Annotated in this window: 51 protein-coding genes and 1 tRNA gene (2 of these 52 cut by a window edge); 32 read left to right on the top strand and 20 right to left on the bottom strand. The window is 75.0% G+C overall.

What is annotated here, in order from left to right:
- From metG to ABD353_RS03915, 5 genes are all read left to right on the top strand, one after another.
- Window positions 1–248, top strand: the final stretch of a protein-coding gene (metG, locus tag ABD353_RS03935) for a methionine--tRNA ligase (RefSeq protein WP_344622024.1). Its footprint begins 1,372 nt before the window's first position; the window shows 248 of its 1,620 coding nt (coding positions 1,373–1,620); its start codon lies beyond the left edge, outside the window; its stop codon occupies window positions 246–248.
- Window positions 248–1,126 (top strand): TatD family hydrolase, encoded by an 879-nt coding sequence (locus ABD353_RS03930; protein ID WP_344622023.1) that lies wholly within the window; start codon window positions 248–250, stop codon window positions 1,124–1,126. Before metG ends, ABD353_RS03930 begins: the two co-directional genes overlap by 1 nt.
- A gap of 66 nt (window positions 1,127–1,192) precedes the next feature.
- Window positions 1,193–1,792: a Uma2 family endonuclease gene (locus ABD353_RS03925; protein ID WP_344622022.1), complete on the top strand. Its 600-nt coding sequence runs from the start codon at window positions 1,193–1,195 to the stop codon at window positions 1,790–1,792.
- A 28-nt stretch (window positions 1,793–1,820) separates the two neighbouring features.
- Entirely contained in the window at window positions 1,821–2,705 is an 885-nt protein-coding gene (gene rsmA / locus ABD353_RS03920) for a 16S rRNA (adenine(1518)-N(6)/adenine(1519)-N(6))-dimethyltransferase RsmA (protein WP_344622021.1), read from the top strand.
- Complete coding sequence (locus ABD353_RS03915; protein WP_344622020.1) at window positions 2,702–3,628, top strand: 4-(cytidine 5'-diphospho)-2-C-methyl-D-erythritol kinase; 927 nt, start codon at window positions 2,702–2,704, stop codon at window positions 3,626–3,628. The genes rsmA and ABD353_RS03915 overlap by 4 nt, the downstream gene beginning before the upstream one ends.
- Here the strand turns inward: ABD353_RS03915 and ABD353_RS03910 are convergent.
- The gene (locus ABD353_RS03910; protein WP_344622019.1) at window positions 3,609–4,187 is read right to left on the bottom strand and encodes a Uma2 family endonuclease; all 579 of its coding nucleotides are present in this window, start codon (window positions 4,185–4,187) and stop codon (window positions 3,609–3,611) included. The two genes, ABD353_RS03915 and ABD353_RS03910, sit on opposite strands and share 20 nt — an antisense overlap.
- Window positions 4,188–4,325: 138 nt before the next feature.
- Here ABD353_RS03910 and ABD353_RS03905 point away from each other — a divergent pair, with 138 nt between their 5' ends.
- Window positions 4,326–6,125, top strand: coding sequence for an ABC-F family ATP-binding cassette domain-containing protein (locus tag ABD353_RS03905; RefSeq protein WP_344622018.1), 1,800 nt, complete (start codon window positions 4,326–4,328; stop codon window positions 6,123–6,125).
- Window positions 6,126–6,176: 51 nt separating this feature from the next.
- Here the strand turns inward: ABD353_RS03905 and ABD353_RS03900 are convergent, their stop codons facing one another.
- Window positions 6,177–6,374, bottom strand: a complete 198-nt coding sequence (locus tag ABD353_RS03900; protein WP_344622017.1) for a hypothetical protein — start codon at window positions 6,372–6,374, stop codon at window positions 6,177–6,179.
- A 144-nt stretch (window positions 6,375–6,518) separates the two neighbouring features.
- Between ABD353_RS03900 and ABD353_RS03895 the strand changes: the two genes are divergently transcribed.
- Window positions 6,519–7,856, top strand: coding sequence for an MFS transporter (locus tag ABD353_RS03895; protein WP_344622016.1), 1,338 nt, complete (start codon window positions 6,519–6,521; stop codon window positions 7,854–7,856).
- Between the two features lie 23 nt (window positions 7,857–7,879).
- Here the strand turns inward: ABD353_RS03895 and ABD353_RS03890 are convergent, their stop codons facing one another.
- The gene (locus tag ABD353_RS03890) at window positions 7,880–8,479 is read right to left on the bottom strand and encodes a flavodoxin family protein (protein WP_344622015.1); all 600 of its coding nucleotides are present in this window, start codon (window positions 8,477–8,479) and stop codon (window positions 7,880–7,882) included.
- A gap of 144 nt (window positions 8,480–8,623) precedes the next feature.
- Between ABD353_RS03890 and ABD353_RS03885 the strand changes: the two genes are divergently transcribed.
- From ABD353_RS03885 to ABD353_RS03850, 8 genes are all read left to right on the top strand, one after another.
- Window positions 8,624–9,073: a winged helix-turn-helix transcriptional regulator gene (locus ABD353_RS03885; RefSeq protein ID WP_344622014.1), complete on the top strand. Its 450-nt coding sequence runs from the start codon at window positions 8,624–8,626 to the stop codon at window positions 9,071–9,073.
- A 104-nt stretch (window positions 9,074–9,177) separates the two neighbouring features.
- A tRNA-Thr gene (locus tag ABD353_RS03880) sits at window positions 9,178–9,253 on the top strand.
- A 210-nt stretch (window positions 9,254–9,463) separates the two neighbouring features.
- Window positions 9,464–10,138 (top strand): LuxR C-terminal-related transcriptional regulator, encoded by a 675-nt coding sequence (locus ABD353_RS03875; RefSeq protein WP_344622013.1) that lies wholly within the window; start codon window positions 9,464–9,466, stop codon window positions 10,136–10,138.
- 84 nt (window positions 10,139–10,222) lie between these two features.
- Window positions 10,223–11,326 carry a galactose-1-phosphate uridylyltransferase gene (gene galT, locus ABD353_RS03870; RefSeq protein WP_344622012.1) on the top strand — a complete coding sequence of 368 codons (1,104 nt, stop codon included), beginning with the start codon at window positions 10,223–10,225 and terminating at the stop codon, window positions 11,324–11,326.
- Window positions 11,323–12,297: a UDP-glucose 4-epimerase GalE gene (gene galE, locus ABD353_RS03865; RefSeq protein ID WP_344622011.1), complete on the top strand. Its 975-nt coding sequence runs from the start codon at window positions 11,323–11,325 to the stop codon at window positions 12,295–12,297. The genes galT and galE overlap by 4 nt, the downstream gene beginning before the upstream one ends.
- Window positions 12,297–13,430 (top strand): galactokinase, encoded by a 1,134-nt coding sequence (gene galK, locus ABD353_RS03860; protein ID WP_344622010.1) that lies wholly within the window; start codon window positions 12,297–12,299, stop codon window positions 13,428–13,430. Before galE ends, galK begins: the two co-directional genes overlap by 1 nt.
- Window positions 13,431–13,626: 196 nt before the next feature.
- Window positions 13,627–14,469 (top strand): LuxR C-terminal-related transcriptional regulator, encoded by an 843-nt coding sequence (locus ABD353_RS03855; RefSeq protein ID WP_344622009.1) that lies wholly within the window; start codon window positions 13,627–13,629, stop codon window positions 14,467–14,469.
- A gap of 362 nt (window positions 14,470–14,831) precedes the next feature.
- On the top strand, window positions 14,832–15,689 hold the full coding sequence (locus ABD353_RS03850; protein WP_425555070.1) for a DUF4389 domain-containing protein: 858 nt from the start codon (window positions 14,832–14,834) through the stop codon (window positions 15,687–15,689).
- On the opposite strand, the gene ABD353_RS03845 is transcribed toward ABD353_RS03850, so the two are convergent.
- The gene (locus ABD353_RS03845) at window positions 15,584–16,921 is read right to left on the bottom strand and encodes an MFS transporter (RefSeq protein ID WP_344622008.1); all 1,338 of its coding nucleotides are present in this window, start codon (window positions 16,919–16,921) and stop codon (window positions 15,584–15,586) included. The genes ABD353_RS03850 and ABD353_RS03845 overlap by 106 nt on opposite strands.
- A 363-nt stretch (window positions 16,922–17,284) precedes the next feature.
- Here ABD353_RS03845 and ABD353_RS03840 point away from each other — a divergent pair, with 363 nt between their 5' ends.
- Entirely contained in the window at window positions 17,285–18,952 is a 1,668-nt protein-coding gene (locus ABD353_RS03840; protein ID WP_344622007.1) for a hypothetical protein, read from the top strand.
- 47 nt (window positions 18,953–18,999) lie between these two features.
- On the opposite strand, the gene ABD353_RS03835 is transcribed toward ABD353_RS03840, so the two are convergent.
- Entirely contained in the window at window positions 19,000–19,443 is a 444-nt protein-coding gene (locus tag ABD353_RS03835) for a VOC family protein (protein WP_344622006.1), read from the bottom strand.
- A 183-nt stretch (window positions 19,444–19,626) separates the two neighbouring features.
- Between ABD353_RS03835 and ABD353_RS03830 the strand changes: the two genes are divergently transcribed.
- Entirely contained in the window at window positions 19,627–20,781 is a 1,155-nt protein-coding gene (locus ABD353_RS03830; RefSeq protein WP_344622005.1) for a hypothetical protein, read from the top strand.
- 264 nt (window positions 20,782–21,045) lie between these two features.
- Window positions 21,046–22,503 carry an alkaline phosphatase PhoX gene (locus tag ABD353_RS03825; RefSeq protein ID WP_344622004.1) on the top strand — a complete coding sequence of 486 codons (1,458 nt, stop codon included), beginning with the start codon at window positions 21,046–21,048 and terminating at the stop codon, window positions 22,501–22,503.
- 55 nt (window positions 22,504–22,558) lie between these two features.
- Here ABD353_RS03825 and ABD353_RS03820 read toward each other — a convergent pair whose 3' ends face one another.
- Window positions 22,559–24,172 carry a PucR family transcriptional regulator gene (locus ABD353_RS03820; protein WP_344622003.1) on the bottom strand — a complete coding sequence of 538 codons (1,614 nt, stop codon included), beginning with the start codon at window positions 24,170–24,172 and terminating at the stop codon, window positions 22,559–22,561.
- Between the two features lie 206 nt (window positions 24,173–24,378).
- Between ABD353_RS03820 and pruA the strand changes: the two genes are divergently transcribed.
- Together pruA and ABD353_RS03810 are read left to right on the top strand one after the other, a co-directional pair.
- The gene (pruA, locus tag ABD353_RS03815) at window positions 24,379–26,007 is read left to right on the top strand and encodes an L-glutamate gamma-semialdehyde dehydrogenase (RefSeq protein ID WP_344622002.1); all 1,629 of its coding nucleotides are present in this window, start codon (window positions 24,379–24,381) and stop codon (window positions 26,005–26,007) included.
- Between the two features lie 90 nt (window positions 26,008–26,097).
- Window positions 26,098–27,027: a proline dehydrogenase family protein gene (locus ABD353_RS03810; protein WP_344622001.1), complete on the top strand. Its 930-nt coding sequence runs from the start codon at window positions 26,098–26,100 to the stop codon at window positions 27,025–27,027.
- A 114-nt stretch (window positions 27,028–27,141) separates the two neighbouring features.
- Here ABD353_RS03810 and ABD353_RS03805 read toward each other — a convergent pair whose 3' ends face one another.
- Window positions 27,142–28,380: a TerD family protein gene (locus tag ABD353_RS03805; RefSeq protein ID WP_344622044.1), complete on the bottom strand. Its 1,239-nt coding sequence runs from the start codon at window positions 28,378–28,380 to the stop codon at window positions 27,142–27,144.
- Between the two features lie 165 nt (window positions 28,381–28,545).
- On the opposite strand from ABD353_RS03805, the gene pepN reads away from it, so the two are divergent.
- Window positions 28,546–31,032 (top strand): aminopeptidase N, encoded by a 2,487-nt coding sequence (gene pepN / locus ABD353_RS03800; RefSeq protein ID WP_344622000.1) that lies wholly within the window; start codon window positions 28,546–28,548, stop codon window positions 31,030–31,032.
- Between the two features lie 57 nt (window positions 31,033–31,089).
- On the opposite strand, the gene ABD353_RS03795 is transcribed toward pepN, so the two are convergent.
- Window positions 31,090–32,058: a hypothetical protein gene (locus tag ABD353_RS03795; protein WP_344621999.1), complete on the bottom strand. Its 969-nt coding sequence runs from the start codon at window positions 32,056–32,058 to the stop codon at window positions 31,090–31,092.
- A gap of 275 nt (window positions 32,059–32,333) precedes the next feature.
- Here ABD353_RS03795 and ABD353_RS03790 point away from each other — a divergent pair, with 275 nt between their 5' ends.
- Window positions 32,334–32,831, top strand: coding sequence for an SsgA family sporulation/cell division regulator (locus ABD353_RS03790; RefSeq protein WP_344621998.1), 498 nt, complete (start codon window positions 32,334–32,336; stop codon window positions 32,829–32,831).
- A 20-nt stretch (window positions 32,832–32,851) separates the two neighbouring features.
- On the opposite strand, the gene ABD353_RS03785 is transcribed toward ABD353_RS03790, so the two are convergent.
- Window positions 32,852–34,183, bottom strand: a complete 1,332-nt coding sequence (locus ABD353_RS03785) for a helix-turn-helix domain-containing protein (RefSeq protein WP_344621997.1) — start codon at window positions 34,181–34,183, stop codon at window positions 32,852–32,854.
- Window positions 34,184–34,540: 357 nt separating this feature from the next.
- On the opposite strand from ABD353_RS03785, the gene ABD353_RS03780 reads away from it, so the two are divergent.
- Window positions 34,541–35,164, top strand: coding sequence for a phosphatase PAP2 family protein (locus ABD353_RS03780; protein ID WP_344621996.1), 624 nt, complete (start codon window positions 34,541–34,543; stop codon window positions 35,162–35,164).
- Between the two features lie 89 nt (window positions 35,165–35,253).
- Here ABD353_RS03780 and ABD353_RS03775 read toward each other — a convergent pair whose 3' ends face one another.
- Both ABD353_RS03775 and ABD353_RS03770 read right to left on the bottom strand, forming a co-directional pair.
- Entirely contained in the window at window positions 35,254–35,886 is a 633-nt protein-coding gene (locus ABD353_RS03775; RefSeq protein ID WP_344621995.1) for a response regulator, read from the bottom strand.
- Window positions 35,883–37,163 (bottom strand): sensor histidine kinase, encoded by a 1,281-nt coding sequence (locus ABD353_RS03770; RefSeq protein ID WP_344621994.1) that lies wholly within the window; start codon window positions 37,161–37,163, stop codon window positions 35,883–35,885. Before ABD353_RS03770 ends, ABD353_RS03775 begins: the two co-directional genes overlap by 4 nt.
- 172 nt (window positions 37,164–37,335) lie before the next feature.
- Here ABD353_RS03770 and ABD353_RS03765 point away from each other — a divergent pair, with 172 nt between their 5' ends.
- The 5 genes from ABD353_RS03765 to ABD353_RS03745 all read left to right on the top strand — a co-directional run bounded on the left by ABD353_RS03765 (window position 37,336) and on the right by ABD353_RS03745 (window position 42,050).
- Entirely contained in the window at window positions 37,336–38,412 is a 1,077-nt protein-coding gene (locus ABD353_RS03765) for an ABC transporter permease (protein WP_344621993.1), read from the top strand.
- The gene (locus ABD353_RS03760) at window positions 38,409–39,092 is read left to right on the top strand and encodes an ABC transporter ATP-binding protein (RefSeq protein ID WP_344621992.1); all 684 of its coding nucleotides are present in this window, start codon (window positions 38,409–38,411) and stop codon (window positions 39,090–39,092) included. Before ABD353_RS03765 ends, ABD353_RS03760 begins: the two co-directional genes overlap by 4 nt.
- A 93-nt stretch (window positions 39,093–39,185) precedes the next feature.
- On the top strand, window positions 39,186–40,088 hold the full coding sequence (locus ABD353_RS03755) for a PhzF family phenazine biosynthesis protein (RefSeq protein ID WP_425555069.1): 903 nt from the start codon (window positions 39,186–39,188) through the stop codon (window positions 40,086–40,088).
- A 126-nt stretch (window positions 40,089–40,214) separates the two neighbouring features.
- Window positions 40,215–41,336 carry a TIGR03364 family FAD-dependent oxidoreductase gene (locus ABD353_RS03750; RefSeq protein WP_344621990.1) on the top strand — a complete coding sequence of 374 codons (1,122 nt, stop codon included), beginning with the start codon at window positions 40,215–40,217 and terminating at the stop codon, window positions 41,334–41,336.
- A gap of 36 nt (window positions 41,337–41,372) precedes the next feature.
- A complete protein-coding gene (locus ABD353_RS03745) occupies window positions 41,373–42,050 on the top strand; it encodes a phosphonatase-like hydrolase (protein ID WP_344621989.1) in 678 nt (225 codons plus the stop codon).
- A 17-nt stretch (window positions 42,051–42,067) separates the two neighbouring features.
- On the opposite strand, the gene ABD353_RS03740 is transcribed toward ABD353_RS03745, so the two are convergent.
- Window positions 42,068–43,396, bottom strand: coding sequence for an NsdA family TPR-like regulatory protein (locus ABD353_RS03740; RefSeq protein ID WP_344621988.1), 1,329 nt, complete (start codon window positions 43,394–43,396; stop codon window positions 42,068–42,070).
- A gap of 194 nt (window positions 43,397–43,590) precedes the next feature.
- Between ABD353_RS03740 and ABD353_RS03735 the strand changes: the two genes are divergently transcribed.
- Complete coding sequence (locus ABD353_RS03735) at window positions 43,591–44,004, top strand: ATP-binding protein (RefSeq protein WP_344621987.1); 414 nt, start codon at window positions 43,591–43,593, stop codon at window positions 44,002–44,004.
- 260 nt (window positions 44,005–44,264) lie between these two features.
- Complete coding sequence (locus ABD353_RS03730; RefSeq protein ID WP_344621986.1) at window positions 44,265–45,356, top strand: glycoside hydrolase family 3 N-terminal domain-containing protein; 1,092 nt, start codon at window positions 44,265–44,267, stop codon at window positions 45,354–45,356.
- A gap of 27 nt (window positions 45,357–45,383) precedes the next feature.
- On the opposite strand, the gene ABD353_RS03725 is transcribed toward ABD353_RS03730, so the two are convergent.
- The 8 genes from ABD353_RS03725 to ABD353_RS03690 all read right to left on the bottom strand — a co-directional run bounded on the left by ABD353_RS03725 (window position 45,384) and on the right by ABD353_RS03690 (window position 54,135).
- Entirely contained in the window at window positions 45,384–47,336 is a 1,953-nt protein-coding gene (locus tag ABD353_RS03725) for a phosphocholine-specific phospholipase C (protein ID WP_344621985.1), read from the bottom strand.
- Window positions 47,337–47,347: 11 nt separating this feature from the next.
- Window positions 47,348–48,754: an endonuclease/exonuclease/phosphatase family protein gene (locus ABD353_RS03720; RefSeq protein ID WP_344621984.1), complete on the bottom strand. Its 1,407-nt coding sequence runs from the start codon at window positions 48,752–48,754 to the stop codon at window positions 47,348–47,350.
- Window positions 48,755–48,928: 174 nt separating this feature from the next.
- Window positions 48,929–49,249: a DMT family transporter gene (locus tag ABD353_RS03715; RefSeq protein ID WP_030266578.1), complete on the bottom strand. Its 321-nt coding sequence runs from the start codon at window positions 49,247–49,249 to the stop codon at window positions 48,929–48,931.
- Window positions 49,249–49,914 carry an HAD family hydrolase gene (locus ABD353_RS03710; RefSeq protein WP_344621983.1) on the bottom strand — a complete coding sequence of 222 codons (666 nt, stop codon included), beginning with the start codon at window positions 49,912–49,914 and terminating at the stop codon, window positions 49,249–49,251. Before ABD353_RS03710 ends, ABD353_RS03715 begins: the two co-directional genes overlap by 1 nt.
- A gap of 150 nt (window positions 49,915–50,064) precedes the next feature.
- Complete coding sequence (locus tag ABD353_RS03705) at window positions 50,065–51,147, bottom strand: ABC transporter ATP-binding protein (RefSeq protein ID WP_344621982.1); 1,083 nt, start codon at window positions 51,145–51,147, stop codon at window positions 50,065–50,067.
- Between the two features lie 14 nt (window positions 51,148–51,161).
- Entirely contained in the window at window positions 51,162–52,007 is an 846-nt protein-coding gene (locus tag ABD353_RS03700) for an ABC transporter permease subunit (protein ID WP_344621981.1), read from the bottom strand.
- On the bottom strand, window positions 51,995–52,951 hold the full coding sequence (locus ABD353_RS03695) for an ABC transporter permease (protein WP_344621980.1): 957 nt from the start codon (window positions 52,949–52,951) through the stop codon (window positions 51,995–51,997). The genes ABD353_RS03700 and ABD353_RS03695 overlap by 13 nt, the downstream gene beginning before the upstream one ends.
- Window positions 52,952–52,959: 8 nt before the next feature.
- The gene (locus ABD353_RS03690; protein ID WP_344621979.1) at window positions 52,960–54,135 is read right to left on the bottom strand and encodes an ABC transporter substrate-binding protein; all 1,176 of its coding nucleotides are present in this window, start codon (window positions 54,133–54,135) and stop codon (window positions 52,960–52,962) included.
- A 269-nt stretch (window positions 54,136–54,404) separates the two neighbouring features.
- Between ABD353_RS03690 and ABD353_RS03685 the strand changes: the two genes are divergently transcribed.
- Entirely contained in the window at window positions 54,405–55,172 is a 768-nt protein-coding gene (locus tag ABD353_RS03685) for a GntR family transcriptional regulator (RefSeq protein ID WP_344621978.1), read from the top strand.
- Between the two features lie 544 nt (window positions 55,173–55,716).
- Window positions 55,717–55,841 carry the 5' portion of a hypothetical protein gene (locus ABD353_RS03680; protein ID WP_344621977.1) on the top strand. Its footprint extends 1,096 nt past the window's final position, so 125 of the gene's 1,221 nt are visible here — the first part of the coding sequence; it begins with the start codon at window positions 55,717–55,719; its stop codon lies beyond the right edge, outside the window.

Raw genomic sequence — 55,841 nt, 5'->3', positions numbered from 1 at the left:
AGGCCCGCCTCGCCACGATCCTCTACACCGCGGCCGAGGCGCTGCGCGCCACCGCCGTGCTGCTCAACCCGCTGATGCCGGCGACCTCCGCCAAGCTGTGGGACTCGCTCGGCGCGGAGGAGGGCCTCGGCGCCCTCGCCGACCAGACGATCGCCACCGTCGCCGACTGGGGCCGGCTGCCCGTCGGCGCCACCGTCACCAAGGGCGACATCCTGTTCCCCCGCCTGGAAGAGAAGCCCGCCTCCTGATGGCCAAGAAGGACGACGACCGGTCGACCCCGCCGCCGCTGCCGGAACCCCTGGCCGTGGCGGTGGCCGACTCGCACACCCACCTGGACATGCAGGACGGCACCCCCGCCGAGGGCCTCGCCAGGGCCGCCTCGGTCGGGGTGACCACCGTCGTCCAGGTCGGCTGCGACGTGCGCGGCTCGCGCTGGGCGGCGGACCTCGCCGCCGAGTTCGAGGCCGTGCACGCGGCCGTCGCCCTGCACCCCAACGAGGCACCGCGGATCTTCCTCGGCGACCCCGACGGCTGGTCCGGGCAGCACCGGGCCCCCGGCGGGGCCGCCGCCCTCGACGAGGCGCTCGCCGAGATCGACGCCCTCGCCGCCCTGCCCCGGGTCAAGGCGGTCGGCGAGACCGGCCTCGACTACTTCCGCACCGGCCCCGAGGGCGTGGACATCCAGAAGGAGTCCTTCCGGCGCCACATCGAGATCGCCAAGCGGCACGGCAAGGCCCTGGTCATCCACGACCGGGACGCCCACGAGGACGTCATCGCCCTGCTCCTGGAGGAGGGCGCGCCCGAGCGCACCGTCTTCCACTGCTACTCCGGCGACGCCGCGATGGCCGAGACCTGCGCCGAGCACGGCTGGTACCTCTCCTTCGCCGGCCCGGTCACCTACAAGGCCAACCACGCCCTGCGCGAGGCCCTCGCGGTGACCCCGCTCGACCGCGTCCTGATCGAGACGGACGCGCCCTTCCTCACCCCGCACCCCTTCCGCGGCCGCCCCAACGCCCCCTACCTGATCCCGGTCACCCTCCGCGCGATGGCCGCCCACCGCGGCATCACCGAGGACGAGATGGCCACCGCGATCGCCGAGAACACCGCCCGCGCCTTCGGGTACTGACTCGAACGAAGGTCCCATTCCGGCGGAACGCTTCTGCACCCTCGCGCCACCCCCATGCTGGTTAGCATGAGTGCAGCGAGGGAGGTGGCGATGACCGCCGAGCCGATCGACCGGAACCACCCGCTGTCCCAGGAGTGGACGTACGAGCAGGTCAAGGACCTCGATCTGCCGTTCGAATGGGATCTGGTGGACGGAATCATCATGGTGCGGGGGCAGACGAATCTCTGGCACGACCAGGTGCGTTCCGCCGTCGAGCGGGCGCTCTTCGCCGGGCGGACAGCGCCGTACAGCGTGCTGCCCGAGCGATGCGTGCTGCTCGATCCGGAGAACACCACGAAGCCGGACGTCGTGGTCTTCGACAAGACCGGCATCGACGTCTTCGAGCTGGAGTGCCTTCCGCCGGAGGCCGTGGTGCTGATGGTGGAGGTCGTGTCGCACGGCACCCGGGCGAACGACCGCTTCCGCAAGCCGGGCCAGTACGCCGAGAAGAAGATCCCCTCCTACTGGCGGGTCGAGCGCTCCGACGACGGCCTCCCGGTCGTCCACGAGTTCCGGCTGGACGAGGAGCAGGGCGTCTACCTGCCGGTCGCCGTCCACGAAGGACTGCTGGTCACGGCGGTGCCGTTCCCGGTGGAGATCGACCTCAAGCAGGTCGTCGAACTCTGAGGTGCCGCGGCGCCCGTATCCTTGCGGGGTGAGCAGCACCGATCCCGCACCCGCCGCCGACCACCACCTGCTCGGCGCGGCCGACATCCGCGAGCTGGCGGCCGCCTTCGGCGTCAAGCCGACCAAGCAGCGCGGGCAGAACTTCGTCATCGACGGCAACACCGTGCGGCGGATCGTCCGCGCCGGCGGGGTGACCGCCGAGGATAGCGTGGTCGAGGTCGGCCCCGGGCTCGGCTCGCTGACCCTGGCGCTGCTGGAGGTGGCCGCGCACGTCACCGCCGTCGAGATCGACCCGCTGCTCGCCCGGCACCTGCCGACCACCGTCGCCTCCCGGATGCCGGAGAAGGCGAAGGACTTCGACCTGGTGCTGAGCGACGCCATGGAGGTCACCGAACTGCCCGGCCCGGCGCCCACCGCGCTGGTCGCCAACCTGCCCTACAACGTGGCGGTCCCGGTGCTGCTGCACATGCTGCAGACCTTCCCGAGCATCGAGCGCACCCTGGTGATGGTGCAGAGCGAGGTCGCCGACCGGCTCGCCGCCAAGCCCGGCAACAAGGTGTACGGCGTGCCCTCGGTGAAGGCCAACTGGTACGCCGAGGTGAAGCGCGCCGGCGCGATCGGCCGCAACGTGTTCTGGCCCGCGCCGAACGTCGACTCCGGGCTGGTGTCGCTGATCCGCCGCGACCCGCCGAAGACCTCCGCCTCCCGCGCCGAGGTGTTCGCCGTGGTCGACGCCGCGTTCGCCCAGCGCCGCAAGACCCTGCGGGCCGCCCTGGCCGGCTGGGCCGGCTCGCCCGCCGGCGCCGAACAGGCGCTCGCCGCCGCCGGAATCGACCACAAGCTGCGCGGCGAGATGCTGACGGTCGAACAGTTCGCCGCCATCGCCGAGCACAAGCCCGAGGCCCAGAAATGATCACGGTTCGCGTCCCCGCCAAGGTCAACGTCCAGCTCGGCGTCGGCGGCCTGCGCGCCGACGGCTTCCACGACCTGGCCAACGTCTTCTTCGCCGTCGGCCTCTTCGACGAGGTCACCGCCACCCCCGGCGAGGGCGTCACGCTCTCCTGCACCGGCCCCGACGCGGCGTCCGTCCCGCTGGACGACAGCAACCTCGCCGCCCGCGCGGCCCGGCTGCTCGCCGCCCACCACGGCCTCGCCGACCCGGGCGTCCACCTGCACATCGCCAAGGCCATCCCGGTGGCCGGCGGGATGGCCGGCGGCAGCGCGGACGGCGCCGCCGCCCTGGTCGCCTGCGACGCGCTCTGGGGCCTGGCCACCCCGATCGGGACCTTGCTGGAGCTCGCCGCCGAGCTCGGCTCCGACGTGCCGTTCGCCCTGCTCGGCGGGGTCGCGCTGGGCCGCGGCCGAGGCGAGATCCTGGACGCGCTGCCGGTCGCCGGCACCTTCCACTGGGTGTTCGCGGTCGCCGACGGCGGGCTCTCCACCCCGGCCGTCTTCCGCGAGTGCGACCGGCTCCGCGAGGAGGCCGGCACCGGCTCCTCGGAGGCCGACGTCCCCACCCCGGACGCCGACCCGGCGCTGCTCGCCGCCCTCGCCTCCGGCGACCCGGTCGCACTGGCCGCCGCGCTCACCAACGACCTGCAGGCCGCCGCCCTCTCGCTGCGGCCCTCGCTCGCCGACACCCTGCACGCGGGCACCGAGGCCGGCGCGATCGGCGCCCTGGTCTCCGGCTCCGGCCCGACCTGCGCCTTCCTCGCCAAGGACGCCGAGTCCGCCGAGGCGATCGCCGCCGCCCTGCGGACCTCCGGCACCTGCCGCACCGCCCACGCCACCCACGGCCCCGTCCCGGGCGCGGAGGTCAGCGCACCCAGGCCTTGAACGGCTCGGTGTCCAGGCTGATCCCGGCCGGGTCGGGCAGCACGACGGTCTTGCCGAACGGCCGCCGCACCAGGCTCACGTACTGCCCGTCCTCGGGCTCGCTGTGGACCAGCACCTCGCAGCTGTCCCGGTCGACCAGCAGGTAGACCGGGATGCCGGTCTCTGCGTAGGCCCGTGGCTTCTCGTCCCGGTCGCGGCGGTCGGTGTCGGTGTCGTACGAGGTCACCTCGACCACCATCACGGCGCGGTCGGCATCGGCCCACTCGCCCTGACCGGCGAAGCTGCCCTCCGGGGCGAGCACACCGTCCGGCTTGGCGTGGCCCTTGCGGTAGGTCTCCACCCGCAGCCCGCGCTCGGGGTACAGCCAGAGGTCGGGGCGCTGCTGCATGCACTGCTTCATCACCCAGCGGATGATCTCGTCGTGGTCGCCGTCCGGCACTGCCTTGACCCCCAGCCGCCCGTGGATGAATTCCATCCGCACACCCTCGCGCTCGGCCGCCAGGGCGATGCGCTCGAACTCCTCGGCCAGCATCTGCGGCCGGTCCTCCACCGCGGTCACCGCACACCTCCCGCTCTCCGGTTCGCTGCTGCGACCCTCGCACGGTACCGCGCCGGAGTCCGGGCCGGGACGTTCCCGCCTCCCACTAGGCTGGGTGGTCGGAGATCCCTCTCGACCCCTCCCAGGAGCGCAGCAGCAGTGGCCGTCAACCTCGCCACCATCGAGTCCGTCAGCAAGGTGTACGGCACCCGTGCCCTGATGGACGGGGTGAGCCTCGGCGTCAGCGAGGGGGACCGGATCGGCGTCGTCGGGCGCAACGGCGACGGCAAGACCACCCTGATCCGGATGCTCGCCAAGCTGGAGGAGCCGGACAGCGGCCGGATCACCCACTCCGGCGGGCTGCAGATGGCCGTCCTCACCCAGCACGACTCCCTCGACCCCGAGGCCACCATCCGGCACGAGGTGATCGCCGACCGGGCCGACCACGAGTGGCTCGGCGACGCCCGGATCCGCGACATCATCGAGGGCCTGTTCGGCGGCCTCGACCTGCCGGGCTTCGCCGACGGCCTGGACACCGTGATCGGCCCGCTCTCCGGCGGCGAGCGCCGCCGGATCGCGCTGGCCAAGCTGCTGCTCGGCGAGCCCGACCTGATCGTCCTGGACGAGCCCACCAACCACCTCGACGTGGAGGGCATCGCCTGGCTCGCCCGCCACCTGCAGGCCCGCCGCTCGGCGCTGGTCTGCGTCACCCACGACCGCTGGTTCCTCGACCAGGTCTGCACCCGGATGTGGGACGTCCAGCGCGGCGAGGTCCGCGAGTACGAGGGCGGCTACTCCGACTACGTCTTCGCCCGCGCCGAGCGCTCCCGGATCGAGGCGACCGAGGAGCAGAAGCGGCAGAACCTGGCCCGCAAGGAGCTGGCGTGGCTGCGCCGCGGCGCCCCCGCCCGCACCTCCAAGCCGCGTTACCGGATCGAGGCGGCCAACGCGCTGATCGCCGACGTGCCGGAGCCGCGCGACAAGTCCGAGCTGATGAAGTTCGCCAACGCCCGCCTCGGCCGGACGGTGTTCGACCTGGAGGGCGTGAGCGTCAAGGCCGGCCCCAAGCACCTGCTGGACCACCTGACCTGGCAGCTCGGCCCCGGCGACCGGATCGGCCTGCTCGGGGTCAACGGCGCCGGCAAGACCTCGCTGCTGCGGGCCATGCAGGCCGCGTACGCGACCGAGGGCGACGTGCAGCCGGCCGGCGGTGTGATCAAGGTCGGCAAGACCGTGCGCCTGGCGTACCTCTCGCAGGAGGTCGCCGAGCTGGACCCGGCGATCCGGGTGCTGCAGGCCGTCGAGCAGGTCCGCGGCCGCGTCGACCTCGGCAAGGGCCGGGAGATGAGCGCGGGTCAGCTCTGCGAGCAGTTCGGCTTCGGCAAGGACAAGCAGTGGACGCCGGTGGGCGACCTGTCCGGCGGCGAGCGCCGCCGCCTCCAGCTGCTGCGGCTGCTGATGGACGAGCCCAACGTGCTCTTCCTCGACGAGCCCACCAACGACCTCGACATCGAGACGCTCAACCAGCTGGAGGACGTCCTCGACGGCTGGCCCGGTTCGATGATCGTGATCAGCCACGACCGCTTCTTCATCGAGCGCACCACCGACACCGTCTACGCGCTGCTCGGCGACCGGCGGATGCGGATGCTGCCGAACGGCGTCGACGAGTACCTGGAGCGGCGGGCCAAGATGGCCGAGTCGGCCGCGCCGGCCGCCGCCGCGGCCCCGGCCGCACCGGCGAAGCCCGCCGCGGACACCCGGGCGGTGAAGAAGGAGATGCAGAAGCTGGAGCGGCAGATCGCCAAGCTGGACGACCAGGAGTCCAAGCTGCACGCCCGGCTCGCCGAGCACGCCGCCGACTTCTCCAAGGTCGCGGAACTGGACGCCGAGCTGCGGAAGGTCCGTGACGAGAAGGAGGAGCTGGAGATGGCCTGGCTGGAGCTGGCCGAACAGGTCTGACGTCACGGCGAAGGGCGCCCCGCCGGGGCGCCCTTCGGCGTTCCGCGGCGCTCAGCGCCGGGGGCGGAACCGGCGGACGGTCTCCCAGCCGGCGGCGGGCAGCAGGGCCGCGGCGAGGAGCGCCCAGGCGGCCGAACCCCCGTGGCGGTACTGGGCGACGCCCAGGTCGAGCAGCAGCAGGGTGAGCGCGAGGCAGAGCACGGCGAAGAGCTTGTCGAACACGCCGTTGTCGTCGAACACGTTGTTCACGTGCGGCCTTTCGGAGGCGGAGGCGGCCACCATACCGCCGCGCCCCGGGCGGCGCACCACCCCGGCTCCCGTCCGGCCGTTCGCTCCCGAATCACCCGTGTGCCTGCTGTCCTCGCAGCTCAGCGCCTTGCCAGGGTGGGCGTCATGACGCATGACACCCCATCAGCGGGCGATCCGGCGGCGCTGCGCCGGGTGGCCGCCGCGGCCCTCCTCGGCACCGCCGTCGAGTTCTACGACTTCTTCATCTACGGCACGGCCGCCGCCCTGGTCTTCGGCCGGGTCTTCTTCCCCGGGCTGGGGGCGGTCGGCTCGCTGCTCGCCGCCTTCTCCGTCTACGCGGTGGCCTTCGTGGCCCGCCCGTTGGGCGCGGTGCTGTTCGGACACTTCGGCGACCGGCTCGGCCGGCGGGCGACCCTGGTGGTGTCGCTGCTGCTGATGGGCCTGTCCACCGCGGCGGTGGGCCTGCTGCCCGACTACGGCCGGTGGGGCGGCTGGGCGCCGGTGCTGCTCACGGTGCTGCGCTTCTGCCAGGGGCTGGGGCTGGGCGGCGAGTGGGGCGGTGCGGCCCTGCTGCTCGCGGAGCACGCCCCGGCGGGCCGCCGCGGCCGGTACGGCGGGCTGCTGCAACTCGGGCCGTGCGCCGGGTTCTTCCTGGCGACGGGGGTCTTCCTGGTGCTGGGCGCGGTGCTGGACGAGGCGGCCTTCCTCGCCTGGGGCTGGCGGGTGCCGTTCCTGGTGTCCCTGGTGCTGGTGGCGATCGGCCTGTTCGTCCGGCTGCGGGTGGCGGAGAGCCCGGTGTTCCGCGCGGAGCGGGCGCGCTCGCGGGTGCCGGTGGCGGAGGTGCTGGCCCGGCACGGCCGCCCGGTGCTGCTCGGTGCGGGTGCGGTGATGTCCGGGTACGCGCTGTTCTACCTGACGACCACCTACGCGCTGGCGCACCTGACGGCGGACCTGGGGGTGGCCAGGACCCCGGTGCTCGGCCTGCTGATGGCGGGCGCGGTGCTGAAGGGCGGCACGGTGGTGCTCGCCTCGCGGGCGAGCGACCGGTTCGGCCGGCGGCGGACGCTGGCCACCGCGACGGCCCTGGCGGCGCTCTGGTCGGCGGTGCTCTTCCCGCTGCTGGAGACCGGCCGGACGGCGTGGATCGCGCTCGCCCTGCTCGGGGCGATGGCGCTGCTCGGCGCGATGCTCGGGCCGGTCGCCGCGTACCTGCCGGAGCTGTTCTTGACCCGGGTGCGCTACACGGGGGCGGCGCTGGCCTACAACCTGGCGGGCGTGGTGGGCGGGGCGACGGCGCCGCTGGTGGCGACCCGGCTGACCGCCGCGTACGGGACGGCCGTGCCGGTCGGCTGGTACCTGGCGGCGCTCGGCGGGGTGTCGGTGCTGTGCGTGCTCGGCCTGCCGGAGACCCGCGGGGCGGAGCTGGACGCGGCCGGCCGCCGGATCCCCGTGCTGGGCGGGGGTGCGGCGGCCGGGCGGTGACGGTGCGTCGGGGTGCCGGTGCGTCAGACGGCCAGGGCGGCCCGGCCGGCCAGGGTGATCGCGGCCTGGTTGGCGACCCGCTCGCCGAGGTGCTCGGCGGTGGCGATGTCGGCCTTGTGGACGCCCTCCGGGCCCTGGTCGTTGTTGGTCTGGGCGCCGGCGCCGAGGAACAGGCCGAGGCGGTTGAGGTCGTTCTCCGAGGCGGTGGTGGAGTTCCAGCCCGGGTGCAGGCCCAGGTTCACCCAGTGCATGCCGTGCTGGGCGGCGAGCACCGTGAAGAACTGCAGGGTGTGCAGCTTGTCGCCGCTCTTCGAGGCGGAGTTGGTGAAGCCGGCGGCCAGCTTGTCCTTCCAGGTCTGGCCGAACCAGCGCTTGGAGCTGGCCTCGGCGAAGGCGTGGAAGGCGCCGGAGGCGGTGCCCATGTAGGTCGGCGAGCCGAAGACGATCGCGTCGGCGGCGTCGAGCTGCGCCCACTGCTCCTCGGTGATGGCGTCCACGGCGATCTGCACCGCGTCGGCGCCGGCCGCGGCGGCACCGCGGGCGACGGCCTCGGCCAGCACGGCGGTGTGGCCGTAGCCGGAGTGGTAGGCGATGGCGACGGTGGGACGGATGGCGGTCGTCATGCGGGATGACTCCTCGAAAGGGGGCGGACGGATGCCCGGGTGGCCGGACGGACGGGCCGGCCGGGGCTGATGGTCTCCAATGTAGACCAGGTCTCCGATGGTTACCAACTCCCGATTGGAGACCGCCGGCGCTACCCTTGCGGTATGGCCACCCCCCAGCAGACCGCCGACCCGCGCCCCGAGACCCCGGACACCTGTCCCGGCGGCGACCAGGGGTTCGACATCTTCGCCGCCGTCTGCCCCAGTCGGGACGTGTTCGCCGAGCTCGCCGACAAGTGGTCGCTGCTGCTCCTGCTGAGCCTGCACAGCTGCGGCGAGCAGCGGTTCTCCGAGCTCCAGCGCGCGGTCGGCGGGGTCAGCCGCAAGATGCTCACCCAGTCCCTGCGCGCCCTGGAGCGGGACGGGCTGGTGCTGCGCACCGTCCACCCGGAGACCCCGCCGCGGGTCGTCTACGGGCTGCTGCCGCTGGGCCGCACCCTCGCGGAGCGGATCGCCCCGCTCGGCGACTGGGTCGAGTCCTACGCCGGCCAGGTGGTGGCGGCGCGCGAGCGTTTCGACCGGGCGCACGGCGGGGCCTGCACCCCGCAGGACTGATCCGGGGCCCGATCGAAGCGCCCGCGACCGATTTCCCTTTCCGGCCGCCCACCCTGTAATGTCTTCCTCGTTCGCGGGGAACACCGGGAACACACCGAGAACAAGCCCCTATAGCTCAGTCGGTAGAGCGTCTCCATGGTAAGGAGAAGGTCTGCGGTTCGATTCCGCATGGGGGCTCCACGGAGCTCGAAGGCCCTCGCCGCAAGGCGGGGGCCTTCGGCGTTTCCCCGCATGCATTCCCCGGGCATTCCCCGGACCTTCCCGAGCCCCGTTCCGGGCCACCCGGCGGCCTGGCGGACCCGCCGGGGATGCGCTGTGATGGTGCGTCACGCGCCGCGCCGAGGGCGGAGGTCCCCGGCGGAACGGCGCGGGGGACTGGGGGAGGGCGCCGTGGGCGTTCGGCTCGTGATCGTCGACGACCACCGCCTGCTGGCCGAGGCCCTGGCGGCCGCCCTGCGGCTGCGCGGGCACCGCGTCCTCGCCGTGGGGGCGCCCGCCACCGCCGTCGGCGGCCTAGTCGCCGGGCGGCGACCCGAGGTCTGCCTGCTGGGGATCGCCGAACCGGCCGAGGACGCCGACCCGTTCGGCCCGCTGCGGCAGCTGCGCGCGGAGCGGCCCGAGCTGGCCGTCGTGGTGCTCGGCCCGGTCGGCGACCCCGGGCGGGTGGCGGCGGCCTTCGCCGCCGGCGCGGCCGGCTACGTGCGCAGCGACGAGCGGATCGAGGTCGTCGAGCGCGCCGTCGCCCGGGTCCGGGCAGGCGAGGCCGCGGTCGCCGTCGACGTGCTGCAGGGCGCCTTCGAGGCGCTGCTGCGCCCGGCCGCCGAGCCGGACGACGACGCCGTACGGCTGCTGCGGCTGCTCACCCGGCGCGAGGCCCAGGTGCTGGCGCGGATCGCCGAGGGCGAGGACACCGCGGCGATCGCCGCGGGGATGGGCATCGCCTCCAGCACCGCGCGCACCCACGTCCAGCGGGTGCTGGTGAAGCTGGGCGCCCGCTCCCGGCTGGAGGCGGCGGCGGTGGCCGCCAGGACCGGGCTGCTGGACCGGGTGGACCGGTCCGCCTGACCCTTCGCGAACTCCCTCGGATGTTGACTTGTGCTCGGTGATGTTCGAATATGTTGGAGAGCGAGGAGATCGGAGCAGTCCACCGTGAAGAAGACCGTCACCAAGCTCGCGGACGGCCGCGAGCTCATCTACTTCGACACGGACGGCTCCGTGCTGCGGGACTCCGCCGACCTGCGCCCGCTGGAGCCCGCGGCGAGCCTCTCCGAGATCCGCCAGGACCCGGTCAGCGGCGACTGGGTGACCGTCGCCGCCCACCGGCAGGCCCGCACCTACCACCCGCCGGCCGACGAGTGCCCGCTCTGCCCGTCCCGCGACGGGCGGCTCAGCGAGATCCCCGCCGGCGACTACCAGGTCGCGGTCTTCGAGAACCGCTTCCCGTCCCTGGCCGCCGACGCCGCCGCGCACGCGGCCGACCACCACCACCCGGTCGCCGAGTCCGCCGCCGGCACCGGCCGCTGCGAGGTGGTCTGCTTCACCGCCGACCACGCGAAGTCCTTCGCCGACCTCGACGAGCGGCACGCCCGCCTCGTCCTCGACGCCTGGACGGACCGGACGGCCGAGCTGTCCGCCCTGCCCGGCGTCCGCCAGGTGTACTGCTTCGAGAACCGCGGCGCGGAGATCGGCGTCACCCTCGCCCACCCGCACGGGCAGATCTACGCCTTCCCCTTCGTCACCCCGCGGACGGCCCGCGCCATGGCACGGGCCGCCGACCACCGGGCCCGCACCGGCCGCAACCTCTTCGAGGACCTGCTCGCCGCCGAACGCGCCGACCCCGTCCGGGTGGTGCTGGCCGGCGAGCACTGGACGGCCTTCGTCCCGTTCGCCGCCCGCTGGCCCTACGAGGTGCACCTCCACCCGAACCGCCGGGTGCCCGACCTGACCGGCCTCACCGAGGCCGAACGCGCCGAGCTCCCCGCCGTCCTCCTGGAACTGCTGCGCCGCTTCGACCGGCTGTTCATCGAGCCCGGGCAGAATGAGCAGGCCCAGCCGACGCCGTACATCGCGGCCTGGCACCAGGCGCCCGCCCTCGGAGGAGAGGAGCTGGCACTGCACCTGGAGCTGTTCACGATCCGTCGTACGGTGGGCAAGCTCAAGTTCCTCGCCGGCGTCGAGTCCGGCATGGACGCGTTCGTCAACGACGTGTCGCCCGAGACGGCGGCACAGCGCCTGCGGGAGGTCGCATCATGAGTAAGTACCTGGTCACGGGTGGTGCCGGGTATGTGGGCAGCGTGGTCGCCGCCCACCTGCTGGAGGCCGGACACCAGGTCACCGTGCTCGACGACCTCTCGACCGGCTTCGCCGAGGGCGTCCCGGCCGGTGCCGAGTTCGTCCGCGGCCGGATCCAGGACGCCGCCGAGGTGCTCGACGGCTCCTACGACGGCGTCCTGCACTTCGCCGCCTCCTCGCAGGTCGGCGAGTCCGTCGCCGACCCGGAGAAGTACTGGCGCAACAACGTGGCCGGCTCCCTGGAGCTGATCTCCGCGATGCGCAAGGCCGGCGTGCGCAAGCTCGTCTTCTCCTCCACCGCCGCCGTCTACGGCGAGCCCGAGGCCGTCCCGATCGCGGAGACCGCCCGCACCGCACCCACCAACACCTACGGCGCCACCAAGCTCGCCGTCGACCACCTGATCACCAGCGAGGCCGTCGCCCACGGCCTCGCCGCCGTCTCGCTGCGCTACTTCAACGTGGCCGGCGCCTACGGCAGCTCTTCGGGTGTCGCCTTCGGCGAGCGCCACGACCCCGAGTCGCACCTCATCCCGCTGGTCTTCCAGGCCGCCCTCGGCCAGCGCCCGCACATCGCCGTCTACGGCGACGACTACCCGACCCCGGACGGCACCTGCATCCGCGACTACATCCACGTCGCGGACCTCGCCGAGGCCCACCTGCTCGCCCTCGACGCCGCCCGGCCCGGCGAGCACCTGATCTGCAACCTCGGCAACGGCAACGGCTTCTCCGTCCGCCAGGTCATCGAGTCCGTCAAGCGCGTGACCGGCCGTGAGATCCCCGTCGTCACCGCCGAGCGCCGCCCCGGCGACCCGGCCGTCCTGGTCGCCTCCGCCGCCCGCGCCCACGAGGCGCTCGGCTGGCGGCCCCGCCGCCCCGAGCTCGACGACATCGTCGCCGACGCCTGGGCCTTCACCCTGGAGAAGCGAGCCTGATGACAGATGCCCAGTCCGTCCGCGACGGCGCCGCCCCGGCAGGGGTCTGGGCGGCGCCCGGCCGGGTCAACCTGATCGGCGAACACACCGACTACAACGACGGCTTCGTGCTGCCCGTGGCCCTGCCGCAGGCCGCCCGCGCCGACGTCCGGCTCCGCACCGACGGCCTGCTCCGCCTGCACAGCGAGCAGGCCGGGGGCGGTCCGGTGGAGCTCGCGGTGGCCGATCTCGTCCCCGGCGGCGTGGACGGCTGGGCCAAGTACCCGGCCGCCGTGGTGTGGACGCTGCGGGCGGCCGGGTACGGGGTCGGCGGCGCCGACGTCCGCATCGACAGCTCGGTGCCGACCGGGGCGGGCCTGTCCTCCTCGGCCGCCATCGAGTGCGTGGTCGCCACCGCCTACAACGACCTGCACGGCCTCGGCCTCGACGGCCCGGCCCTCGCCCGGCTCGCCCAGCGCGCCGAGAACGAGTTCGTCGGCGTGCCCTGCGGGATCATGGACCAGATGGCCTCGGTCTGCTGCACCGAGGGCAACGCGCTCTTCCTGGACACCCGCGACCTCGCCCAGCGGCAGGTCCCGCTCGACCTCGCCGGGGCCGGCCTGCGGCTCCTGGTGATCGACACCCGGGTCAAGCACGACCTCGCCGACGGCGCCTACGCCGAACTCCGGGCCGGCTGCGAACGCGCCGCCGCGCTGCTCGGCCTGCCCGCCCTGCGGGACCTCGACCCCGCCGGGCTGGCCGCCGCGCTGGAGCGGCTGCCCGCGGAACTGCGGCCGCCGGTGCGGCACGTGGTCACCGAGAACGCCCGCGTCCGGGAGGCGATCGCCCACCTCGACCTCGGCGACCTCGCCGCGCTCGGGCCGATCCTCACCGCCGGGCACGCCTCGCTCCGCGACGACTACGAGGTCTCCTGCCCCGAGACCGACCTCGCGGTCGACACCGCCGTCGCGGCCGGCGCCCTCGGCGCCCGGATGACCGGCGGCGGCTTTGGCGGCTCCGTCATCGCCCTGACCGCCGCCGACACCCTCGACGCGGTCGCCGCCGCCGTCACCACCGCCTTCACCGACGCCGGCTACGCGGCCCCCCGCACCTTCACCGCCGTCCCGGCCCGGGGCGCGCACCGCATCGGCTGAGGGGCACCGGCGCGCGGGGTGCACCGTTCGCGGTGCGCCCCGCGCCGTCCGCGCGGACCCGGTTCGTGGTTGCTGCGCGAAGGTCAAATCCCCAGGGAATGAAGAAACTTCACCAATCCCCCACCCTTCACGCGCCCCTCCCGTACGCTGAGTCCGGTACCGGTGGGGGTCGGCGCCGGAGCAGGGGGGACGAACGATGGGACGTACTCGCGTCCTGGTGGTCGACGACCACCGCATCTTCGCCGAGGCGCTGGCCACGGCGCTCGCCGCCGAGCCCGAGATCGAGGTCGGCGCGGCCGGCACCGCCGCCGCCGCCGAACGCGCGCTGGAGCGCGCCGCCGCCGAGGGACGCCCGTACGACATCGTCCTGGTGGACGCCGACCTGACCCCCGCGGTCGGCCGTCCCGGCCAGGCCCGCTCCCGCGACAGGTTCCCCGTCGCGGTCGTGCCGCTGCCGCGCCGCGAGTCCTCGCCGGCGCCGACGCCCGGCGACGGCATCGCCCTGGTGGCCCGGATCTGCCGCACCCATCCGGCGCTCCGCGCCGTGGTGCTCGCCACCGACGACGACCCGCGCCGCGCCGTGCGCGCGCTGCAGGCGGGGGCGTCGGGCTGGGTCGCCAAGGAGAGCTCGCTGGGGCGGCTACTGGCCGTCGTCCGTGGGGTGCTGCGCGATGAGACGCACCTGCCGCCGGCCCTGCTGACGGGCGTGGTGCGGGAGTTGACCAGTGCCCGGCGCGACCGGACGGAGAGCGAGCGGCTGGTCGGCACGCTGACCCCCCGTGAGGAGGAGGTGCTGCGGTGCATGGTGGCCGGCCTCGGCCGGCAGGCCGTCGCCGAACGGCTGTACCTCTCGCCGCACACCGTCCGCACCCACATGCAGAACGTCCTCGGCAAGCTCGGGGTGCACTCCACCCTCGCCGCCGTCGCGGTGGCCCGCCGGGCGGGCATCACGCCCTCCGAGCCGCTGCCCCCGCTCGCCCCGGCTCAGCCACCGCACCCGCCGACCGTCGCCTCGAACGCAGGCCCGGGCGCCGGCTGAATCGTTTCCTCGCGCCCGCGCCGGGCGGGGGAGCGGCCGGACGCCACACCCAGGTACCGACTCCGTCAGGTCAGGAGACCGGAGGACAGATGTCGCCCAACAGCACCGCCGCCCGTCCCGATGCACAGCCCGTCCCGCTCGCCGGGGCGGCCGCGGCGGCGTTCCCGTCCGGCCGTCCCCTTGCGCCGTACGGGTCCGGACAGGTGTCGCGGCCCGGCCCGACCGGGAATGTCATCCGGGGCGTGTCTCACGGATCTTGTCGGATCAGCCTGCGGCGTCCGGGTGCGTGCCCGGAGGCGCGGGCCCGGCAAGATCCGTGAGACACGCCCCAGTCCGCACCGGTCGAGACCAGGGAGCACAGCGTGGCGACGGGTAGTTGGCAGGTCCCCCAGGGCAGCATGCCGCTGGAATTCCTCCCCGAGCTGGACGTTCCGAAGGCCGGGCCGCAACGCCGCTGGACGATCCTGCTGCGCTGGCTGCTGCTGATCCCGCAGTTCGTCGTGGTGTGGGTGCTGGGGGTGCTGGCGATCCCGGCCGTCATCGTCGGCTGGTTCGGCGCGCTGTTCCTCGGCCGGCTGCCGGAGCCGATCGAGGAGTACCTCTCGGGCTTCGTCGGCTGGGACACCCGGGTGCGGGCCTCCGCCATGCTGCTGGTCGACGACTACCCGCCGTTCGCCTGGCGGCCCGAGGACTACCCCGTCCGGGTGGAGTTGCGGCCCGGCGAGCTGAACCGGCTCGCCGTGTTCTTCCGCCTGATCCTGATGATCCCGGCGGCGATCGTGCAGAGCCTGGTGCTCAGCGGCTGGTACGCGATCGCCTTCGTCGTCTGGCTGATCGCGCTGATCCTCGGCCGGATGCCCGAGCCGCTGTTCGGCGCGACCGCCGCGACGCTGCGCTACGCGATGCGCTTCGGCGCCTACGTGCTGATGCTCACCCCGGCCTACCCCAAGCGGCTGTTCGGCGACGACGGGCTGCCGCCGGTGGCGGCAGCCCGTTCCGCGACCCGCCCGCTGATCCTCTCGGGCGGCGCCAAGGCGCTGGTCGTGCTGTTCCTCGTGCTCGGCCTGGTCAGCGGAAGCGTCCGGGCCTTCGTCGACGACGACAACAACGGCTACTACGGCCTGCGGGCACCCCGCGGCAGCAGCACCGCGCCCGCCAGCCCGAGGCAGACCAGCGCCGCCACGGCCGCGAATCCGCTCACCGCGGGCAGCAGGCCGTAGCGCTGGGTCAGCCAGCCGACCGCCACGATCGGCAGCGAACTGCCCAGGTAGACGATCACCCACAGCGCCGACAGCTCACTGCCCCGGCGCTCCGGGTCCATCGCCGCGACCGCCGTGGTGAACAGCGAGCGGAACGCCACGCCCTGGCAGGCCCCGCCCAGCACGCTGCCGATGAACAGCAGCGCCGGCGTGCCCGTGTACCCGGCGGCCACCACCAAGGCCAGGCCCGTCGCCAGGCCGCCCAGGCCCGCGGCGATCACCGGCCGGTCCGCGGTCGGCGGCACCAGCAGCTGCGCCGCGGCCGAGGAGCCCAGCAGCAGCGCCGCCACCACCGCGCCGGTCAGGTGCGAGTCCGAGTGCAGCAGCCGCGCCGCGAAGGCCGGCGCCAGCGACAGGTACACCCCGAACACCGCGTACGAGACGAAACCGGCGCCGGCCGCCAGCAGGAAGGTCCGGCGGCCGCGGCGCGGCAGCCGCAGCCGCTGCGGACGCAGGTGAGCCGGGGTGGTGATGCGCGGCGGCGCGGCCGGCGGGCGCACCCGGCCGGGCATCCGCGGGTGCACGACGGCCAGCGGCACGCACAGTGCCAGCAGCGCCAGGGCGTGCAGCAGGAACGGGGTCAGCAGCGGGTGCGCGCCGGTGGCGAGGCTCGCCCCGACCACCGGGCCGAGCGCGACGCCGCCCGCCGAACAGGCCAGGGTCAGCTTCGCGGCCAGCGAGGGCCGGTCCGGCAGCAGGTCGCCGAGCGCCGCACCGGCGGCGCCGGTCGACAGGCCGACCGCCACGCCCTGGACGGCGCGGCCCGCCACCAGCAGGCCGAAGCCGTGCGCGTTGGCGAACATCAGGTCGCCGACCGCGGCCAGTGCCACCGCCGGCAGGATCAGCGCCCGCCGGCCCAGGTGGTCCGACCAGTGGCCGACCACGGCGAGCACCGGGACGACCGCGAAGACGTACACCGTGAACAGCACGGTGGTGTGCAGCGGCGTCAGGCCGAGCTGCTGCTGCAGCAGCGGGTAGATCGGCGTGGCCAGGTTGGCACCGACCAGCATCAGCAGCAGGGCGCCGGCCACCAGGCCGACGCGGATGCCGCGCAGCGCGTTCCAGCGGCTGATCGAGGCGAGGCGGAGCTGCGCGCGCGGCGCGAGTTCCGGGGGGAGCAGGGCCTCCGACAGTCGGCGTCCGGGGAAGTGCGCGGAGCGCAGGCCGGGGCCGGCGGGGGAGAGGTCCGCCATGGCAGGGGTCTCCTGTGGCCGGGCACCACCGGGGACGACGTGGCCAGGGGTGGCGGCCGCGACAACGAGCCCGGGCGGCGCGGTGAGCGTACGGACCCTCCGGCCCGTGGGAGGGGCGGAGGGAGGAGGGCTTCGTTGCCCGAGGGGCCCGCGCGGGGTGTGCGCGGCGCCCGGAGCAGTTTACGCGCCCGATCGGGGCCGCCGGGCCGTCCGGACCCCCCTCCACCGGCGGTTCTCCGTCACACCCCGGGCGGCGCGCGCCCCGCGGGCACGGCGGCGGGCCGCCCCGCCCGATACGCTGAGTGGATGGGCCGACACGCGACGGCCCGGGCCCAGCACAGCCACCACGGGAGATCGCCAACGATGGCCGGACGACGCCGCAACACCCCTGACCACTCGGCCGGTGCCGGGCCGCAGGCGGCACCCGCCGAGAGCCTGCTGCCCGCCGACTACGACCTGGCCGAGCTGTACGGGGCCGGCGGCCGCGACGAGGACGACGAGGACCTCGACGACACCGCGGTGCTCGTCCCGCCGATCGCGCTGCCCCCCGAGGCGGAGCTGGCCGCCGCCGCGCTGGCCGTCCCGCTGATCGCCCGGGCGGTCGCACTGGCCCGCTGGGCCGCCCCGCACCGGGTCGTGGACGAGTTCGGCGACCTGGTCGAGGACGACCGCGGCCCGGCCGCCCGGCTGATCGGGCTCGCCCCGGAGGAGGGCGAGGTGCCCGAGGAGGCCGTGATCGAGGTGCTGCGGGCCTGGTCGCTGGCGTGCGACCTCGACCTGGTCGAGCTCGGCACCACCCAGGCCGGCGAGCACGTCGCCGTCCCCATGGAGGAGGTCGCGGACGCCGAGGCCGGCGACCCGTCCACCGTCCTCGACCTGTGGCTGACCGCGGCCGGCATCGTCCGCGAGCTCGCCGTCGACACCGACCTGCTCGACATCGAGGGCGAGGGCCCGGGCGAGGGGGCGGGGGCGGGCGCCGCCGGGGACGCCGACGACGAGGACGCCGCGGAGAGCGCGCTCGCCGAGGTCGAGGAGGCCAGCGAGGCCGCCGCCGAGCTCCTCGACGAGGCGCTCCAGGTGCTGTACGAGCTGACCGCGTTCGCCGAGCCCGGCGAGGAGACCGTGCCGCTCGGCGTGCTCGCCGCGCTGCTGGTCGTCCCCGAGGGCGAGGAGCCGGACGAGGAGATGCTCGGCCAGATCACCGACCTCATGGTCGAACTCGACCCGATGCTCGCCGACCTCGCCGAACTCGGCCTGGTCGAGCACCGGCCGATCGACCCGGAGCTCTTCGAGGAGGAGGAAGAGGGCGAGGAGGCGGCACCCGCTGCCGAGGCCGCCGGCGAGCCCAGCGAGGAGGACGCGGCCCGCTTCGGCCTCGTCCGGCTCACCCCGCTCGGCCAGTACGGCGTCCGCGAGTGGCTGCTCGCCGACGGCTACGACGCCCCGCTGATCGGCGACCTCGCCCAGGGCGACGCCGCCGCCCTGCTGCGCGGACTCGCCGAGTCCCCGAACGTGCTGCCCGACCGGGAGATCCAGGTCTGGCTCGCCGGGCGCGAGCCGCTGGACGGTGCCCGCGACCTGCTCGCCGCCTCCCGCGGGCTGGACGCGCACAGCCCGGTGCGGCGGATGTTCACCGCGGCCGCGCTCGACGACCTCGGCGAGGCCGGCGACACCGCACTGACCGAGGTCGTCGACGACCCGGAGCTCGGCGGGCTCGCCCGGGAGCTGCTGCGCAGCCACGGCCACGACGTCGCCGCCGCCGAGCGGCCGGTCGCCCTCTGGCGCACCGTCGACCACTTCTCGGCCGTGCTGCTGGTCGGCCGCGGCGAAGCCGGCCAGCTCCGCGAACTGGTCGCCGGCCTGCCCGTGACCGACAACCCGGCCTCCTACTTCGGCGAGCTCTGGCGGGTGCCGCACCCCTACACGGCGCTGGTCCTCGACACCGTCGGCGAGCTGCACACGGACCGTGCCGTCGCCAAGGAGGCCCGCAAGGCCGCCTTCAAGGCCAAGTCCCAGCAGGGCAACGGCTGACCCGGGCCCTGCTGCGGACGCGGCCGGCGGGATCCGCGGGGCGGGGCCTACGGCAGGTCGAGGCTGCCGTCCTCGGTGAAGGGGAAGAAGGGGTTGTGGGCCAGCTCCCAGAGGTGGCCGTCCGGGTCCTCGAAGTAGCCGGAGTAGCCGCCCCAGGAGGTGGCGGCCGGGGGCTTGACCACGGTGGCGCCGGCGGCGACGGCCGTGGTGAGCGCGGCGTCCACCTTCGCGGTGGACTCCAGGTTCACCGCGAGGGTCACCCCGCGGAAGGACGGCTCGCCGACCGCCGGGACGCCGGCGTCGGCGGCCAGTTCGTCCGCGGGGAACAGGCCGAGGACGGAGTCGGCGGTGCGGAACCAGACGATCTCCGGACTGGACGCCGCCGAGCGGCGCCAGCCCAGTGCCTCGTAGAAGGCCGTGGAGCGGCCCAGGTCGGTGACCCCGAGGGTGACGATGCTGATCCGGGCCGGGAAGTCGGTGGTCGAAGTCATGCCGCTCAGGGTAGGCAGCGCCGCCGACATCCGGCGGGTGTTCCCGGGCGGTCGGCGGGTCGTGCGGCCTGATGGCCTGCCAGGTGTGCCGACCCGTATCGTGGGGCGGACGCGGTGCGGTGGTCGGGTCGGCGCCCGGCGGCCGCCGCGGACGGCGCGGCGAGGACCGGGGGTGCGGCCAGCATGACGAGACGGCACGTGGGCGGGCCCCACGACCCCGAGGACGCGGCCGGCCCCGCGCGCACCCCGGAGGAGCGGCACCGGGAGCACGAGGAGCACGACCTCCGGGTGCTGGCCGGCGCGGACTTCCCGTTCTACGCCGCCGCCGGCGGTCCCGCCGGCCGGGACTGCCTGGCCGGGTACGAGGTGCTCGACGGCCGGCTCCGCTGGGTCGAGCTGCGCTCCGGCGACTGGACGAGCCCGCAGGGCCCCCACGTCACCGTCCGCACCCAGCGCACCGCCGACCCCGCCGATCCCGCCCGGGCGCTGCCGCTGCCCGAGCTGGAGGACGCGGTGGAGGACGAACGCGACCGGGTCTACGACCAGTTGGACATCGACGAGGGCGACGGGCCCGGGCTGACGAGGGCGCTGCGCGGCTGGATCTCCGTCGACGGAGAGCCCTGCCCGGTGGAGATCCACGAGGACGTCCGGCCGCCCGGCCCCGACGGCACGGACCCCGCCGGGGGCGCACCCGCGGGCGCCGGCGGGCAGCGCCGGGGCGGCGCCGCCGCGCCCGCCCCGGCGGGGGGGCTGCCGCCGGGCGGTGTCGAGCTGCGCCGGGTCGGCGACGCCGCTCCCTTCGTGAGCGGCGGCACCGCGCAGGCCCGTGAGCTGGCGGCGCGTCAGTGGCGGCGTGCCGTACCGGTGGAGGAGCGGGAGCTGCCGCCGGCCGCCGGGCTGGAGGCGCACCGGGCGGTGGTCGAGCACGGCATACAGGAGGCCATCGCGATGGAGGCGCAGCTGTGCGCCCGGCGGACCGGCCGGATCCCGCGGCGGCTGCGCGGCGAGGCCGGGGCGGAGTGCTGGGAGTCGGCGGTGCGCCAGCAGATGCGGCTGGCCTCGGAGTCCCGCCGGGAGGCGGTGGAGGCGGTGTCCGCCCTGGTCAACCAGTTGACCTGGCTGGCGCAGCGGACGGACTGGCTGGTGGGGACGGCGGAGGGCGAGGCGGCCGTCGCGGAGTCCGTCCGGTACACCGTCTTCGCCAGCGAGGTGCCGAGCCTGGCGGCGCAGCTGGCCTGGGCCCGGCTGTGGGCGGGCGGCACGCCGGACGGCCCGGACGGCGCCGAGGAGGCGTGGCTGGCTGCCTGGGAGGACTGGCGGACCCTGCGCCGCGACTGAGGCGTCGCCGACCGGGGCCTTCGGCCGCAAGGTGCCCACAGCGCCCCTGGTGCGGCTCGCGCGAGAACCCCGGTGCGGCCGCGCGTCGCGGGTCCCGGCGCGGCTGGAGCGGTCTTTGCGGTCCTTGGTGAAGAGCAGGTCATGGGTTCGCATGAGGACGGCAAAACACCACCGCGCCGCAGCCCCCGGTTCACGCCGGGTTCACCCGCCGCGAAGAGTCTGCTGCGCGTCCTTCCCGTACGCCCACCCTCAGGAGTGACCGACATGTCGCTGTCCCGCCGGGACTTCGTGAACCGCTCGACCGTGCTCGGTGCCGGTGTCCTCATCGCCGGCAGCGCCGAGGTGCTGGCCACCGCCCCGGGGGCGATCGCGGCCCCGCTCGGCGGCGACGCCCCGGCGGCCGGCGAGGGCGCGCACACCGCGCTCGGCTACGGCCCGCTGGTGTCCGACCCGGACGGCATCCTGGCCCTGCCCAAGGGCTTCACGTACCGGATCATCACGTACACCGGGAAGACCACGCTGGTCACCGGCGAGTCGACGCCCAGCAACCACGACGGCACCGCGGCCTTCCCGGGCCGGCACGGCGCCACCCTGCTCGTCAACAACCACGAGCTGAAGGGCAAGCGCAGCAGCTGGCCGCACCCGGTGCCGCTGCTGGAGGGCCACGTCTACGACCCTGCCGCGGCCGGCGGCTGCACCGTCGTCGAGGTCGCCGAGCGCGGCAGGCAGGTCCGCGAGTGGGTCGGCATCGCCGGCACCTCCACCAACTGCGCGGGCGGCGCGACCCCGTGGGGCACCTGGCTGTCCGGCGAGGAGACCGAGGACCGGGCCGGCCAGAACGGCATGACCAAGGACCACGGCTACATCTTCGAGGTGGACCCGTACGACCAGGAGGCCAACCGCGACCCGAAGCCGGTGAAGGCCTTCGGCCGCTACCCGCACGAGGCGGCGGTGGTCGACCCGAAGCGCGGCCACGTCTACCTGACCGAGGACGCGTCCGGCCCGAACGGCCTGCTCTACCGCTGGACCCCGCCGGCCGGCTTCCACCACGGCCGGGGCAGGCTGCGGACGCTGGCCGACGACGCCGGCGTGCTGGAGGCCTTCAAGTGCTTCGACTCGCACGGCAAGCTGGTCGACGACCTGTCCCGGGCGACGGCGATCGGCACCACCTACGGCGTGGACTGGGTGAAGGTGCCGGACCGCGACGCGAAGACGGTCTCCGTCCGCAAGCAGTTCAAGGACGGCGAGATCACCCGCTCCCGCAAGCTGGAGGGCATGTGGTGGGGTGACGGCGGCACCTACTTCGTGGCGAGCTACGCCCGCGAGGAGAGCCCCGTCCAGCACGACGGCCAGGTGTGGTTCTACAACCCGGCCCGTCGCACCGTCACCCTGAAGGTGCTGCTCGGCGTCAACAAGGACGTCTGGGCGGACAACGGCAACTTCGACGGCCCGGACAACATCACCGTCTCCCCGCACGGCGGCCTGGTGATCGCCGAGGACGGCGAGGGCCAGCAGCACCTGTTCGGCACCACGGACGAGGGCCGGACCTTCCCGATCGCCCGCAACGAGTTCAACCTCGGCACCGCGGAGGAGCCGGAGTACAGCGAGTTCACCGGCGTCACCTTCTCGGCCGACGGCGGGACGCTGTTCGCCAACATCCAGGAGCCGGGCATCATGCTCGCCGTCACCGGCCCGTGGCACCGCCTGCGCCGCCACCACTGACCGTCCCGGCCCGCGGGCCGGGACGGGACCGGTGCGCTGCCCGTCGTCGACGCCGTCAGGCGTCCTCGGCGGGCAGCCGCAGTTGCAGCATCGCCAGCAGCCGCTGCTGCGGCTGGGCGAGGTCGAGCCCGGTGATCTGCTCGGCCCGGCGGACCCGGTAGCGCAGGGTGTTGGGGTGGATGTGCAGGGCGTCCGCGGCGACCCGGACCTCGCCGAGCGCGTCCAGCCAGGCGAGCACCGACTCGGCGAGCCGGGTGCCGTGCTTCCGGTCGTACTCGGCCAGTTCGGTCAGCCGCGGGTCGCGCAGCCGGGTGTGCTCCTGCAGCAGCGCCAGCACCTCGCTGACCAGTACCTCCGCCTGGACGTCGGAGAGCGCCGCGACCTGGCGGGCGACCCCGCCGCGGACCATCGCGTCCAGGATCCGGTCGGCCTGCGCCCGGGACTCGGTCACCTTGGCCAGGCCGTCCGCCGTGGTGCCGATCGCGGCCCGCAGCCGCACCCCGAGGTGCTCGTGGGCCGCGTCGACCACCTCCTGCGCCCAGCCGCGCAGGGTGGCGGCGGGCAGCGCGGGCGGCAGTTCGGGCAGCAGCACGTACACCCGGGACTCGATCGGGGCGAGCAGCGCCCCGCGGTGCCGGGCCGCGGCGTGCACCGAGATCAGGCCGGTCACCTCGGCGCGGGTGAGTTCGGGGTCGGCGCCCCCGGTGGGGGAGTCGGCGGCGTACGCCAGGACGGTCGCCGGGCGGCGCAGGCCCAGGCCGAGGTGGGTGGCCAGCGACTGCGGCCCGGTGGAGCCCTCCAGCAGGCCGGTCAGCAGGGTGCGGGTCAGCCGTACGTCCGCGGACAGCTCGCGCCGCCGCCGCACCAGCTGCCCGGCTGCGACCCGGGCGGCACCGACCAGCGCCTGCTCGGACTGCTCGGCGAGCGGCTGGGCGCCCTCCTGGACCCAGATGGTGCCCAGCGGCTGCGCGCCGGCCCGGATGCCGATCGCGAGCCGGCGGCGGATCCCGAGGTCCGGGTGGGCGTCGATCTCGATCACCGCGTCGGAGCCGCGCAGGTGCTGGAAGACGCCCCACTCGCGCAGCTTGGACAGGTACGGCTCCGGGCCCTGCCAGCCGAGGATGGACAGCCGGCGCAGGTCGTCCAGCTCGTCCGAGTCGGAGGAGCGGGAGTAGGCGAGCACCCGGCTGGAGGTGTCCTCGATGGAGACCACGCCGTGGGTGAGCACCGCGACCGTCTGCGCGAGCGAGAACAGGTCGCCGGCGTTCGGCTCGGCGGCCTCCGGGGTGTCGGGGCCGGCGATCAGCATCCGGGCCAGCCCGTCGAGGTGCTCCCAGCGGGTCTCCGGGCGCACCGACAGCAGCGCCACCCCGGCCTCCGCCGCGGCCTCCCGCAGCGCGTCCGGGACACCGCCCGCTTCCGGCTTGACGGCGACCGCGGCGGCCCCGCCCCGGCCCGCCGCGCGCACCACCGGCAGCGCGGCCCGGCCGCGGACGCCGATCGCCAGCACCAGCTCGCCGGGGCCGGCCGCGGGCGGCTCCTCCGGGTCGAGGATCGCGACGTCGCGCACCGGCACGTCCAGGCCGGCCGGGGCGGCCTGCAGCTCGACCAGCGGCTCGCCCAGGGACATCAGCAACTGCCGCAGCGGCAGGCCCGGCACGGCGGTCACCGGGCCGCCCCGGGCGCGGAGCGGGCGCCGCTCACCGGACGGCGGCCTTCGGCTGGTCGGCGGGTCTGTTCACACGTACAAGGGTATCGGCCGCACTTTGGCGGCCCGGCCAATCAAGCGGGCCCCGGCCGCGGCATAGCGTTGCCGCATGGCCGACGTGCGACCCCCGCCGGCCGACCCATGACGAGAAGGAGAGCGTGCGCGCCATGGATGCTGTGACCCAGGTCCCCGCGCCGGTGAACGAGCCGGTCCACAGCTACGCCCCCGGCAGCCCGGAACGGGCCCGCCTGGAGGCGAAGCTGAAGGAGCTGGGTGGCCAGGAGCCGCTCCAGCTCACCATGACCATCGGCGGCGAGCACCGGATGGGCGGCGGCGACGAGATCCACGTCGTCCAGCCGCACAACCACGCCGCCCGCCTCGGCACCCTGCGCAACGCGACCCGGGACGACGCGCAGGACGCGGTCGAGGCCGCCCTCGCCGCCGCCCCGGCGTGGCAGGCGCTCTCCTTCGACTCCCGCGCCGCGATCTTCCTGCGGGCCGCCGACCTGCTGGCCGGCCCCTGGCGCGAGACCCTGGCCGCCGCCACCATGCTCGGCCAGTCCAAGACCGCGCAGCAGGCCGAGATCGACACCCCCTGCGAGCTGGTCGACTTCCTGCGCTTCAACGTGCACTTCGCCCGGCAGATCATCTCCGAGCAGCCGATCTCCTCGGACGGCGTGTGGAACCGCAGCGACCACCGCCCGCTGGAGGGCTTCGTCTACGCGATCACCCCGTTCAACTTCACCGCGATCGCCGGCAACCTGCCGACCGCGCCCGCGCTGATGGGCAACGTGGTGATCTGGAAGCCGTCCCCGACGCAGCAGTTCGCCGCGCACTACCTGATGCAGCTGCTGGAGGCCGCCGGCCTGCCCAAGGGCGTCATCAACATGGTCACCGGCGACGGCCTGGCCGTCTCCGAGGTCGCCCTCAAGCACCCCGCGCTCGCCGGCATCCACTTCACCGGCTCCACCGCCACCTTCCAGCACCTGTGGCGCGAGGTCGGCACCAACATCGCCGGCTACCGCACCTACCCGCGGATCGTCGGCGAGACCGGCGGCAAGGACTTCCTGGTCGCCCACCCGTCCGCCGACAAGGCCGTGCTGAAGACCGCGATGACCCGCGGCGCCTTCGAGTTCCAGGGCCAGAAGTGCTCGGCGCTCTCCCGCGCCTACGTCCCGGCCTCGCTCTGGGCCGAGCTGAAGGACGAGTTCCGCGACGAGGTCGAGTGGCTCACCATGGGCGACGTCAGCGACCTGTCCAACTTCATGGGCGCCGTCATCGACGAGCGTTCCTTCGCCAAGAACAAGGCCGCGATCGACCGCGCCAAGGCCGACCCGAAGGTCGAGGTCCTGGCCGGCGGCACCTACGACGACTCGGTCGGCTACTTCGTCCGCCCGACCGTCCTGGTCTGCGAGGACCCGGCGAGCGAGTACTTCCGCGACGAGTACTTCGGCCCGGTCCTCGCCGTGCACGTCTACCAGGACGAGAAGTACGACGAGATGCTGGCCCAGATGGAGTCCGTCGCCGCGTACGCGCTGACCGGCTCGATCATCGCCCAGGACCGTGAGGCCGTGCAGCACGCCATGCAGGTGCTGCGCCAGGCCGCCGGCAACTTCTACATCAACGACAAGCCGACCGGCGCCGTCGTCGGCCAGCAGCCCTTCGGCGGCGGCCGCGCCTCCGGCACCAACGACAAGGCCGGCGCCAAGCAGAACCTGATGCGCTGGACGTCCACCCGCTCCATCAAGGAGACGTTCGTCCCGCCGACGGACTACCGCTACCCGCACATGGGCTGACACCCCGTCGCACATCCGGGACGGCGGCCCACACCCCGGGCCGCCGTCCCGCCCTCTCCACCACTCCGGAAGAAAGCCCAGGAGTCACCGATGCTCCGTTCCGCCCTCCTCGCAGCGTCCCGTTCCCCGCAGGTGCGCACCGTCGTCGAGAAGTTCCCGCCGACCCAGGCCATCGTCAAGCGCTTCGTCGCCGGCGAGACCCTGCAGCAGGGCATCGACGCCACCGCCGAACTCGTCGCCAGCGGCCGCCGGGTGACCCTGGACCACCTCGGCGAGGACACCGCCGACGCCGCCCAGGCGGCCGGCACCGCGGAGGCGTACGAGCACCTGCTGGCGGCCCTCGAGGAGACCGGCCTCGCGGCGAACGCCGAGGTCTCGGTCAAGCTCTCCGCGGTCGGTCAGTTCCTGCCGGCGGACGGCGAGAAGATCGCACTGGAGAACGCCCGGCGGATCTGCGAGGCCGCCGCCGCGGCCGGCACCACGGTGACCCTCGACATGGAGGACCACACCACCACCGACTCCACCCTGGAGATCGCCCGGGAGCTGCGCGCCGACTTCCCGTGGCTCGGCGTCGTCCTCCAGGCCTACCTGCGCCGCACCGAGGCCGACTGCCGCGACCTGGCGCACGCCGGCTCCCGCGTCCGCCTCTGCAAGGGCGCCTACAAGGAGCCCGAGTCGGTCGCCTTCCAGGGCAAGGAGCAGGTCGACCTCGCCTACGTCCGCGCGCTCAAGGTCCTCATGGGCGGCGAGGGCTACCCGATGATCGCCAGCCACGACCCGCGCATGGTCCGCATCGCCGGCCAGCTCGCCGAGTGGAACAAGCGCGACGCCGACAGCTTCGAGTACCAGATGCTGTACGGCATCCGCCCCGAGGAGCAGCTGCGCCTCGCGGAGGAGGGCAACACCATGCGCGTCTACCTGCCCTACGGCCAGGAGTGGTACGGCTACTTCATGCGCCGCCTCGCCGAGCGCCCGGCGAACCTGACCTTCTTCCTGCGCGCCATGGCCACCCGCGGCTGATCGCACCGTCAGCCGCGGGGGGATGTGGGGACCGGCCGACAGCTGCCGGCCGGTCCGAGGAGGGGACGGGCGTGTGGGCGCCCGTCCCCTTCGTCATACCGTGCCGCGGGGCTGCTAGAGCATGCGGGCCGCGGGGTCGACCATGCCGCGGGCGGTCTTGGCGTCGACGTACTCCTCGAGCGCGGTCATCACCCACTCGCCGGAGAACTGGCGGACCAGCTTGCACATGGCCACGCCGGTGCGCGACTCGGCGTGGGTGAGGTCGAAGCGGACCAGCTCCTGGCCGCTGCCGGCGTCCAGCAGGCGGCAGTAGGCGTTCTTGACGTCGGTGAACTTCTGGCCGGAGAAGGAGTTGACGACGAAGACCAGACCGCACACCTCGGGCGGCAGCCCGTCCAGGTGGACGGTGATGGACTCGTCGTCGCCGGCGCCGGCACCGGTGAGGTTGTCGCCGGAGTGCGCGATCGCGCCGTTGAAGATCGACAGCTTCATGAACCAGGCCGTCTCGATCTTCTTGCGCTGCGAGTCGAAGGCGATGCAGGAGGCGTCCAGGTCGACGTTGCGGCCGCGCCCCGCCGGCTCCCAGCCGAGGCCCATCCGCACGGCGGACAGGAACGGCTTGCCGCCCTTCTCCAGCGAGACCGAGCCGCCCTTGGTGAGGCTGACCCGGCCCTTGTCCAGGGTCACCTTGTTCATCGAAGGCACAGCAGGAGCGGACGCAGTGGCCGCCGGGGGTGCCGAGGGCTGCGGCGGCGCGGCGGGCTTCTGCATGTCCTGTACGGGAGGGGCCTGTGCCGGAGGGGCCTGCAGGGGCGGCGCGGCGGGCATCGGCGGCGGCGCCGCGGCGGCCGCCGGACCCGGGTCCTCCACGTTGACGCCGAAGTCGGTGGCGATGCCGGCCAGGCCGTTCGCGTAGCCCTGGCCGACCGCGCGGACCTTCCAGACGCCGCCGCGCCGGTAGACCTCGACGACCACCAGGGCCGTCTCGCTGCTGAGTCTGGGCGGGGTGAAGGTCACCAGCACCTCGCCGCTGCCGGCGTCCCGCACGGTGGCGGTCGGCTCGGTGCCGGCGAAGGTCGCGCCCGCCTCGTCGAGGCTCGCCGTCACCACGATCTTGTCGATGCCGTCCGGCACCGCCGAGGTGTCCACGGTGATCGCGTCGGGCGTGCCGCCGCCGCCCGGGCGGTGGGTGACGCCGGGGCCGTGCGGGGCGTTGAAGAAGACGAAGTCGTCGTCCGAACGGACCTTGCCGGCCTCGGTCAGCAGCAGGCCGGAGACGTCCAGGGCCTTGGGTGCCGTCACCTCGACCGTCACCCGGGCGGCGTTGAGTGGGGCGTTTCCGCCCTGGGTCAGGACCGTGGTCACGGTGCTCCTCCTCGCTCCTCGCGGCGGCCGGGTTTCTCCCCGGCCACCCTAGGGCACCCCGGCCGCCGGACGGCGGGTGACCCGCTGTCAGCCGCTTCCCGCTGTGAGAGAACAGGGCTTGTCGCACCCGCCCGGCTGGGAAAGCATGCTGGAATGCCAGCACTGCAACGTTCCGAGGCCGCCGTCCGTGCCCAGCTGCTCGACGTGCGCTCGTACTCCGTCGACCTCGACCTCACCCGGGGCGAGGACCTCTTCCGCAGCACCACCGTGATCCGGTTCGGTTGCGCGGAGCCCGGGCAGGACTCGTTCGTCGACGTCAACCCCGCAGCGCTGCTGCGCGCCGAGCTGAACGGGCGGCCGCTCGACCCCGCCGCCCTCGACGGCAACCGCCTCGCGCTGCCCGGGCTGGCCGCCGAGAACGAGCTGCTCGTCGAGGCCGACATGGCCTACTCGCGCACCTGCGAGGGCCTGCACCGCTTCGCCGACCCGGCCGACGGCGCCGTGTACGTCTTCGCCAGCCTCGGCCCCGACCTCGCGCCGCAGATGTTCGCCTGCTTCGACCAGCCGGACCTGAAGGCGCCGTTCACCGTCACCGTCACCGCACCGGACGACTGGACGGTCATCGGCAACGGCACCTCCGCCCGGCTGCCCGACGGCCGCTGGGAGATCGCCCCGGTCGGCCCGGTCTCCACTTACCTGGTCACCGTGGTCGGCGGCCCGCTGCACGCCGTCCGCACCGAGCACGACGGCATCCCGCTCGGCCTGTACGCCCGCCGCTCGCTCGCCGCCGAGCTCGACCGGGAGGCCGAGGAGCTGTTCGAGGTCACCCGGGCCTCCTTCGACCGGCTGCACGGCCTCTTCGACGAGCGCTACCCGTTCGGGACGTACGACCAGGCCTTCGTCCCCGAGTTCAACTGGGGGGCGATGGAGAACCCGGGCTGCGTGGTCTTCCGCGACGAACTGCTCTTCCGCTCCGCGCCGACCGAGGCGCAGCGCGAGATGCGGGCCATGGTGGTCTGCCATGAGATGGCGCACATGTGGTTCGGCGACCTGGTCACCATGGCCTGGTGGGACGACCTGTGGCTGAACGAGTCCTTCGCCGAGATGCTCGGCTACCGGACGGCCGCCGACTCCACCCGTTTCACCGGCGCCTGGACCTCCTTCGCGGTCAAGCGCAAGGGCTGGGGCTACGACGCCGACCGGCGCGGCTCCACCCACCCGGTCGCCGCCGTCGGGATGGGCTCGGTCGCCGAGGCACTGGTCAACTTCGACGGCATCTCCTACGCCAAGGGCGCCTCGGCGCTGCGCCAGCTCGTCCACTGGCTGGGGGACAAGGCCTTCTTCGCCGGCCTCAACGCGTACTTCGCCGAACACCGCTGGGGCAACGCCGACCTCGCCGACTTCCTCGCCGCGCTGAGCGCCGCCGGCGGCCGGGACGTGCCCGCCTGGGCCGAGGCCTGGCTGCGCACCAGCGGCGTCGACACGCTGCGCCTGGAGGTCGAGGCCGAGGGCGACGTGCTCGCCTCGGTCGCCCTGGTCAACGACGGCACCCGCCCGCACCGGGTGAAGGTCGGCGTCTACGACCTGGCGGACGGCGCGGTGGTGCTCCGCGGGCGGATCGACGCGGAGGTCGCCGCCGGCGGCCGCACCCCGCTGCCCGAGCTGGCCGGCGCCGCCCGCCCGGCGCTGCTGCTGCCCAACGACGGCGACCTCACCTGGGCGCTGATCCGCCTCGACGAGCACTCCGCCGCGACCGTCGGCACCTCGCTCTCCCGGATCGAGGACGAGCTCGCCCGCGCGGTGCTCTGGGAGCACGCCCGCGACCTGGTGCGCTCCGCCGAACTGCCGGCCGCCGGATACCTGCGGCTGGTCGCCGACCACCTGCCCGCCGAGACGGCGGTGACCATCGTCGAGGCGGTGCTGAAGTTCGCCGCCGAGCACGTCGTCGCCCGCTACCTCGACCCCGCCGACCGGCCCGCCGCGCTGACCCTGGTCAACGGCGCCGCCCGTGCGGTGCTGGCCCGGCCGGACGCCGGGGAGAGCCTGCGGATCGCCGCGCTGCGCGCCGCCGTCGCCACCGCCACCGGCCCCGAGCGGCTCGCCGAACTGGCCGGCTGGCTGGACGGCCGCGACCTGCCCGGCGGGGTGCCCTTCGACACCGAGCTGCGCTGGGCCGTACTGGTGCAGCTGGCCGCCGCGGGCGAGGCCGACGAGGAGCGGATCGCCGCGGAGCTCGCCGCCGACCCCAGCAACACCGGTGAGCAGGGCGCCGCCCGGGCCCGCGCCGCGCTGCCCGACGCGGCCGCCAAGGAGCGCGCCTGGCAGGCGATGTTCACCCCGGACGGGCTCTCCAACCACCTGCTCGTCGCCACCGCGGACGGCTTCTGGCGCTCCGGCCGCCCGGACCTCCAGCAGGCCTACATGCGGCGGTACTTCGAGCAGATGCCGGCGGTGGGTGCGCGCGGCGGCGCGGTCGTGAAGGCGCTCGGCCACTCGCTCTTCCCGGTCGGCCTGGCGCTGTCGGGCACCGTCCGGGCGGCCGAGGCGTGCCTGGCCCGCACCGACCTCACGCCCACCGTCCGCCGGGTGCTCGCCGACGAACTGGACGACCTGCGGCGGGCGGTCGCCCACCGGGCCTGACCCGCCCGGGCGGCTCCGTCCCCCGTCCGGGGACGGAGCCGGCGCCGGGGCACCCGGTCAGGAGCCCCGCGGCCACTCGAAGCCGCCGCGGACGGCGACCGCCCGCGGATCGCGGCCGTACGGGACGAACGCCGAGGCGCTCCAGACCTCCTGGGCGGTGCCCGCGGACCGGCCGTCGGGCAGCCGGGTGCCGAGCACCTCGAAGGTGTACGTGCCGGGCTCGACGTCCAGCCCGGGCCGCAGGGTGTACCGGTGGACGAGGACGCCGTGTTCCTGGGAGACGGTGGTGACCACCCCCGGCAGGCTGGTCCACGGCGCCGTGCCCGGCAGCACGGCCGGACGCTGCAGCCGCAGCTCCACCTGGAGCGCGGTCATCGGCTCGCGCACCTCCAGCACCAGGGTGTGCCGGGTGCCGGCCGGGCCGATCAGCTCGACGCCCGCCCGGCCGGAGAGCGGCTCGATCCCGACCGGCTTGTCCGGGGACGGGCCGCCGGTGGACAGGGTCGGGTCGGGCCGGGCCGGCTCCGGGGCGGCGGGCCGCGCGTCGGTCGGCTGCGGGGAGGGTGAGGCGCCGGCGGCCGTGCCGGTCGTCGCGGAGCCGGACGGCGAGGGCGAGCCGCTCGGCGCCCCTGCGGACGGCGCGCCGCCCGAGGACGCCGCCGCCGAAGGGCGCCCGGAGGCGGCCGCGGGCGCGCTGCCGGTGTGGGTGCTGCGGGTCGGCGCGGTGGGCGCGGTGTGCACGGTCTCCGCGACCGGGGTGGTGTTCCCGGTGCCGTGGCCGTCCTGGCTGGGCAGCGGCGGGCTGGCGCCCACGTTCGACATGCCCGGCCGGCGCCCGACGCCCTGCTGCTCGTTCAGCAGCCAGGTCGTGGCGATGCTGATGCCGACCACGGTGGACATCGCCACCGCCGCACCCGAGAAGCGGATGGTGGGCAGCCGGAACCTGCCCCCGATCGGTTTGGGCCGGCTGTGCCGTCCGTACCGGACGGCCGTGCGGACCGGCCCGGTGTCCTCGCGGAGCGCCACCGGCTCCCCTCCTCCCCACCCGACGCCGTTGCTCCCGGGCTCGCCACGGGCCCTGGGCCGCAGTGACAAGGGCACGAATGTAGCAGCGGTGACCGCGGTCTCCGCCAGTCCCGGAACGCAACGGATGTGTTAACCGTAATGACGTACTGTGTCGGATAACTGACGCACCGTCCAATCGGACGGTCACCCGATCGCTGCAACCTCTTGCAACCGTTGCCGCGCGCGCCCGCGTGCCGCAGGCTGGAGCGAACCCCAGCCGCCTCGGAGAGACCGTCATGCCGCGCGACCCGCTGTCCGTACCCTCCGACCCGATCGCCGCCACCCCCACGGGCGACGACCCGGGCCGAGCCGCCACCGCACGAGCGGTGCTGGACGAGGTGATGACCCTGCGGATCGCACTGGACGACGACCAGGTGGGAGAGGTGCGTACCCGGTTCCGGTACGACACCGAGCGGCCCTGCGAGGTGCTGCTCACCTTCCACCTGGGCCGTCCCGACGAGGCGGACTGGGTGTTCTCGCGCGAGCTGCTGCGCGACGGGCTGGACGCGCTCAGCGGGCAGGGCGACATCAAGCTGTGGCCGGCGTACTGCCCCTGCCACGGCTCCACCCTGCACGTCGCGCTGGACTCCCCGCACGGCAGCGCCCTGCTGGAGGCCCCGCTGCCGCGGGTGCGGGCCTGGCTGGAGCGCACCTACGCGCTGATCTCCGCCGACGAGGAGCTGGGCGCCGGCCCCACCGACGCCGAACTCGCCGCGCTCCTCGCCACGGGCTGACCGGCGGGCCCGGGGGTCGCTCAGGCCGGCAGGCGGGCGGCGCCGGCGTGGAGGGCGGCGCGGAGGTCGCGGACGGCCGGGGCGGAGGAGGTCGCGAGCAGGTCCAGCGGTTCCGTCGGGCCGTCGACCGTGACGGCGGCGGAGGCGGTCAGCCGGTACGGGCGGTGGTCCAGCAGGGCGCCCAGGTAGCGCCGCAGCCGGGAGAGTTCGGCGCGGACGGTGACGGTGCGGGCCCGGTCGCCGAACAGCCCCTCGGCGAGCTGGGCGGCGCTCAGGCCGGTGCGGTGCACCGCGAGCAGCAGCAGCACCTCCGCGTGCCGCGGGCTGAGCACGTGCGACCAGCTGCCGGCCCCGCCGGAGACGTGCAGTTCGGGCCGTCCGGGCTGCCGCAGGTCGAGCCGGATCCGGGCGCCGGTGCTCAGTTCGTCGACGCCGGCGGCCGAGGTGCCGAGCGGGCGGACCAGCCAGCCGCCGCCGAGCGGCTCCACCGCGCACTCGCCGAGCGTCGGCAGCCACTCCACCGGCCGGCTGCCCCAGCCCTCGGCGGGCAGCCGCAGCCGCTGCACCGGCGGAACGCCGACCGCGGCGGCCGTCCAGCCGGCCCCGTCGACGACCAGGGCCGGGCCGCTGACCCGGGCGAGCAGGCCGGTGGCGAGGGTGCGCAGGCGGTGCAGCGACTCCAGCTGGGCGGCCCGCAGTTCGGTCTCGGCGAGCCGGGCGGCGGTGGCGGTCAGCCGCATCAGGTGGGGCTGCACCTGGTGGGCGGGCCCGCTCAGGTCGAGGATGCCGAGCAGCCTGCCGGTGCGCGGGTCGCGGACGGGGGCGGCGACGCACGTCCAGGCGTGGTGGCTGCGCAGGTAGTGCTCGGCGGAGTGGACCGCGATGGGCCGCTCGGTGCGCAGCGCCATGCCGATGCCGTTGGTGCCGACCTCGTCCTCCGTCCAGCGGGCGCCCGTCTCGAAGCCGATGTCGTCGGCGTTCCGGCGCAGGTGGCGGGCGCCGTCGAGCCAGAGCAGGTGGCCCTGGGGGTCGGTGACGGCGAGCAGGACGGGCGCGTCGTCCGAGGTGAGCAGCGTGGTGCGGAGCATTGGCAGGACGGTGTCGAGCTGCGACTCGCGGCGGCGGTGCTGGACGTCGGCGACGCCGATCCGGCGGACGTTGCGGCCCGCGTCCGGGTCGAGGCCGAGCCGGCGCAGGCGTTCCCAGGAGTCGGTGATCTCGGGTCTGGGGACGGGGCCGGCGAAGTCGGTGTCGTGCGGGCCGCTGCCGAGGACGAGGTCGTAGGTGGTGGTGAGGGCGGCGGTGGAGAGCGGTGCGCGGTGGTTCCGGGCAGGCCGGTGCGTGCTGCGCATACCCATCACCCGCCCCTCGTCGACTCTCCCCGGTCCGCAGACAGGGTAAGGCTGCTCGATCTGGACATGCCGAGGGAGTCGGAATTCTCATTTTTCCCGTCCGGGATCGGCCATGATGGCCGGTTCGCGTGGTTGCGGGGGCCGGGCGGCGACGTGGATGTCCGCTGCGTGCACGGCTGGTGACGTTGCGTCAGGGATTCGGTCCGGGGCGCGCGGGGTGGGCGTGCGGGCCGGCGCGCGGAGGGTGCGGCGGCGGGGCGTCCGGCGGTCGTCTACAGTCGTGTCGACCGTCTACACCTGTGTAGACGACTGCGGTGTCCCGCCAGGCGCCGCTGCACACGCACCGGAGGTCCGCCGATGACACCTGCACTGCTCGCCTACGACGGGAGCGGGATCGACGGCGGTCTCTACACCCGGGTCGTCGGCTGGGCGGGCTCCGCCCCGGCCTGGCTGGACGCGCTGATCGCCGACTGGTCGGCGCTCGGGCTCGGCGTGTTCGCCCTGCTCATGCTCGGCGGCTGGTGGCGGGCGCGGGGCGCCGCACCGGAGGTGATGGCCCGGGCGCTGGCCGCCCCGGTGGTGGTGGTCGCCGCGTACGCCGCCGACACCGTGTTCAAGTCGGCCGTCGAGGAGGTCCGGCCGTGCCGACAGCTCGCCGTCCGGGCCACCCTGGAGGGCTGCCCGGCCGCCGGCGACTGGTCCTTCCCCAGCAACCACACGGTGATCGCCTTCGCCGCCGCGGCGGCGCTGTGGACGGCGGACCGGCGGCTCGGCGCGGTGGCGCTGGTCGCCGCCGTGCTGATGGGCGCCTCCCGGGTCTGGGTGGGCGTGCACTATCCGCACGACGTGCTGGCGGGCGCCGTGATCGGGGTGGCCGCGGGCGTCCTGCTCGGGGCCGCCGCGGGCCGGGCCGCGCCGCTGGTCGAGCGGGCCCGGGCGGGACGCCTCGGCGGGGTGCTCGGCGTGGGCGCCCCGGCCTGAGAACCGCGCCCCACCCCCGGCCCCCGGCTTCCGGCCCCCGGCTTCCGGCCCCCGGCGCCGGGGGCTGCGGCGTCCCGGCCTCCGGGCGGTCAGCGGCGGATGAGGCCGCGGGTGGTGGCGGCGGCGACGGCGGCGGTGCGGGAGTCGACGCCGAGCTTGGCGTAGATGTGCACCAGGTGGGACTTCACGGTGGCCTGGCTGATGTGCAGTTCGCGGGCCACGTCCAGGTTGGCCAGGCCGCGGGCGACCAGCTCCAGGACCTGCACCTCGCGCAGGCTGAGCGCCGTCGCGGGTGCGCGCATCCGGTGCAGCAGCCGGTCGGCCACCGCCGGGGCGAGGGCGGTGCGCCCGGCGGCCGCGTCCCGCACGGCGGCGGCCAGTTCGGCGGGCGGCGCGTCCTTCAGCAGGTAGCCGGTGGCTCCCGCCTCGATCGCGCTCAGGGTGTCGGCGTCGCTGTCGTAGGTGGTCACCACCAGTACCCGGGGCGCCCCCGGCCGGGCGGTGATCTCGGCGGTGGCCTGCGAGCCGTTCATCCCGGCGCCGAACTGCAGGTCCATCAGCACCACGTCGACCGGCTGCTCGGCCGCGAGCCGGACGGCCTCCTCGGCGGTGGCCGCCTCGGCGACGATCACCAGGTCCGGTTCGGTCTCCAGGACGGCGCGCAGCCCGGCCCGCACCACCGGGTGGTCGTCCGCGAGCAGCAGCCGGATCGGGGCGGTCATACCCGCTCCTCCTGCGCCTCACGCGCTGCCGGCACACCCCGGTCCACCGGCTCCGCGGGGGCCGTCGCGCCGCGCTGGGCGGCGGGGGCGGGCAGCGGGAGCTGGGCCGCCACCGCGGTGCCCTGGCCCGGCGCGGACTCCACCGTCAGGCTGCCGCCGAGCGCCTGCACCCGGTGCCGCATCGCGGCCAGCCCGAAACCGCCGCCGCCGTCGTTGCCGTGGCTGCGGTCGGCGACGGCCGCGGGGTCGAAGCCGGAGCCGTCGTCGACCACGTCCAGCGCCACCTCGGCGCCCATGTAGCTGAGGGTCACCTCCACCTGCCGGGCGCCGGCGTGCTGCGCCGCATTGGCGAGGGCCGACTGAGCCACCCGCACCAGCGCGGGCTCGAACGGGCCGGGCAGCGGCGCCGGGGAACCGGAGAGCGTGAAGTGCACCGGCAGCCCGTACCGGTCGGCGGAGGTCGTGCAGAGCCGTTCCAGGGCGGCGGCCAGCGGCAGCCCGTCCAGCACCGGCGGGGCCAGCTCGCGGACGAAGCGCCGGGCCTCCGCCAGGTTGTCCTGGGCGGCCTCCCGGGCCACCCGGACGTGCCGTTCGGCGGCCGCCGGGTCGGCCGGCAGGGCGCGCTCGGCGGCGCGCAGCAGCAACTGGATCGAGGACAGGCCCTGCGCCAGGGTGTCGTGGATCTCGCGGGCGAGCCGCTCGCGCTCGGCGAGCACCCCCGCCGCGTGGTCGGCCGCCGCGAGGTCGGCCCGGGCGGCGCGCAACTCGTCGATCAGCCGCCGCCGCTGCTCGCTCTCCCGGTACAGCGCCTGGTAGCCGAGTACGGTCGCGGTGGCGACCGCCGCGCCGAGCACCGGGCCGATGAAGACGGCCGCCTCCAGCGTGCCCTGGTGCAGCGCGAATCCGCCGGCCGCGGCCAGCGCGGTGGCGAGCACCGCGGCGAGGCCCGCCCGGCGCGGCAGCAGGTGCAACTGCACGAAGTACAGCGGGAAGGCCAGCCACACGCCGTCCCGGCTGACCGCCAGCAGCGCCAGCCAGGCGGCGCCCAGCGAGGCCAGCCACAGCACGGTGGCCGCCCGCCGCCGGCCCACCGCCGGGGTGAGCGGGCCCGCCGCGTACACCGCGCCCGCGGCCAGTGCGGCGAGCACCGCCCGCGGGGCGTCCGGCCCGCCGCCGTGCACCGCCCGGGCCGCCGCCAGCGCCAGCAGCCCGGCGACCAGCAGGTGCAGGCAGTGGTTGACGACACGCAGCACGGGGGTCAGGGCACGGGGGTTCATGGTGCTTCCACGGTACCGGGCGGCCCCCGGCCGGCCGATCGATCAAAAGGTTGATTCCGGTCACCGCCCTTCGATTCCGGAGGATCGAACCGCGGCGCGATGTGAAGGCGAGGCGCGGCGACGAGAGTGGAGCCCGTCCACCGGAACCACCGCGGAAGGAGCCCGCGCCGTCATGTTCGTCGCCTGGAGGGACCTGAGGTTCGCCAAGGGCCGGTTCGCCCTCATGGGGGCGGTGGTCGTGCTGATCACCGTGCTGGTCGGGCTGCTGTCCGGCCTCACCGCGGGCCTCGCCCGGGGCAACGTCTCCGCCGTCACCGGACTGGACGCCGACCACCTGGCCTTCGCCGCGCCGGCCGACGGACGGGGGCCCTCCTTCGGGGACTCCGTCCTCCCCGAGCGGAGCTGGCAGCAGTGGGCGGCGGTGCCCGGCGTCCGCGCCGCCGAACCGCTCGGCATCGCCACCACCAAGGCCACCGCCGGCAGCCGCTCCACCGCGGTCTCCGCCTTCGGCAGCCGCCCCGGCGCCGGCCTCGCCCCGCAGCCCGTGCAGGACGGCACGGCCGTGCTCTCCGCCACCGCGGCCGAGGACCTCGGGGTGCACACCGGGGACACCGTCCTCCTCGCCCGCCGCCCCCTCACGGTCGCCGCGGTCGCCGGGGACGCCGCCTACAACCACACCCCGGTCGTCTGGACGGGCCTCGCCGACTGGCAGGCGATCGCCCCCGGCGCCGCCGGGGACGGGCCGCACGCCACGGTCGTCGCCCTGCGCACCGGCCCCGGCACCGACCTCGCCGCCGCCGACGCCCGGCTCGGCACCCGCACCCTGAGCCGCGGCGACTCGCTCACCGCGATCGGCGCCTACACCTCGGAGAACGGCTCGCTGCAACTCATGCGCGGCTTCCTGTTCGCCATCTCCGCCCTGGTGATCGGCGCCTTCTTCACCGTCTGGACGATCCAGCGGACCGGCGACATCGCCGTCCTCAAGGCACTCGGCGCCTCCACCCGCCGCCTCACCGGCGACGCCCTCGGCCAGGCCGCCGTCCTGCTGGTGCTCGGCACCGCGCTCGGCAGCGGCATCGCCGCCGCGGCCGGCGCCGCCGTCTCCGGCACCGTGCCCTTCGTCCTCGACGCGCCGACCCTGCTGCTGCCCGCCCTGGTGATGGTCGCGCTCGGCTCCGCCGGCGCCGCCCTCGCCGTGCGCCGCATCACCGCCGTCGACCCGCTGACCGCCCTGGGGAGCACCCGATGAGCCTCCACCTCTCCGACATCACCCTCAGCTACCCCGACGGCGACGGCCGCCTCACCGCCCTCGACCGGGTCGGCCTGGACGTGCCGCGCGGCTCGCTCACCGCCGTGGTCGGCCCGTCCGGCTCCGGCAAGTCCAGCCTGCTCGCCGTCGCCGCCACCCTGATCACCCCCGACAGCGGCCGGGTCCTCGTCGACGGCACCGACACCGCCGGCCTCACCGCCGCCGGACGCGCCGAACTGCGGCGCGACCGGATCGGCATCGTCTTCCAGCAGCCCAACCTGCTGCCCGCGCTCACCGCCGCCGAACAGCTCCAGCTGATGGCCCACCTCGCCGGCCGCCCGGCCCGCGCGGCCCGGGCCCGCGCCCTCGACCTGCTCGACGCGGTCGGCCTCGCCGACCTCGCCGACCGGCGCCCCGGCAGGCTCTCCGGCGGCCAGCGGCAGCGGGTCAACATCGCCCGGGCACTGATGAACGAACCGCGGGTGCTGCTGGTCGACGAACCGACCAGCGCCCTCGACCACGAGCGCGGCGCCGCCGTCGTCGACCTGCTCGCCGCCCTCACCCGCGAGCGTTCCACCGCCACCGTGCTCGTCACCCACGACCGCACCCACCTCGCCGCCGCCGACCAGGTCGCCGAGGTACGGGACGGCCGCCTGCGGGTGCTCGCCGGAGCGGCGTAGGAACGACACCCGGTGCTTGCGTAGGAGAGGTGCTCCCACGTGCCCCTGAGTGGTTGCCCGCGCCCCTGAGGTGACAGCGCCGCTTGATGGGGTGTGGAGGCGGGTGCTGTGCTGGGGTGGTGGTCGAGGGTGGGGGGGCCGGCGGTGGTGGTCGTGCGGGTGTGTCTGCGGGACGGACGCGGTGGCAGTCCGACGGCGGTGGTGGTCGGGGCCGACGCGGGGGAGGCCGTGGGGCGGGACGTGGCCGTCCGGACGGGGGCCTCGCATGCCGTGTTCGTGTCGGTGGGGGGCACTAGGCCGGGCGGTCGGGAGGTGGCGTTGCGCTTCTTCACCGCCGCGGGGGAGCTGCCCGCGTGCGGCCACGGGACGCTGGCGGCGCTGGCCCTGCTGGCCGAGCGTGCCGGGGGTGGGGAGCTGCGGGCCGTCGTGCGGACGGCGGCCGGGGTCTCCGCAGGTCGGGCGGCCCGGGTCGGCGGCGTGCTCACGGCCTCGTTCGACGTCGGGGCCGTCGAGGTGTGCGGGCCCGCGGCGGCCGGTGCGTTCGACGAGGTGCTGGAGGCGCTCGGTCTTCCGCCCGGCGGGCCCGCGGGGGGTGCCCGGGTCGCCTCGGCGGGGCGGCCGCGGCTGCTCGTCCCGGTGGCCGGCCGGTCCGAACTGGCCGCGCTCGCCCCGGACGCCGACCGGCTCCGGGCCGCCTGCGACCGGCTCGGCCTGCTGGGCTGCTACGCGTACAGCCCGCCGACCGCCGGGGGCCGGCTGGCGGCCCGGATGTTCGCCCCGTCGATCGGTGTTCCCGAGGACATCGCCAACGTCAACAGCACCGCGTGCGTCGCCGCCCGTCTGGCCGGGGCCGGTGTGCCCTCCGTCGCGGTCGACATGGGTGACGTGCTCGGCGCCCCCGCCACCGTCACGGCCGCGCTGCGGGGGAGCGGGCCCGGGGCCGCCGTGCGGGTCGGCGCCGAGGCGGTGGTCGAGCGCACCGTCCGTCTGCGCTGACGGCTGGTCCGGGGCCGCGTCCGGCGGAACGATCGACGCATCTTGTCTGTACAACTTTGCGGCCGGTTCATCTCCGGGCCGCCGACCGGACGACCCTCCGACACCCGGGCGCCCGAGGCTGGCCGCATGAGAGTCATCGTCGTAGGAGCCGGGGTGCTCGGCACCATGCACGCCTGGCACGCCGTCGAGCGCGGCCACGAGGTCGTCCACCTGGAGCGCGAGGCGGAGGCCCGTGGCGCCTCCGTCCGGAACTTCGGCCTGATCTGGGTCGGCGGCCGCGCCCGGGGTGAGGAGCTCGCCACCGCGCAGCGCGCCCGCGAGCTGTGGCAGCGGATCGGCGAGCGCGTCCCCGGCCTGCACTTCCGGGCCAACGGCTCGCTCACCGTGCTGCGCACCGAGGCCGAACTCGCCGTCGCCGAGGAGGTGGTGAAGGGCGACGAGGCCGCCGGACGCGGCTTCCGGCTGCTCGACGCCGCCGAGACCCGGGCCGTCAACCCGGCCCTGCGCGGCAACCACCTCGGCGCCCTGCACTGCACCCGCGACGCCGCCGTCGAACCCCGCGCCGCCCAGCCCGCGCTGCGCGCCGCCCTGGAGGCCACCGGCCGCTACACCTTCCTGCCCGGCCGCGAGGTCCGCGAGGTGATCGGCAGCTCCGCCGTCCGCGACGACCACGGCCGGGTGCACGCCGGCGACCTCGTCCTGCTCTGCACCGGCGCCTGGACGGGCGGCCTCGTCCGCGAACTCGCCCCCGAGCTGCCCGTCCGCCGCGTCCGGCTGCAGATGATGCAGACCGACCCGCTGGACGAGCCGCTCACCACCTCCGTCGCCGACGGCGACAGCTTCCGCTACTACCCCGCCTACGCCGGCACCGCCCTGGACGCCCTGAAAGCCGGCCAGCCGCAGGGCGCGACCGCCGCCGAGCACCGCATGCAGCTGCTCATGGTCCAGCGCACCGACGGCGGGCTCACCATCGGCGACACCCACGAGTACGAGCAGCCCTTCGGCTTCGACACCGTCGAGGAGCCGTACGAGCACTTCACCGCCGTCGCCGAGGACCTGCTCGGCCGGCCGCTGCCGCGGATCCGCCGCCGCTGGGCGGGCGTCTACGCCCAGTGCCTCGACACCACCCGCGTCGTCCACCGCGAGCGGATCCGCGACGGCGTCTGGCTGGTCACCGGGCCCGGCGGCCGCGGCATGACCTGCTCCCCGGCGATCGCCGAGACCACCGCCGACCTCGCCGAGCTGTAAACCGAGCCGTAAGCCGAGCCGTAAGGAACACCCCGCATGAGCACCGACATCCGCCTCGTCGTCCTCGACATGGCCGGCACCACCGTCGCCGACGGCGGCCTGGTCGAGCAGGCCTTCCGCGCCGCCGCGGCCGAACTCGGCGTCGCCGACGGCAGCGCCGAGCACGCCCGCATGCTCGACCACGTCCGCGCCACCATGGGCGAGTCCAAGATCTCCGTCTTCCGCCACCTCTTCGGCGACGAGGACCGCGCCCGGCAGGCCAACCGCTCCTTCGAGGCCGCGTACCACGACCTCGTCGACGCCGGGCACTGCAGCCCGCTGCCCGGCGCCGCGGAGGCGATCGGGCGGCTGCGCGGCGCCGGCCTGAGGACCGTCCTCACCACCGGCTTCTCCCGCGCCACCCAGGACCGGATCCTCGCGGCGCTCGGCTGGCAGGACATCGCCGACCTCACCCTCTGCCCCGCCGACGCCGGCCGCGGCCGCCCCTACCCGGACATGGTGCTGACCGCGCTGCTGCGCACCGGCACCGACTCCGTCCGGCAGGTCGCCGTGGCCGGGGACACCGGCTACGACATGCTGACCGGCACCCGGGCCGGCGCCGCCGTCGTCGCGGGCGTCCTCACCGGCGCCCACGAGGAGCAGCGGCTGCGCGCGGACGGCGCGACCCACGTGCTGGCCTCGGTCGCCGACCTGCCGGAGCTGCTCGGCGTCTGACGGCGGGTCGGGGTGCCTCAGGCCGCCTTCAGCCGGGCCACCTCGCGGGCCCGCTGGTCGAGGTGGGCGACCGTCCGGTTGCCCAGGTGCGGGCGCAGGCCGCTGCGCAGCGCGCCGAAGTGCTCGTCGCCGCGGACGCTGCTGATCCCGGCGTAGTCGTCGAGGAAGGACGACCAGGTCGCGGCGGCCGCCTCGACGTGGCCGTGCTCCATCTGGCGGCGGGCCAGCAGGCCGAGGCCGTGCACCCGGCCCTGCCGCTCGGCCCGCGGCCGGACCCGGTTGGAGGTCTGCAGCGCCGCGATCGAGCCCGGCAGGTCGCCCAGCTCGTACAGCACGTGCGCGAGGTGGAACTGGTACGCCGCCAGGTCGTAGCCGCCGACCGCGTCGTTGCGGCCGTCCGCCTTCGCGAGCGCCGCCTCGGTCTCGGCCAGCCGGGCGAAGGCCTGCCGCCGGTCCTTCACCATCGCCGCCCCGTGCGCCTGCTGGCCGCGCAGGAAGGCGGTGAGCCGGGGACCGGCGGCGGGCGCGGCCTGCGCCGCCGAGTCCGCGTACTCCAGGGCGCGCGGCCCGTGGCCCAGGCTGGAGGCCTGCAGCGACATGCCGCGCAGCGTGCGGCAGTACGTGACGTGGTCGCCGGCCTGGTCGGCGAGGCGCAGCGCCTGCACGTAGTACGACTGGCCGAGGCCCTGCGCGAGCTCGTAGACGGCGGACCAGCCGGCCAGGTAGGTCAGGTCCGCGGCGGCGGCGAGCATGTCGCCCTTCGACCGGTCGCTGCCGGCCGCCTGCAGCCACGGGCCGACGCTGTTCACCAGGAAACTCGCCATCATGGGGCGGGCGTGCGCCGCCCCCAGCTCGTCCAGGATGCCGGCCAGCCGGTCGGTCATCGTCCGGACGGTGGCCACCTCGCCGTCGCCGATCCGCACCGTGCGGCCCGCGGCCGCCCGGTCGATCCGCTCGGCGGCCTCGCCGAACCCGGGCACCGCCAGCGCCGCGGAGTACAGTCCGGCGGCCAGCACGCTCCGGCGGGACGGGTCCATGTCGGCCCGGCCGAGCGCCACCAGCCCGCTGACCGGATCGGTGGCCTCGTGGTCGCCGAGCCCGGTCTCCTCGGCCGCCACCGGCCGGCCCAGCCGCCGCGCGAACGCCTCCCGCACGACCCCGGCGACCTCCGCGCGCGGCCGCGACCCGGCCAGCCAGTGCGACACGGTGGTCTTGTCGTACGTGAGTCTGAGCCCGGCCTCCGCGCCGGTGCGGCGGACCGCCCGGGCGAGCTGGTCGTTGCCCCAGTCCGCCTCGCGCATCAGCGCGGCGAGAGCGGCGTTCGGTGTACGCGTGCGTCGTCCCATGTCGGCCTCGACTCGTGTTCAACCGGTTCAACCCTGTCCACAGCATGGACTGTTCTCTCCTGTGGAGTAAACGAGTTGACTGAACGTGAGCCGTTGGAGGGACTGGATCCGGCGGCTCCCCGCGGCCTGCCCCGGTTTCCCCCCCACCGGCGGCAGGCCGCGTCCCCGCCGTCCCGGGAGAGCAGGAGCGACCCATGACGACCGCCGCGAGGTCATCGACCGCCGTGACGCGCCAGGCGCCGCCCGCCGTCGCCGAACTGCCGTGCGAGGAGCGGTCGGCGCAGCTCGCCCGCGGGCTCGTCCGGGCCCGCCTCGGCCACCTCGGGCTGGCCGCGCTCGTCGAGGACGCCGAACTGGTGGTCTCCGAACTGGTCGGCAACAGCGTCCGGCACTGCGGCGGGCGGCGGATCCGGGTCGCCGTCCGCCGCCGGCTCGACGGCCGGGTCCGGATCAGCGTCGAGGACGCCTGCCGCACCCCGCCGACCCTGCTCACCGCCACCGAGGACGACGAGTGCCACCGCGGACTCGCCCTGGTCGACACGCTGGCGGACCGGTGGGGGACGGCGCCGACCGCGTGCGGGAAGGTGACCTGGGCCGACCTGCGCTGAGGGCCCGTACCCGCGGTGTGTCGCCCGGACGGCGTGCGTGGCTCCGCCGGTGATCGGGACGGCCCGGTCTAGCGTGAGGGGGTCGGCCGGACCGGCCGCGGCTGAGGAGGGCGCCCGTGTCGTCGCATGCCCGCTGGTTGACCGTCTCCCTGGTGATGCTCATGGCGGCCTGCGCGACCGCGCCGCGGACCAGCGCCGGGCAGTCGTCCGCGACCCCGCGGCCGGGGTCGACGTCCGCGTCGAGAGCGGGGAGCGCCGCCGTGGGTCCGTCGCAAGCACCCTCGTCCGCGTCGGCCGACTCGGCGGAGCCGACCTGGCGGACGCTGACGCCCCCGGCGGCCGGGCCGGTCACCGACGAGCAGCTGGCCGGACAGCGGATCGTGTACTCCTACCCCGGCCCGGTCGTCCCCGACTCCGTGCTGGCGGCCGTCCGCGGCGGACGGGCCGCCGGGGTGATCTTCTTCGCGGAGAACATCCCCGACACCGCCACCCTGCGGACGGCGGTGGACCGGCTGCGCGAGGCGCAACGGCAGAGCCCGGTGGCGGCCCCGCTGCTGCTGATGACCGACCAGGAGGGCGGCAGGGTCCGGCGGCTGCCGGGTGCGCCCGAACTCTCGGCGCGGGAGGTCGGCGAGTCCGCGGACGCGGTGGCGGTGGCCGCCCGCACGGGCACCGAGGCGGGCAGGAACCTCGCCGCCGCCGGCCTGAACGTCAACCTCGCACCGGTGCTGGACGTGTACGAGGCGCCCGGCAACTTCATCGACGCCAAGCACCGCTCCTACGGCCAGGACCCGGCCGTGGTGGCCGACCTGGCGGCGGCCTTCGCGGTGGCCCAGCGGCAGGAGGGGGTGGCCGCCACCGCCAAGCACTTCCCGGGGCTGGGCACGGCGCCGGCCGGGATGAACACCGACGCCGGCCCGGTGAGCCTGCCGGTGCCGCTGGAACGGCTGCGGTCCGCGGAGGAGGCGCCCTACCGGGCGGCGCTGGCGGTGGGAGTGCCGCTGGTGATGCTCTCCTGGGCGGTCTACCCGGCGCTGGACGCCGAACGGCCCGCCGGGCTGTCGCCGGCCGTGGTCCGCGGCGAACTGCGCGAGCGGCTGGGCTTCCGCGGGGTGACGGTGACCGACGCGCTGGAGGCCGGGGCGCTCGACGGCTTCGGTGACACCGGCGCGCGGGCGGTGGCGGCCGCCGCGGCCGGGATGGACCTGATGCTCTGCTCCGCCCGCGACGCCGACCAGGGCGAGCGGGCGGCGCAGTCCCTGGCGGGGGCACTCGCCGACGGCCGGCTGGACCGGGCCGGCTTCACCGCCGCGGCCGCCCGGATCGCCGCCCTGCGGGGCGCCCTGCGGTGAGTTGCCGGGCGTCCCGCGGGCGGGACGTCAGTGCAGGGTGCCCGCGTACCTCCGCAGGAAGCGGGTGCCGGTGCCGGCGGTCACCACGACGTCGTAGCGGCCCTGGTCGAGCGGCCAGTCGACGGTGGTGGCCGAGCCGGGGGCGACCCAGACCGTACGGGCGGTGCCGGCGTAGTCGTTCGGGGTCAGGGTGAACGAGCACTCGGTGCGGCCGTCGTTGGCGAGCCGCAGGGTGATGCTTCCGGTGCCGACAGCGGCGGTCACCGAGGGCACGGCGACGTCGTCCTGCGGGGCGCGCACCACCGTGCCGGCGAAGCGGCGGACGAAGCCGTCCGGGCCGTGCACGGTGAAGTCGTAGCGGCCGTCGGTGGACGCGGCGTCCCAGGTGTACGTGCGGCTCCCGCCGGCCGGGACGGTGTACGGGGTGCCGGCGAACGGCAGCGCGATGTTCGGGTAGACGGTGTACGGGAAGGCCACCGCACCGGAGTTGGCCAGGATGCAGGTGACCGCGCCGGTGCCGCGGTCGACCGCGGCGTCCGCCCACGGCCGGTACGGCAGCTTCCGGTGCGGGCGGCTGCCCGGCTCCTGGGCGGGCATCGCCTGGGCGCCGGTGGCGGGCAGCTTGACCGCGGGCAGCTTGGCCCCGGCGTCCGCCTTGGCCATCAGGGCGACGGTGTCCGGCAGCGCGGGGATGCTGAAGTCCGGTGCGGTGAAGTCGAGGCAGCTGGTGAGGTCGCCGCAGACGGCCCGCCGCCAGGCGGAGATGTTCGGCTCCTGGACGCCGGTCACCAGCTCCAGGAAGCGCAGCACCGAGGTGTGGTCGAAGACCTGCGAGTTCACCCAGCCGCCGCGCGACCAGGGCGAGGCCACCCAGAGCGGCACCCGGTTGCCGAGGCCGATCGCCCGGCCCTGGGTGTACTCCTCCGCCGTGCCCGGCTCCGGGGTGGGCGGCACGACGTGGTCGAAGTAGCCGTCGTTCTCGTCGTACATCACCAGGAAGACGGTGTGCTGCCAGACCGCCGGGTTCGACATCAGCGACTGGAGCGCCGTGTTGACCCAGTGCGCGCCGTAGTCCGGGCTGGCGCTGGGGTGTTCGCAGAACAGGTAGGGCGCGACCAGCCAGGAGACGGTCGGCAGGGTGCCGTCCTTGCAGTGCTGGTCGAAGGCGGTCAGGTCCCACTTCGTCATCGCGTTCACGTACCGCGGGTCGGTGGCGGGGAAGGCGTGGAACTGCTTGAAGTAGGAGAGCGCGTTGTCGTCGTAGTCGCCGGTGCGGTCGTCCTTGCTCGGGTTGTGGTAGACCCGCCAGCTCACCCCGGCGGTCTGCAGCCGCTCGGCGTAGGTCGTCCAGTCCGCGACGGGGTTGTCGGTGACGGGGGTGTTGTCGATCCACGGGCCGGTGGTGCCGTCCCGGCCGGGGCCGGCGGTGCCCGTCCACAGGTAGAGCCGGTTGGGGTCGGTCGGGCCGGCCATCGAGCAGAAGTAGGCGTCGCAGAGCGTGAAGGCGTCGGCCAGCGCGTACTGGTACGGGATGTCCTCGCGGGTGAAGTAGCCCATGGCGCGCTCGCCCTTGGCGGCGATCCACTTGTTCATCGCGCCGCCGTTGATCGCCTGGTGGCCGGTCGCCCAGTCGTGCGCGAGGCCGCCGGCGTTCTGCGCGTTGTACTTGGTGGTGTCCATCCGGAACGGCAGCATCGCGCCGCCGTCGCTGCGGCCCGCGTCCGGCTGGCGGAAGACGTCGGTGCCGTCCGGGAACTGCAGTGCCTGCCGGTCGGCGAAGCCGCGGACACCGTTCAGGGTGCCGAAGTAGTGGTCGAAGGAGCGGTTCTCCTGCATGAGGATCACCACGTGCTGCACGTCGGCGATCGAACCGGTCGCACCGGCCGCCCGGGCGGCGGTGGCGGGCAGGCCGACGGCGGCGGCCGCGCCGGTGGCCGCCGTCGCGGCGACGAAGCTGCGGCGGCTGAGCTGGGGGGTCATGGCACGGCCTCTCAGAGGGTGAAGGTGGCGACGGCGGCGGCGGTGTCGCTCGGCCAGCCGTTGGCGGCGGCGTTCGGCTCGGCCTGCGGCCAGCCGGTGGCGAGGGTGTGCGCCTCGACGAGGGTCAGCGCACCCGCGAACTGGACCTGGTCGATCCGGTCCTGCGGCTCCGGCTTGCCGCCGCGCACCGCCCGGGTCGGCGACCAGGTGTTCCCCGGGGAGGCGACCGGGTCGGGGTGCGCACTGCGGAAGGCGTCGGTCAGACCGGCGTCCCGCAGGGCGGTGGTCACCGGCCAGGCCAGCGCCGGGCGGCCGCCCTGGCCCGTCCAGTCCAGGTGCGAGGGCGAGGCGAGGTCCGCGGCGAGCACCACCCGCTGACCGGCGGCGATGTCGGCCTGCACCGCCGTGGCCAGCGCGACGGCCTGCTTGCCGCGGGTGGACGCGGCCTCGGCGGCCTGCACCTGGGCGGCGGTCTGCCCGTCCTGGACCGCGTACGGGCCGTAGTTCGCCTCGTCCAGGTGCGCGGCCCAGAAACGGACGGTACGGCCGCCCGGCAACTGCACCGTGGCGCCGGCGGCGGGCAGCGAGGCGGTCGGCGCGGTGACGGCGGTCAGCGGCCAGCGGCTGAGGATGCCCACGCTGCCGGAGCTCTGGTACGCGTACCAGCCGAGCGCGGTCGCCAGGGCCTGCGCGGCGGTGCCGGCGGTCTCCTGCAGCGCGACCACGTCCAGGCCCTGGGTGAGGACGGCGGCCAACTGCTTCTCCACCGCGTCGGTGAACGCCGCACCGGCGTTCGCCAGGTTCCAGGTCGCCGTCTTGAGGGTGAACGGCCCGGCCGGGTCGCGGACCGGGACCTGCACGGTCACCGTGTCGGTGGCACCCGCCGGGTCCTTGATGCCGACGGTCACCACCGCGGGGTGCGCCTGCGCGGCGGGCGCCGTGCCGCTCACCGTGCCGTCGGCGGCCACCGACAGCCAGGAGTCGCCGGAGACCTTCCGGTACGCGGCGGCGCCGGTGCCCTTCGTCCACAGGCCGGCCAGCTTCACCGAGACGGCCGTGCCGGGCGCCACCTGAGCGGCCGTCAGGGCGTCCACCACGGCGTGCGGCCGCGGCGCCGCAGGCTTCGGGCGGAAGGTGAACGGCGCGGTCTGCGCCAGGACGCCGTAGCCGTCCTTCGCCAGCAGGTACGCGGTGTACGGGCCGCCGGTCAGTGCGGAGGTGTCCAGCTGGACGTCCCCGGAGGTGCCGGGCGTGTACTTCCACAGCAGCGAGGACCCGTTGCCCGGCTGCCGGGTGCCGTCGTAGATCCCCACCCAGTTCTTCGGGTCCGGGGAGCCGGTCGTCCAGTGGAAGGTGATCCGGTCGCCCTCGGTCGGGTTCGCCGGCGTCGCGATGACGAGCGTCGAGCCTGTCGCCACGGAAGTCCTGTCCGCCGCACCGCCCTTGGTGCAGCTGGTTCGAGTTGGCTGAACAACTCGGACCATTGACCCGGCCCCCGGCGGCCCGCGGATGAACGCGACATGACGCCCCGTCGGAAGAACCGCGAACCCTGCCCCGAACCGGCGGGTCACCCCGTGCCCGCCGGCCGGGCGTCAGTGGCCGCCGCGGAGGTTGATGACGACGACGCCCGTGATGACCAGGGCGATGCCCAGCCACTGGAGGCGGCCCAGGGGTTCGGCGAAGAAGGTGGCGCCGATCGCGGCGACGGCCGCCGTGCCCGCGCCCGACCAGACGGCGTAGGCCACCGAGACGGGGATGTGCTTCAGGGCGCGGCCGAGCAGCAGGAAGGAGAGCACGTAGCCCAGGGCCACCCCGATGCTCGGCCACAGGCGGCTGAAGCCGTCGGTGAGTTTGAGCAGGCTGGTGGCGCAGACCTCGCTGGCGATGGCGAGCGCGAGCAGCAGGTACGGCATCAGGCCGGCCGGGCGGCGGCGAGCGCGTGCAGCAGGGCCACGTCGGCCTCTTCGAGGCTGTCGAGCAGGGTGATCCGGCCGCGCGCGGCGATCGGCACGGTGGACGGCACGGCGAGCACCGCGCAGCCCGCCGCCGCGGCGGAGGCGACCCCGGCCGGGCTGTCCTCGACGGCGACGCAGGCGGCCGGGTCGAGGCCCAGGCGGGCGGCGGCGGCGAGGTACGGGTCCGGGTCGGGCTTGGTGCGCTCGGTGTCCTCGGCGGCGAGGGTGGTGGTGAACCAGCGGTCGCCGATCGCGCCCAGCACCAGGTCGACGACGCGCCGCGGCGAGGCGGAGACGAGTGCGGTGGGCACCTCGGCGGTGCGCAGGGCGGCGAGCAGATCGAGGGCGCCGGGCCGGGGGACGACCTCGGCGGCGACCTTGCCGGCGAAGGCCCGGTTGAGCTGCTCGACGAGGTCCGCCTCGGCCCGGTCCGTGCCGCTCGCCCGGTGCAGGTGGGCGGCGGTGTGCTCGGCGGCCCGGCCGAGCACGTGCGGGAGGTCGGAGTCGTCGAGGGAGAGGCCGAGCTCGGCCGCGGTCTCGGCGGCGGCCTGCCACCAGAGGGGCTCGGTGTCGACGAGTGTGCCGTCCATGTCGAACAGGACGGCGGCGGGGGTGTGCGGCATGGGTGAACCTTACGCAGTCGGATGAAATGAGGGGCGCGGGGGACCGCGCAGTCCGGTGCAAATGTCGCGACGGCACGGGCCGAGCCCGGACCTGTACGTGACCCGCATCCGAATCGCGCAGTTCTCCGCGCCCCTGACGGGTTTCCCGATCTACCGCCGGCGGTCGACGAGGACGGGGCGGTCGGGGAGGGTGATGTCGGCGCGGCTGCCGGGGGGCAGGGCGGCGGCGGCCTCGGTGGCCAGGTCGGCCTTGACCTCGGTGCCGTCGGCGAGCCGGGCGGTGAGCCGGGTGACGGCGCCGAGGAAGGAGGCGCCGGTGACCTGGGCGGCGCCGTCGGTGTCGGGGCGCAGCACGACGTTCTCCGGCCGGACGAGCACCTCCAGTGGGCCGTCCGCGGGCAGCGTGCCGTCGACCGGGTACGTCCGGCCGAGCAGGGCGACACCGGCGACGGCGCGCTCGCAGGGGATGCGGCTCATGGTGCCGACGAACTCGGCGACGAAGGCGGTGGCCGGGCGGGCGTACAGCTCGGCGGGTGCCGCGCACTGCTCCAGGCGGCCGGCCCGCAGCACCGCGACCCGGTCGGCCATGGAGAGGGCCTCCTCCTGGTCGTGGGTCACGAAGAGGGTGGTGATGCCGAGTTCGCGCTGGAGGCGGCGGATCTCCTCGCGCAGGGTGAGCCGGACCTTCGCGTCCAGGGCGGACAGCGGCTCGTCGAGCAGCAGCACGCGCGGGGTGAGGGCGAGGGCGCGGGCGAGGGCGATCCGCTGCTGCTGGCCGCCGGAGAGCTGGTGCGGGTAGCGGGCGGCGTGCTGCGGCAGGCCGACGAGTTCCAGCAGTTCCTGGGCGCGGGCGCGGCGTTCGGCCTTGCCGGTGCCGCGCATCCGCATCCCGAAGGCGACGTTGTCGAGCGCGGTCAGGTGCGGGAAGAGGCTGTACGACTGGAAGACCATGCCGGCGTCGCGGCGGTGCGCGGGGATGCCGGTGACGGGCTTGCCGTCGACGAGGACCTCGCCGGCGTCGTGGGTCTCGAAGCCGGCCAGGATGCGCAGCGCGGTGGTCTTGCCGCAGCCGGACGGGCCGAGCAGGGCGAGGAGTTCGCCGGGGCGGACGTCCAGGTCGAGGCCGTCCAGGGCGGTGGTGGCGCCGAACGCGCGGCGCAGGCCGCGGAACTCGACGGTGGCACCGCCCGCGGCGGTCGCGGTGGGCGGGGTGTGCGGGGCGGCGGTGCTCATGCGGGGTCTCCGGGTCAGGAACGGGCGGGTGCGGGGCGGCGCTCGCGGCCGGCGGCGGCGAGCAGGAGCAGCAGCACCCAGGTGATCAGCAGGCTGAGCACGGACACCGCGACGGACATCTGGCCCTGGCTGTTGCCCACCGAGTACACCCAGACCGCGAAGGGCTGGTAGCCGAGGATGGAGGCGGCGGTGAACTCGCCGAGCACCAGGGCCAGGGTGAGGAAGGCGGCGTTCAGCAGGGCGCCGCGCAGGTTCGGCAGGACGACGGTGACGACGGCGCGCGGCCAGCTCGCGCCGCAGCTGCGGGCCGCCTCGACCAGGGTGCGGACGTCGACGGCGCGCAGGCCCGCGTCGAGGGCGCGGTAGGCGAGCGGCAGCGACATCAGCACGTAGGCGATCACCAGGACGAGCGGGAACTCGGGCTGCTGGACGAACACGATCGTCTGGAAGAAGGGCGTGTCCATCAGGTGGTCCGGGCCCCAGCGCAGCACGCCGATCAGGCCGGCGGTGAAGGCGACCGGCGGCACTACCAGCGGCAGGGTGCAGACCACTTCGAGCACGGCCCGCATCCGGGCGGTGCCGAGCCGGGCGGCGATCAGCGCCGGGACGAGCAGCACCAGGAGCACCACCACGGTGGCGGCGGCGAGTTCGAGGGTGAGCAGCAGGGCGTCGGTGAAGCCGGGGGCGCTCAGCAGGCCGGTGTAGGCGTCGAACTGCACGCCGCCGTTGGGGTCGTCGACCGAGAACCAGACCGAGGCGGCCATCGGGACGAGGAAGTACAGGCCGGCGACGAGCAGCACGGCCCCGCGCCACGGGCGCGGGCGCCGGCCGCCGCCGGCCTTCGGGGTCAGCTGAGCCATCGGGCGCTCCGGCGCTGGAGGGGCAGGTAGACGGCCATCACCAGGACGGCGACGACGATCATGTCGAGGCTGAGGGCGAGGGCGAGGTTGCCCTGGCCGACCAGGACGTTGCCGGAGAGCGCGTCGGCGATCGACCGGCTGATCAGGGGCACCGTCGCGCCGACCATCGCGGCGGCGGTGGCGTACGCGGCGAAGGCGCTGCCGAACAGCAGCACGTAGCCGCCGAGCAGCGAGGGCAGCAGGATCGGCAGGGCGACGTGCCGCCAGTACTGCAGGGCGGTGGCCCGGTTGTTGGCCGCGGCCTCGCGCCACTGCCGGCGCAGTCCGTCCAGGGCGGGGGTGATGGTGAGCACCATCAGCGGCACCAGGAAGTACAGGTAGGCGATGCTCAGGCCGGTGAAGCCGTAGAGCGTCCAGCCGTGCTCGGTGAGGTGGAACAGCTTGGTGATCTCGCCGGCGTTGCCGAGGGTGGCGACGAAGGCGAAGGCCAGCGGCAGGCCGCCGAAGTTGGCGAGCACGCCGGAGGCGGTCAGCACCGCCTCGCGGACGGCGCGGAAGCGGGAGGTCACCACGGCCTGGGCCAGCGGGAGGCCGACCACGGTGCCGATCAGGGCGGTGAGCGCGGAGAGCCTGACGCTGCTCAGCAGGGCCGTCCAGTAGGCGCCCTGCACCGAGTCGGTGACGTTGGCGGTGGTGAACGAGCCGGCGCCGGTCTCGGCGTCGGAGGAGAGCGTGAACGCGCCGGTGGCGATGGCGATCGCGGGCAGGCCGAAGCCGATCGCGAAGAACGCCAGGAGCGGCAGCGCGGCCAGCCAGGATCCGCCGCGCAGGCGGCGGGCCCGGGGGGCGGGCGGGGGAGTCGCGGGCCCGGCGGCCACGGCGCCCGGGCCGCCGCCGGGGTCAGCGGCGGCCGGGGCCGGCACCGGGGTGGGAGCCGTGGTCATGGTGTCGATCAGCCCGCGATCGCCTTGGTCCAGTTCTCGGTCACGACCTTCTTCGCGGCCGTGATCTGGTCCTGGGTCGGGAAGGTGGTGAAGGGCTTCTCGACGGTCGGCAGCTTGGCGGCCGCGGCGGTGTCGAGGGTGCCGTCCTTCTTCATGGCGTCGAACAGCGCCGGGGTGGCGTAGCCGCCCAGGTAGAGGTTCTGGCCCTCGGCGCTGAACAAATACTCCTGCCACAGGCGGGCGGCCGCCGGGTGCGGGGCGAACTTGTTGATGCCCTGGTTGTAGTACTGGGCGTAGGAGCCGTCCGAGGGGACGGAGACCTGCCAGTCGATGCCCTTGCCCTTGAACTCGTCGGTGTAGCCGGCGTTCAGGTACGACCAGTCGATCGAGATCGGGGTCTCGCCCTTCTCGACGGTGGCCGGGGTGGACTCGACCGGGTTGAAGTTGCCGGACTGCTTCAGCTTGGCGAAGAAGTCGATGCCGGGCTGGATGTCGTCCAGCGAGCCGCCGTTGGCGAGCGCCGCCGCGTACACGCCGCCGAAGGCCGAACCCGACTTGGTGGGGTTGCCGTTCAGCGCGACCTTGCCCTTGTACTCGGGCTTCAGCAGGTCGGCGAAGGTCTTCGGGCAGGTGCCGACGCGCTTGGCGTCGCAGCCGATCGAGATGTAGCCGCCGTAGTCGTTGACCCGCAGGCCGGCCGGGTCCTTCATGGTGTCGGCGACCTTGTCGAAGCCGGCGACCTTGTACGGGGCGAGCAGCCCGTCCTTGGCGGCCTGCAGCGCGAAGGCGCTGCCGAGGTCGACCACGTCGGGGGCGCGGTCCTGGCCCTTGCGGGAGGTGATCGCGTTGATCTCGTCCTGGCTGGAGCCGTCCGGGTTCTCCTCCTCGATCTGGATGCCGTACTTGGCCTTGAAGCCTTCGAGGATCTTGCCGTAGTTCGCCCAGTCGTGGGGCAGCGTGATGACGTGCAGCTTCCCCTCCTTCTTGGCGGCGGCGACCAGGGCGTCCATGCCGCCGAGGTCGGCCGCGGAGGCGGCGTCCTTGGCGGCCTTGGCACCCGCCGCGGGCTTGCCGGCGTCGCCGGAGGCCGCGGAGGAGCCCGCGGAGCCGCAGGCGGACAGGGAGAGCGCGGCGGCGGTCAGCACGGCCGCGAAGGCGGCGGCACGGGCGCGGTGCACGGTCACGGATGGTTCTCCAGGGTGAGGGGCGCTGCTGCGGGATTCGCTCGGGGAGGCGCCGGTCGGACCGGCCAAGTTGGCCAGCCAACTTTCGGCGACGCCGGTAAGTACGCCGGAGAGCGGTGACGGGAAGGTGAACGGACGCCCCAGGACAGGGGGCGGCTGCGGGAACGGTGGAGACCGGCCCGCCGATCGGTGATCGAAAACGGTTACAGTCGGTGCCGTCCGCCCCGCGCCGAATGCGGCGGACACCTGCCAGGAAGGACCACACCGCCGTGCCAGCAGACCCGGACCGCGCAACCGGCGCCCTCTACCGCACGGTGGCCGCCGACCTCCGCGAGGCGATCACCACCGGCCGCTACGGCGAGGCCGGTCGCCTCCCCGCCGAGGGCGCCCTCGCCGAGCGGTACGGAGTCTCCCGCGGTACCGTCCGGCAGGCGCTCGCCCTGCTGCGCGCCGACGGCCTCGTCACCTCCCGCCGCGGCACCCGCCGCGTCGTGCTCGGCACCGCCCGCGTGCAGAGCTTCTCCGAACTGCTCAGCTTCACCCACTGGGCCCGCTCCATGGGCGAGGAGCCCGGCGGCCGGCTGGAGTCGCTCGTCCGCCGCCCCGCCGACGCCACCGAGTGCGAGCTGCTCCGTCTGGAGCCCGGCTCGGAGGTGTACGTGACCCTCCGTCTGCGCACCCTCTCCGGGACGCCGGTGATGGTCGAACGCACCGTCTACCCGCCGCGGGTCGGCGAGATCGTCGCCGAACTCCCCGCCGACGCCGTCTCGCACACCGAGCCGCTGCGCGAGCACGGCATCCTCTTCACCGACGCCGACCACACCATCGACGTGGTCGCCGCCAACACCGAGGACGCCCGTCTGCTCGGCTGCCGCCGCGGCAGCCCGCTGCTCCGCGAGAAGCGCCGCACCACCGACCCTACCGGCACGCCCGTCGAGTGGTCCCAGGACCGCTACCTGCCCGGCACGGTCGCCTTCTCCATCCACAACTCCCTGGCCTCCTCGGCCCTCTCGCGCCACGCCCGCGACGGCGACTGACCGGAGCCGCGCTCCCGCCGACCGGCCGCGTCCGCCGCCGGTTCGCGGCAGGGTTCACGACCGTGCCCCGGCGTCGCTGGGCGGTGCGGGCGGCCGGGGGAGGTGCGTGTGTGCCCGTGGGGTCGTACGCCGTGGTGCCGTGCCCGGCACGGGGCCGCCGTCGGTGGGCACGGGGACGGCTCTGCCGGGCGGTCGGGCGGCGGGTGCCGTGGGCGGCGGGCCGTCGGTCGTGGCACTCCGCCGGGCCTTTGTCGGCTGACGACCCGTCGCGCCGGGACGGCCGGGGTGGTGTCGTCGTGTCGCCCGGTGGGCGGTGCGCCTGTGCCCGTGGGGTCGTGGACGGCTCTGCCGGGCGGTCGGGCGGCGGGTGCCGCTGCCGGAGATCGGCGGGGCGTGCGAGAGGCGGGTTGAAACCTCGTCAGGTGTCACCCGATCGGGTCGAGTGTGCGGCGAGTCGGGTGCTGCGGCTCGCCCGGACGGCCGCGGGTTGGTGCACTCGTGCTGCACGGTCCGTCGGGGCCGGTGCGCGAGGGAGGGGAACCCCATGGCACGGACCGGACCGACAGGGCGGGTGGAGCGGCTGCTCCGGCGGGCGGTCACCCTGGCGCTCGCCTGTGCGGCGGCCACCGCGGCGGCCCCGCCCGTTCCGGTCGCCGACCCGGACGGCCC

This window comes from Kitasatospora arboriphila (genome assembly GCF_039528095.1).
Taxonomy (GTDB): domain Bacteria; phylum Actinomycetota; class Actinomycetes; order Streptomycetales; family Streptomycetaceae; genus Kitasatospora; species Kitasatospora arboriphila.
Note: the sequence above shows the minus strand (reverse complement) of the source record. Positions and strands in the feature narration are given on the sequence as shown.

What these genes read in the sequence shown, in the direction of transcription:
- ABD353_RS03930 (WP_344622023.1), top strand. Translation starts at nt 248, where the DNA reads ATGGCCAAGAAGGACGACGACCGGTCGACCCCGCCGCCGCTGCCGGAA.
- ABD353_RS03925 (WP_344622022.1), top strand. Translation starts at nt 1,193, where the DNA reads ATGAGTGCAGCGAGGGAGGTGGCGATGACCGCCGAGCCGATCGACCGG.
- ABD353_RS03915 (WP_344622020.1), top strand. Translation starts at nt 2,702, where the DNA reads ATGATCACGGTTCGCGTCCCCGCCAAGGTCAACGTCCAGCTCGGCGTC.
- ABD353_RS03895 (WP_344622016.1), top strand. Translation starts at nt 6,519, where the DNA reads ATGACGCATGACACCCCATCAGCGGGCGATCCGGCGGCGCTGCGCCGG.
- ABD353_RS03890 (WP_344622015.1), bottom strand. Translation starts at nt 8,479, where the DNA reads ATGACGACCGCCATCCGTCCCACCGTCGCCATCGCCTACCACTCCGGC.
- ABD353_RS03885 (WP_344622014.1), top strand. Translation starts at nt 8,624, where the DNA reads ATGGCCACCCCCCAGCAGACCGCCGACCCGCGCCCCGAGACCCCGGAC.
- galE (WP_344622011.1), top strand. Translation starts at nt 11,323, where the DNA reads ATGAGTAAGTACCTGGTCACGGGTGGTGCCGGGTATGTGGGCAGCGTG.
- galK (WP_344622010.1), top strand. Translation starts at nt 12,297, where the DNA reads ATGACAGATGCCCAGTCCGTCCGCGACGGCGCCGCCCCGGCAGGGGTC.
- ABD353_RS03855 (WP_344622009.1), top strand. Translation starts at nt 13,627, where the DNA reads ATGGGACGTACTCGCGTCCTGGTGGTCGACGACCACCGCATCTTCGCC.
- ABD353_RS03845 (WP_344622008.1), bottom strand. Translation starts at nt 16,921, where the DNA reads ATGGCGGACCTCTCCCCCGCCGGCCCCGGCCTGCGCTCCGCGCACTTC.
- ABD353_RS03840 (WP_344622007.1), top strand. Translation starts at nt 17,285, where the DNA reads ATGGCCGGACGACGCCGCAACACCCCTGACCACTCGGCCGGTGCCGGG.
- ABD353_RS03835 (WP_344622006.1), bottom strand. Translation starts at nt 19,443, where the DNA reads ATGACTTCGACCACCGACTTCCCGGCCCGGATCAGCATCGTCACCCTC.
- ABD353_RS03830 (WP_344622005.1), top strand. Translation starts at nt 19,627, where the DNA reads ATGACGAGACGGCACGTGGGCGGGCCCCACGACCCCGAGGACGCGGCC.
- ABD353_RS03825 (WP_344622004.1), top strand. Translation starts at nt 21,046, where the DNA reads ATGTCGCTGTCCCGCCGGGACTTCGTGAACCGCTCGACCGTGCTCGGT.
- pruA (WP_344622002.1), top strand. Translation starts at nt 24,379, where the DNA reads ATGGATGCTGTGACCCAGGTCCCCGCGCCGGTGAACGAGCCGGTCCAC.
- ABD353_RS03810 (WP_344622001.1), top strand. Translation starts at nt 26,098, where the DNA reads ATGCTCCGTTCCGCCCTCCTCGCAGCGTCCCGTTCCCCGCAGGTGCGC.
- pepN (WP_344622000.1), top strand. Translation starts at nt 28,546, where the DNA reads ATGCCAGCACTGCAACGTTCCGAGGCCGCCGTCCGTGCCCAGCTGCTC.
- ABD353_RS03790 (WP_344621998.1), top strand. Translation starts at nt 32,334, where the DNA reads ATGCCGCGCGACCCGCTGTCCGTACCCTCCGACCCGATCGCCGCCACC.
- ABD353_RS03785 (WP_344621997.1), bottom strand. Translation starts at nt 34,183, where the DNA reads ATGCGCAGCACGCACCGGCCTGCCCGGAACCACCGCGCACCGCTCTCC.
- ABD353_RS03780 (WP_344621996.1), top strand. Translation starts at nt 34,541, where the DNA reads ATGACACCTGCACTGCTCGCCTACGACGGGAGCGGGATCGACGGCGGT.
- ABD353_RS03775 (WP_344621995.1), bottom strand. Translation starts at nt 35,886, where the DNA reads ATGACCGCCCCGATCCGGCTGCTGCTCGCGGACGACCACCCGGTGGTG.
- ABD353_RS03770 (WP_344621994.1), bottom strand. Translation starts at nt 37,163, where the DNA reads ATGAACCCCCGTGCCCTGACCCCCGTGCTGCGTGTCGTCAACCACTGC.
- ABD353_RS03765 (WP_344621993.1), top strand. Translation starts at nt 37,336, where the DNA reads ATGTTCGTCGCCTGGAGGGACCTGAGGTTCGCCAAGGGCCGGTTCGCC.
- ABD353_RS03760 (WP_344621992.1), top strand. Translation starts at nt 38,409, where the DNA reads ATGAGCCTCCACCTCTCCGACATCACCCTCAGCTACCCCGACGGCGAC.
- ABD353_RS03750 (WP_344621990.1), top strand. Translation starts at nt 40,215, where the DNA reads ATGAGAGTCATCGTCGTAGGAGCCGGGGTGCTCGGCACCATGCACGCC.
- ABD353_RS03745 (WP_344621989.1), top strand. Translation starts at nt 41,373, where the DNA reads ATGAGCACCGACATCCGCCTCGTCGTCCTCGACATGGCCGGCACCACC.
- ABD353_RS03740 (WP_344621988.1), bottom strand. Translation starts at nt 43,396, where the DNA reads ATGGGACGACGCACGCGTACACCGAACGCCGCTCTCGCCGCGCTGATG.
- ABD353_RS03735 (WP_344621987.1), top strand. Translation starts at nt 43,591, where the DNA reads ATGACGACCGCCGCGAGGTCATCGACCGCCGTGACGCGCCAGGCGCCG.
- ABD353_RS03725 (WP_344621985.1), bottom strand. Translation starts at nt 47,336, where the DNA reads ATGACCCCCCAGCTCAGCCGCCGCAGCTTCGTCGCCGCGACGGCGGCC.
- ABD353_RS03715 (WP_030266578.1), bottom strand. Translation starts at nt 49,249, where the DNA reads ATGCCGTACCTGCTGCTCGCGCTCGCCATCGCCAGCGAGGTCTGCGCC.
- ABD353_RS03710 (WP_344621983.1), bottom strand. Translation starts at nt 49,914, where the DNA reads ATGCCGCACACCCCCGCCGCCGTCCTGTTCGACATGGACGGCACACTC.
- ABD353_RS03705 (WP_344621982.1), bottom strand. Translation starts at nt 51,147, where the DNA reads ATGAGCACCGCCGCCCCGCACACCCCGCCCACCGCGACCGCCGCGGGC.
- ABD353_RS03700 (WP_344621981.1), bottom strand. Translation starts at nt 52,007, where the DNA reads ATGGCTCAGCTGACCCCGAAGGCCGGCGGCGGCCGGCGCCCGCGCCCG.
- ABD353_RS03695 (WP_344621980.1), bottom strand. Translation starts at nt 52,951, where the DNA reads ATGACCACGGCTCCCACCCCGGTGCCGGCCCCGGCCGCCGCTGACCCC.